We start from the raw sequence: 57,671 nt of genomic DNA, 5'->3' as shown, positions 1-57,671 counted from the left end.
TTATAACCAAGCCAGCCCGCAAGACATAAAGCGATGATCGGTAAAATCCATAGTGGCGATATTTTATGGTCTTGTTTTAGTTTGACTTGGCTTTCTGGTATCTCATTGTTCATAAGAGGATTCATTCTTATTGTTAGTTTTAGACGGTGTATCCCAAATTAGGCGCGGATCTAAGCTTTCAGCTGCACACATGGTTAACACTACTACCGCAGCAAATGCCATTGCAGCCGGACCGGGTGAAAAGTCTAGAATTTGGTCACGGTCAACAAGTGCAATAGTGGTCGCAATGACAAAAAGATCTAAGATTGACCATTTCCCTATCCATTTTACAAAGAGATAGAGTTTCATTCTTTTATATTGGTCGAGTGATGATCTTAATTGTATATAGATCAAAATATAAGCTAAACCCACAATTTTAGCTACAGGGACTAAAATACTGGCCACGAAAATTACAATGGCGATAGGTATATGGCCCTTGGTTAAACTTACAACGCCCGAGAAGATGGTATCTTGATAACGAATACCATTGCTGAAAATGATCGATATTTCTAACAAATTGGCAGGAATTAGAAAGACAGTTGCCGCAATTAAAAATGCCCATGTTTTTTGGATAGAGTTCGGTTTTCTATGGATGAGAGGACTATGGCAGCGTTGGCAGTAGTCATTGTTATCTTGCGATAGATGACAGTGCTGACAATGAGATTCTACTGTTATAATCTTTAACTTATTGCTGGGGCTCCAAGCTTCCCAATAGCGGCGGACACTCATACGTACGATTAATGTGATCGCAATAATTTGCGATAAGGTGATACAAATTAAGCCAATTTGCGGGGTAACGATGGAGTACTCAAGAAGTTTAAAAGCAGCTACAGCAATACTTAATAAGAAAACATCAATCATCCACCAATGTTTTACTTTTTGATAAGTGACAAGAGAACTTTTAAAAACAGTAAAATTCTTATGCTTTAATCCCCAATGCGCCCCAATCACAGAAGCAAATAACAACAGGGGAATAACCGATGAACATAGAAAAATTAAAATCCCAAGAGCGTAAAAACCATCATTAAATAGTGCAAATGCTCCTGAAACAAGTGTAGATGAAAAATTTATATTAATGAGTCGTATGGTAATAAAGGGAATGAATAAAGCAGGAATGAAAAATAGTAAGCCACTAAAAGCCAGCATTAAGTTGGTATTGAGCAAGAAGTCTTTGCCACGGTAAAGCAAGGTATCGCACCTAGGGCAGTGAGCATTAATTCCTAAACGCAAATCTTGGGTTGTGACCTTCATATCACAACAAGGGCAAATAATAGAATCCCGCGATTGCTGAATAATGTTTGGCGCATAACCTGAAGAAAGATTGGATAGATTATCCTCACCTTCTACGTTGGAATTCATGTCGTGAACATTATCAGCGCTCATATTGCTCTCTATTATTACTCTATTTATATACTAGGTTGTTATAGCTGTCTTTTTCGGCGTTACCGTATAACGTTTGGTATAATCCGTCTTTAATGACGAGTTCTCGGTGAGTACCACTTTGAATTACCTTGCCGTCTTCTAGAACATAGATAAGATCCGCTTGTTGTACCGCAGACAAACGATGGGCAACGATAAGAGTTGTACGCCCGTCAAGAAAGGTATTCATTGCTTTGTGTAGTCTGGATTCTGTTGCAGTATCTAAAGCGGATGTTGCTTCATCTAATATCACAAATTGCGGATTCGTTAATAACATACGAGCAATTGATAGTCGTTGCCTTTGCCCACCCGATAATCGAACGCCTTGTCGGCCCACTTGAGTATCTAAACCTTCAGAAAGTTGAGTGATTACATCATCGAGTTGGGCAATTTCTAGTACATGCCATAAAGCACTGTCAGAAAAGTCACTACCAAGTGTCAGGTTGTTCCTGAGGGTGTCATTAAATAGGATAGGTTGCTGTAATACAACTGCTATTTGGTCTCTAATCACTTCATAACCGATATTATCAGCATTTTCGCCGTTAAATTGGATTGTGCCCTTTTGGGGTTGATATGCACCGATAAGTAGCTGAATTAAAGTTGATTTTCCACCGCCGCTGGCACCAACAAGTGCTACTTTCTTGCCTGCTGGTATCGCTAGACTTAAATGGTTTAAGACTTGTGATTCATCATTATAAGCAAAGCAAACATTATTGATTTTGATATCAACAGGTTTATCCGTTTCAAATGGGTTAATCGTCGACGTGGGACGATGTTCTTCTTCTAATTGTAGTAATAAATTGATGCGTTGTAATGCCGCTTTAGCGCTGTACCACGAAAATTGAACGCCTAGTAGTTCTTGGACTGGCCCTAACATAAACCATAAATAACCAAACACAGCAAAAATCTGGCCAATAGTTAGGTCGCTAAATAACACCATTAACATGGCAACAGCGCGAAATAGCTCAAATCCTAAAAGGAAGAGCAAGAAGGACAAGCGTCCCACCGCTTCAGATTGCCAGGCAAACTTATCGGCATCTTGGCGTATTTTATCAGCTTGTTGCTTTAATTGTTCTAGATAGAGCTTTTCTTTATTCGATGCTCGTAACTGATAAATACCATCAAGCACTTCAATTAAACGATTCTGAAAACGCTCAAAGGATTGGTTTTCCCTTTGTTTCAGGTACTTAACTTTACTACCTAGTTTGCGCGAAAAGTAGATGACGATAGGGTTTACCAATAAAATAAATAACCCTAATCGCCAGTCTAAACATAACAATACAATGGCGGTGCCAAAAACAGTTAAAAAACTGATGATGAATTTACTGAGAGTGGTTCCAATAAAAGTATCTATGGTTTCAACATCGGTAATTAAGTGAGAATTAATGCCGCCACTGCCACGGGTTTCGTATTGTTGAATGCTAATTAATCCGAGCTTATCGAGCATTTTCGAACGAATGTGATAAGTGATGGTTTTTGATACCAAAGTAAACTGTCTGCTTTGTAGTATATTAAGTAGTTGGCTTGCGGTACGCATTAGCACGATCAGAAAAAAAACAAAGCCAATATATCCGGTTGGATTTTGCAGTGAATGGGGTAAGAGCATATTCATCAACTCAATGCCGCCAGATGGTTTGTTGAGTAAAATCTCGTCGACCATTAAGGGCATTAATAAGGGAATAGGCACACTAATAATAGTCGCCAAAATTGCTACCACATTGGCAAAGATTAATTTACCCTTGTGTTTCTTAACTTGAGTGAACAACCAACTCTGGTTAATCAAGTGCCTATCGTTATTATTCATATTTGATAATGATTTCTATTTGCGATGTAAGGCATTGTACGTAAATTGAAAAAAAGATGGAAGACAAAGCATGAGCCTAAAGATGTACCAGCGTATTACTGCTCAAGTAAAAGCATTAATTGAATCTGAACCCGATCTTATTGCTAATTTAGCTAATATTAGCTCGTTATTGAACATGGAATTAGAGGAAGTTAATTGGGTAGGCTTTTATTTGTTAAAAAACGACCAGTTGGTATTAGGACCTTTTCAAGGCTTACCAGCTTGTGTACGTATTCCATTAGGAAAAGGTGTGTGTGGTACTGCAGCTGCAGAGAATAGTGTACAGCGTATTTATGATGTCCATCAGTTTGAAGGCCATATTGCTTGCGATACCCAAAGTAATTCGGAACTTGTTATCCCGTTTTCGGTCAATAATAAAGTGGTTGGCGTTTTAGATATAGATAGCCCAAATATTGGTCGATTTTCGGAAGAAGATGAGCAAGGATTGGTCACAATGATGAAAGAAGTTGAGCAAGTATTGCAAACTCACTCTACAGAATAAAATCACATTAATTAAATAAATAGTATGAAACGTGCATTTTTGAGTGAAAAAAAACTTTTTATCGCTATATGGGCATAATAACCCATGTTAATTTGCACGTGTTGGTGGTTTTTCGTTTCCATCTCACTATAATAGCGTGAATTATTTATACGAACACCCGTGCGGATGAGACCGCACCAACCAGGAACCCTCATGGAAAACACTGAAAAGTTAAAGAACAGCAAAGAAGTCATTGCCTATATTGCTGAACGTTTCCCACAATGCTTTACTTTAGAAGGCGAAGCAAAACCTTTAAAAATTGGTATCTTTCAAGATCTTGCTGAGCGTCTAAACGAAGATCCTAAAGTAAGTAAAACTCAATTACGTGCTGCTTTACGTCAATACACGTCATCTTGGCGTTACCTTCATGGCGTAAAATTAGGCGCAACGCGTGTTGACCTTGATGGTAATGCATGCGGTGAGTTAGAAGCCGAACATGTTGAGCACGCTCAAACGACGCTTGCAGAAAGTAAAGCTCGTGTTCAAGCTCGTCGTAAAGAACAAGCTGATAAAAACCGCGAAGAAAGAGTGGCTAAAGCGAAAGCAAAAGCTGCGACACCTAGATCACCACGTAAGCCAAAAGCTGAATCTAAGAAACCTGCTCAAAAAGCGCCAGTCGTTGAAACTCGTGAATTGAAATCGGATGAAATTGTCATCGGTAAAGATATCAATGTAAACATGGGTCAAGGCAACATGGCTGCAACGATTGTTGAGATTAATAAAGACGATGTTCGTGTCCGTCTTGCTAACGGCTTACAAATGGTCGTAAAAGCGGAGCACTTGCGCGTATAAAAGGATATTCCTACGCATGAATTGCCGATTAAAATTTTCACTACTTGCTGCTAGCTTAACGCTAGCAGCAAACTCTGCATTTGCTGTACAGCCGACGATCAGCGAGTCACAGATTCCAACTCTTGTTCCTGAATCTCAGCATGCAATCGCAAGTCAACGAGTCACTAAACGTTTTACGCGTTCTCATTACAAACATTTCAATTTAGATGATGCTTTTTCTAAAGGTATTTTTGATCGCTACTTAGAATCCCTTGATTATAACCGTAATATTTTTACTCAAGCTGATATTGATAGTTTCAAACCATTTGAAACGGATATTGATGATCAATTAAAGTCGGGTGATACCAAAGCTGCGTTTGATATGTTTAATCTATCAATGAAGCGTCGTTACGAGCGTTTTTCTTATGCATTAACGTTGCTCGATAATGAAATCAAGTTTGATACTGATGAGAAAATGGAACTTGATCGTTCTAAAGCTGCATGGCCGAAGGATACAGCTGAAGTTGATGAGCTGTGGCGTCAAAGAGTGAAGTATGATGCATTAAACCTTAAATTGACTGGTAAAGAATGGCCAGAAATTAAGGAATTATTAACTAAACGTTATAACAATGCCATCAAACGAATTACTCAGGCTCATAGTGAAGATGTTTTTCAAATCTACATGAATGCGTTTGCTCGTCAAATCGATCCACATACTAGTTATCTGTCGCCACGTTCAGCAGATGAATTTCAATCTGAGATGAGCTTGTCGTTAGAAGGAATAGGTGCGGTTCTACAATCGGAAGATGATTATACTATTATCCGTTCGCTAGTAACGGGTGGCCCAGCTGCAGGTTCGAAAGAACTTTCTGAAGGGGATAAAATCATTGCGGTTGGTCAAGATGGTAAGAAGATGGTTGATATCATTGGAATGCGTCTTGATGATGTCGTGCAACTGATTAAAGGTCCGAAAGGTACTAAAGTTAACCTGCAAATCTTGCCGGAAGGGAAGAATGCAAAAAGTCACGTTGTCACAATTGTGCGTGATAAAATTCGTTTAGAAGACCGTGCCGTTAAATCAAAAGTTATTGAAAAGAATGGCAAAACGATCGGTGTATTAGAAGTACCTAGTTTCTACGTTGGATTAGCAAAAGATACTAATAAGCTACTCGCTGAGTTTAACCAGAAGAAAGTGGATGGTGTCGTTGTTGATTTACGTAACAATGGCGGCGGCGCATTAACAGAAGCGATTGATTTATCCGGTTTATTTATCACTCAAGGACCAGTGGTTCAGGTGCGTGATAGTTATGACCGAGTCAATGTTGATAGTGATACTGATGCCGTTGAGCATTACGATGGTCCATTAACGGTACTAATTAACCGCTACAGTGCGTCGGCATCTGAAATTTTTGCCGCGGCAATGCAAGATTACGATCGTGCAATTATTCTTGGCGAAAATTCTTATGGTAAAGGAACGGTACAACAGCATCGTTCATTGACGCATATTTATGATACGTTCGATCAAGAATTAGGCTACGTTCAATATACGATTCAAAAATTCTACCGTATCAGTGGTGGCAGTACACAAAGAAAAGGGGTATCACCTGATATTCCATTCCCAAGTGCGATTGCTCCTGAAGATACTGGGGAAAGTGTAGAAGATAATGCTTTGCCTTGGGATCAAATTCCTGCGGCTAACTATATTCCAGTTGAATCGAAAGACGCATTACAAGCTAAAGTTGCGAAATTAACCACTTTACATAAGCAGCGTATTGCTAACGACCTTGAGTTTTCATTTATTCAGCAAAATATTGAGAAATATCAAGCAGAAAAAGATGATACGACGATTTCCTTAAACGAGAAATTCCGTGAAGCTGAAGTCGATAAAGCGGATAAAGAGCGATTAGAGCGCGTGAACAAGCGTCAAAAATTAGCAGATAAACCAGAGTTTAAGACTCTGGATGATATCCCTAAAGACTATGAAGCTCCAGATGCTTACTTAAATGAAGCTGTAGCTATTACTGCAGATTTATCAAGTAGTTAGTTGTATTTGTTTTGTTTTATTTATATCAAGCGAGGCCATTTAGGTCTCGCTTTTTTTATGCAATTCAATTTGTCGCTCTCAAAACATACAACTATCCTTAATTCATAGGCTCAAGTCTTTTCCTTTTCGATATGCCTGAGTGAAGAGCCTTTGTCTTGTTTACAATGTTTTGGGAGAGGCGGATGAAAAGTTTAATTGTGTTATTAAGTAGTCTTGCCTTAGGGGCTTCAGCATTCGAGTCACCTAAAAAATATGATATGTTTTTGTTCGATAATCCTTTTTTGATTGGACAATGGCATGTGATTAATCCTTCCCCAGAATTAATCCCCGAAGATTTCCTATCGATTACTCTGCAATTAGAATCTAACTATCAATTTGAAATTCAAATTAAGCGTAAAGATCATACGGTTCACTCATGGTCTGGCGAATACTCCATTAGTAGTACAGAAATTATTTTGGGTATTCAGTCTGAGGTTCCTCAATCGTATCAATATAGTGTTAATGCTAACCAACTATTACTAAATGGTGTGGCGTTTAACAAAACAGTACCTAAAAATTTATCTGGTTATTGGCGTAGTGTTGAAGTAAAAGGTCGGGATGTTACTTCTAGTTCCGTATCTGATATTGATTTGGTTCTATATCCCAACTTTTATTTTTCCATTCAATCTTTTAATGAGAAAGGTAATAACAAGTATCGCGACGGCGTTTACTATATAGAAGACAATTATATTTACTTTATCTATAGCGATGGAGAGCAGTCATCTCAATTTGCATTAAATTCTGATCACTTAGTATTGAGTAGCCATGATGTTGATATGTACATTGCTTTTCAGCGTAGCAATTTAAAGCTTCATTGAAAAATAGCAAAGACAGCTTAATAAATAATCATAATAGCTTTTGTTACAGTGATTAATAGCATTTCTGCTGTGGGTTAATGGGAAATATCAATATTTTGTGCAAGAATGCTGTTATACCAATCAAATAATTGATGAGATCGGTATTACTCATTCGAACATGAAAAGGATTGAATATGACTCACCAGCCACAAGCTAAGTACCGTAAAGATTATACTTCTCCAGGTTTTACGATTAGCGAACTCGATTTAACTTTTGATTTGTTTGATCAAGAGACAACGGTTACTGCTGTCTCTAAAGTGATTAAGCAAAAAGATAACTCAACACTTACCTTGGACGGTGAGCATATGGAGTTGGCTGGTATTCAAGTTGATGGAGTGGAGTGGTCAGCTTATGAGCTTACTGATACCAACCTTCATATTCATGATTTACCGAAAGAATTTGAATTAACCATCATCACTAAAGTTAACCCATCTAAAAATACGGCATTAGAAGGTTTATATAAATCTGGCGGCGCATTTTGCACTCAGTGTGAAGCCGAAGGTTTCCGTCGAATTACTTACTTCCTTGACCGCCCAGATGTGTTGGCAAAATACACCACCACTGTGATTGCGGATAAAGAAACCAATCCTTACTTGCTAAGTAATGGTAACCGAGTGGATAGTGGTGATCTTGATAATGGTCGTCATTGGGTGAAGTGGTCGGATCCACACCCGAAACCATCGTATTTATTTGCTTTAGTAGCTGGCCAGTTTGATGTATTAAGAGATCAATATACGACAACGTCTGGCCGTAAAGTAGAGTTAGAAATCTTTGTTGATCAAGGCAATCTAGATAGAGCGCCGCACGCAATGACTTCACTTATTAATGCTATGAAGTGGGATGAAGAACGATTTGGATTAGAGTATGACCTTGATATTTATATGATTGTGGCGGTTGATTTCTTCAACATGGGTGCAATGGAAAACAAAGGTTTGAACGTTTTTAACTCTAAGTACGTATTAGCGAATGACCAAACTGCAACCGATACTGATTACTTAGGCATTGAAGCGGTGATTGGTCATGAATATTTCCATAACTGGACGGGTAACCGAATTACTTGTCGTGATTGGTTCCAATTGAGCCTGAAAGAAGGCTTAACGGTTTTCCGTGACCAAGAGTTTTCTTCCGATCTAGGCTCGCGCGCTGTAAATCGTATTAATAATGTTCGCATTATTCGTGGCCCACAATTTGCTGAAGATGCCAGCCCAATGTCACACCCAATTCGTCCTGAAAAAGTAATAGAAATGAATAACTTCTATACTTTAACTGTGTATGAAAAAGGTAGTGAAGTGATCCGAATGATCCACACATTACTGGGCGAAGAGAATTTCCAAAAGGGCATGAAACTTTACGTTGAGCGTCATGATGGAACTGCGGCGACTTGTGATGATTTTGTTGCGGCAATGGAAGATGCATCTGGTGTCGATTTACAGCAATTCCGCTTGTGGTACAGCCAATCAGGGACGCCACAAGTAAAAGCGACCACAAGCTATGATCAGCAAAATAAAACCTTCACTTTACAACTGACTCAAGTGACGGCAGCAACACAAGATCAGCCTGAAAAACAAGCCCTACATATTCCAATGAATGTTGAGTTATATGCTCAAGATGGCAGCATCATTCCTATGGTTATCAATGGTAAACCCGTCGGCAATGTGTTGAATTTTACCCAAAATGAACAAAGTTTTGTGTTTGAAAATGTCTCAGAAAAACCGGTGATCTCGTTATTACGTGAGTTCTCCGCACCAATTAAATTAGAGTACGATTACTCGGATGAAGATCTGATGTTCCTAATGGTCAAAGCACAGAATGAATTTGCTTGTTGGGATGCTGGGCAGAACTTGATTGCGAAATATTTGCGTCAAAATATCGCTGCATTCCAAGTGGGCAAAGAGCTATCACTGCCGCAATCAGTACTCGATGCTTTTAAAGGTATTTTACTAAGTGAAACGTTAGAGCCTGCTTTTATCGCGGAAATGCTTACACTACCAAGTCAGAATGAAGTAGCAGGTTGGTTCAAACCGGTTGATGTAGATGCGATCGCTGAGGCACTAGGCTTTATGAAACATGCCATTGCTGCAGAATTAGTTGAAGAACTAACGGCTATGTATCACAGCTTAAAGCAAGAGCAGTATTCGGTAGAGCATGATTGTATTGGTAAACGTTCATTACGTAATACTTGTTTAACTTATTTGGCCGTAACGGATGACGGTGAAAAACTGGTCACAGCACAATATCAATCTGCAAATAATATGACAGATACGATGGCGGCGATGAGTTCAGCCAACCAAGCACAATTGGCTTGCCGTGAATCATTAATGAAAGATTTTAGTGATAAATGGAGCCATGATGGTTTGGTAATGGATAAATGGTTTATGTTGCAAGGAACTAATCCTGCAAATAATGCTTTAGAGATGATTAAGCAAACCATGTCTCATGCTGCATTTAGCCTGAAAAATCCAAATAGAACGCGCAGCTTGGTTGGGGCTTTCTTTGGACAAAACCCAGTGAATTTCCACGCCATTGATGGTTCGGGTTACCAATTTGCCAGTGAAATTCTTATTCAACTAAATGAAAGTAATCCGCAAGTTGCTTCTCGTATGATCGATCCTTTATTGAAGTATCGCCAATATGATGAAACTCGTCAGGCGCTTATTCGTACAGAGCTAGAAAAGTTATCGAAACTTGAGAAACTTGCTAAAGATCTGTACGAAAAAATTAATAAAGCACTAGAGGCGTAACTTTACTCCTAACGATTTTCGTCACATTAAGCAATCAATCTATAAGCAGTCTTCGGGCTGCTTTTTTTCGTTTTTGCTTTTGGGAAACGGTCTTTGAGAAAAAGGGGGATTTATCACTTTTATGTATAAAAAATACCGTCAAATTACTTCCTCTATAGAGAAAGTGATTGTAACTAGTCACTTAAACAGATGTTTAATTTTTATATTGATTATTTTGAAGTGCTTCTAATAAGTACCTAAGTCACATATTCGACTTTTATCCTGTATATAGTTAGGAAACCATTTAACTTTCTATCAATACTACTCTTACAATATACCTGTATCTAAATAACATCTGGCAGCTTTTGGAATAAGACAGAAAGATTCTAACAAGCTGTTTTTCAGTAGTGTTTGGTGCAGTTTATAACGTGAATAATATAAAAATAGAATCCCCATTTTGTGGAGTGTAAAGATGCCAACGAGTGAAAAAGTTACCCCTGTATTACTTGAGAAAGTGTATCAACTTATACAGGATAAATTAGAATCGGAAACTCAGCCTTTAGTTAGCAAATTAGCTGAACATCTATACAGTAATATTTCGCAAGATGATCTTTTTCAAAGGAATGAATCTGATCTCTATGGTGCGGTTGTCAGTTTGTGGCAACACATCTTAGAAAAAGACGCCAATATGGTGTCAGTGAAAGTGTTCAACCCAACATTAAGCCGCCAAGGTTGGCAGTCGAGTCATACGGTTATTGAGATAGTCGTTCCTGATTCTGCATTTTTAGTAGACTCAGTCAAAATGGCGATCAATCGTTTAGGTTTAACGAGTCACTTTATGGCCAATGCACCTACTCAAATTAATAGAAACAAAGGTGAAGTTGTCGCGATTAATGATGGACAAGGTGACATGCAATCTTTATTTCATATTGAAATAGATCGTTTGAATGACAAAGCTCGCATGTCGGAATTGAAAGAAGAATTATTGTCGGTTCTGAAAGATACTCGCTTAGTTGTTGAAGATTGGCACAGGATGAGTGACAAGTTATTACTTGCGATAAAAGAAACCGAAGACAACATTAAAAATATTCCATTAGAGAAAGAAAGACTACAAGAAGACTTAGCATTTCTGCGTTGGCTTGGTGAACATAACTTTACCTTTATGGGATACAAAGAATTTGAGCTAAAAGCCACAAAAGGGGACTTAGAGCTCAATCCATCTCAATCTCCTGCACTTGGTTTATTGAAACAAGAAAGCCGCATTCGTAGTTACAAACTATCTGAACTGCTTGAATCCGCAAGAATGGAAGTCACCAAACAAGATCTACTGGTTTTAACAAAAGGTAGTCATGCTTCTACTATTCACCGTCGCGCTCACACCGATTATGTTGGCATCAAAAAGTTTGATGATAAAGGCAAGGTGATTGGGGAGCATCGTTTTGTTGGCTTATACACATCAGCGGTATACAACCAAAGTGTCGGTAGCATTCCGCTTATTCGAGATAAAGTCGCGCGTATTTTACAATCAAGTGGTTATCTAAAAGGATCGTATTCCTGGAAAGCATTGCATAATATTTTAGAAAATTACCCAAGAGATGAACTTCTTCAAGCCAGTGAAGAAGAGTTACTTGAAGTGGGTATGGGTGTCGTGCAAATGCAGGACCGTGATCTATTACGTCTATTTGTTCGTAAAGACCCATTTGGACGTTTCTTTAGTTGCATGGTCTACGTAACCAAAGAGCGTTACAACACGGAGCTGCGGTTTAAAACTCAGCAAATCTTTAAAAATTATTTTAAAAGTGATCAAGATGTTGAGTTTACGACTTATTTTTCGGAAAGCCCGTTAGCAAGAACTCACTACATAGTGCGAGTGGATAATAATAATCAAGATATCAATGTGAAAGCAATTGAGAGGGATCTGATGGAAGCGTCTTCATCTTGGGATGATCGTTTAACCCAATCTATTATGGGTCATTTTGGCGAAAATAAAGGTACCGAATTAGCTAAGCAATATCAGGATGCTTTCCCCCGATCATATAAAGAAGCCACATTAGCCGGCGGTACCGCTGTTGCCGATATTGAACTGTTGGAATCTTTAAATGAAGATAAAAAACTGGGCATGCTGTTTTATCGTCCTCAAGAAGTGAAAGCTGATTCCAAAGCCGTCCGTCTGAAATTGTATCACCGGGATGAACCTATCCACCTTTCTGATGTCATGCCGATGCTTGAAAACCTTGGGCTTAGAGTAATCGGAGAGTCTCCATACGAGATCGAAAAATTCGATGGGACGGTCTTTTGGATCTTAGATTTCTCGATGCTACATCGTGGTGATCAAAGTGTTGATTTACGTGAAGCGCAAGATCGTTTCCAAAAAGCATTTGCTGCTATTTGGTCTGGTGATCTCGAGAGTGATGGTTTTAATAGATTGATTCTATCTGCGGGTTTAACGGGTAGAGAAGTCACCATTTTACGAAGCTATGCGCGTTATATGCGTCAAGTGGGCTTCCCTTTTAGTCAGCAATATATTGAAGATACACTTTCTAATCACCCTAAATTAGCACAAGCCTTAGTTGCTCTATTTGTAAAACGCTTTGATCCGAAAGTGAAAGCAAGAGGCAAGGCAGAAGAGAAACTCATTGCTTCAATACAAGAACAATTAGAGAAAGTTGAAAGCTTAGATGATGACCGAATTATTCGTCGTTACATGGAAATGATCCAAGCGACCATTCGAACTAACTTTTATCAAACAGATGAAAATGGTAACGAGAAGCCGTGGTTAGCGCTGAAATTGATGCCGAGAAATATTCCAGAAATTCCAGCACCAGTGCCTGAGTTCGAAATCTTTGTTTATGCACCGGATGTGGAAGGTGTACATTTACGTGCAGGCAAAGTCGCGCGTGGTGGTTTGCGTTGGTCAGATCGCCAAGAAGATTTCCGCACAGAAATATTAGGCTTGGTGAAAGCACAACAAGTTAAAAATACCGTAATTGTTCCAGTAGGGGCTAAAGGTGGCTTTGTCTGTAAGCGTCAACAAAATTTCACCACTCGAGATGAAATTTTTTCTGAAGGTCAACGTTGCTATAAACGCTTTATTCGCGCGCTGTTGGATGTGTCTGACAATATTATTGAAGGCGAAATTGTACCGCCGACCAATGTGGTTCGACATGATGCCGATGATGCTTATCTTGTTGTCGCAGCCGATAAAGGAACCGCAACCTTCTCCGATATTGCTAACTCAGTTTCGGCTGAATACAACTTTTGGCTAGGTGATGCCTTTGCATCAGGTGGTTCAAATGGTTATGACCATAAAGCGATGGGGATAACTGCCAAAGGGGGTTGGGAGTCGGTGAAACGCCACTTCCGAGAAATGGGAATTAATTGCCAGACTACCGATTTTACCTGTGTTGCTATTGGTGATATGGCCGGTGATGTATTTGGTAATGGTATGTTGTTATCGAAACATATTCGCCTTCAAGCAGCCTTTAACCACATGCATATCTTTATTGATCCAAACCCAGATTCAGCAATCAGCTGGAAAGAAAGGGATCGCTTGTTCAAATTACCAAGATCGAGTTGGGAAGATTACGATCAAAGCTTGATCTCACAAGGCGGTGGCATATTCTCAAGACGCTCTAAATCGATCTCGTTAACCCCAGAGATCCAAAAAATGGTGGGCACGCAAAAGCAATCTGTCACGCCAACAGAATTGATCAAGTTACTTCTGAAAATGAATGTTGATCTATTGTGGAACGGTGGCATCGGTACTTACATTAAATCGTCAGAAGAAAATCATACTGATGTTGGTGATAGAGCCAATGATAGTCTGCGTATAGATGGCCGAGAGTTACGCGCCAAAGTTGTTGGTGAAGGTGGTAACTTAGGTATGACTCAACTTGGTCGTATTGAATATGCACTCACTGGTGGCCGAGTAAACACCGATTTTGTTGATAACGTTGGTGGTGTAGATTGTTCTGATAATGAAGTGAATATTAAGATCTTCTTGAATACGCTAGTCAGCAATGGCGATCTGACCATCAAGCAACGTAACGAAGTACTGAATAGTATGGAAGACGAAATTGGCAAGATAGTTTTAGAAGACGCGTATTGCCAGTCAGAGTCTATTTCGGTGAGTGAGTATCAAGGCACCGCTCAGGTGAAAGAACAAATTCGCTTTATTCATACATTAGAAAAGCTTGGTAAATTAGATCGCGCTTTAGAATATATTCCTGACGATGAAACTTTATTGGAGAGGGAAAAGCAGGGCAAAGGGCTGACTCGACCTGAGCTTTCAGTATTGATTGCCTACGCTAAAATGGTGCTTAAAGAGCAACTTGCTTGTGAAGAGATTGCCAATGACCCATTTAATGCGCAATTGTTAACTCATTACTTCCCAACTAAGTTACGTCGTAACTATGGTTCATACATGGATCAACATCCATTAAGACAAGAAATTATCGCCACTTCACTTGCCAATCAAATGGTCAATGAAATGGGCTGTAATTTTGTCTCGCGCTTACATGATGAGACAGGGGCAAGTGTGATTGATATTACTAATGCCTACGTTGCTGCGAGAGAGATATTTGATGCTGGCTCTATGTTTGACAAGGTGAGAAGCCTAGATAACACCGCCACAGCGGAAGTACAGTATGAATTATTGATGTCTTTACGTCGTATTTTACGCCGATCATCACGTTGGCTATTACGAAATCGTATGCTGAAATTAAGCGTTAATGAGATCATTCAACACTATCAAGCTGATGTGGTTGCTGTTCAGACCGGAATTGATGATTACTTAGTCAAAGAGGAAGTGAAAGAGCACAATCAGCAAGCTCAGTCTTGGATTAAACAAGGCGTTGATTCTGAATTGGCCAATAAGATATCTCGCTTAACTAGCTTATATTCTGCTTTAGATATTTCTACGGTAGCAGCTGAATGTGAGGTGACGATTGAGCAAACCGCGAAAATGTATTTCACTTTAGGAGACCGATTATCACTGCATTGGTTCTTGAATCAAATCAATAATCAACCGGTTGATAACCACTGGCAAGCTCTTGCTCGTGCGACATTCCGTGAAGATCTCGATTGGCAGCAACGCAATTTAACATTACAAGTTCTTTCTTGTCGTTGTGATGATAAGCAAGCTAGAAAAGTAGAAAGTGAGTTAAGTGATTGGTTGGAATCTAATCGACCATCACTAGAGCGTTGGGAAAATATTTTGAATGAGTTCAAAGTCGGTTCTGCACATGAATTCGCTAAGTTTTCCGTCGCACTTCGTGAGCTTATGCTTTTAAACTTAAATTGTGCCGCTAACAAGTGAATACATAGGTGACCGCGTCACTAATGTTTTGTATTTTAGCTTTGATCTCATCTATAACAGCATGAGATCAAAGCACTGCAAACGATTGCAGTAGTATAAGACTGATAACAAAGGTATACTTCGCCCCGGAATTTCGGGGCTTTTTTGATCTTATTTGGAGGAAGTATGCTTTACCGTATCGCCAGAGCTGGCTTGTTTAAAATCAATGCAGAAACGGCACATGAATTAGCGATTAAGAATTTAAGAAGACTGAATGGTACGCCTTTAGACTTCTTCTTCCGCCAAAATCTACCTACTCGTTCTGTTGAGGTGATGGGGTTGACATTTAAGAACCCAGTCGGCCTTGCAGCTGGCATGGATAAGAATGGTGAATGCATTGATGCTTTTGGCGCAATGGGGTTTGGTTTTTTAGAAATTGGTACTGTGACACCACGTCCACAACCTGGTAATGATAAACCGCGCTGTTTCCGAATTATCGAAGCAGAAGGGATCATCAACCGTATGGGTTTCAATAATGAAGGGGTTGATGCGCTTATTGAAAATGTTAAGCAATCAAACTTCGATGGCATCCTAGGTATCAATATCGGTAAGAATAAAGATACGCCAATTGAAAAGGGTACGGAAGACTACCTAATCTGTATGGAAAAAGTTTACCCATACGCAGGTTATATTGCGGCAAACATTTCTTCTCCAAATACTCCTGGGCTACGGACACTACAATACGGTGAAGCTTTGGATGAATTATTGTCGGCATTAAAAGAAAAGCAAACTGAATTGGCTAAGCAATACGATAAGTATGTTCCGTTAGCGTTAAAAATTGCCCCAGATTTAACCGATGATGAATTAAAGCAAATCTGTGACTCACTGAAGAAGTATAAGATTGATGGTGTTATCGCAACCAACACAACATTGGATCGTACTTTAGTCGACGGTATGAAAAATGCCAATGAAACAGGGGGCTTAAGTGGTCGTCCTGTGCAATCGAAAAGTACTGAAGTGATCCGTCAACTTTATAAAGAGCTAGGTGAAGAGATCCCGATCATTGGTGTTGGTGGTATCGATTCTTATGTTGCGGCAAAAGAGAAAATGATGGCTGGTGCAAAACTCGTGCAAGTGTATTCGGGGTTCATTTATCACGGACCTAACTTGATTAAAGATATCGTTAAAAATATTTAACGTCAGTTAAGCCTAGTTATGTTCAGTTGAGGTTATTAAAAAAAGCAAGAAAAACTTTTCACATTAAAATCCAATTTCAGCCTGAAAAGAGGAATATGTTTTCCTCTTTTTTTTTGCCTATCTGTTTGTACAATCAAAGAACATCTAACGGATAGACGAGAAGTGGAGTGTCTATTTCACTTTATTTTTGAAGAGGCTGAAACAATGCTTAAACCGAGTGATACATGGAAATGGTATTACAATGAGACCAACAAGTCCCTTATGCTGGATCTTGGGCGGGACATGGTTTTCAGCGTAAATCTTCCTCAAAAACTTCTAGTAAACAGTGCATTTCAAGAAAATGAATTTTCTGTTGATGATGCATCTAGTTACCACAAATTTAAACAACAAGTTGATGTACTTCCTTTATCAGAACCAAGAAAAGCAGAATTGGCATTAAATAGCGTCGCAGCTCGTCGCTTTCATAAACCCGTTCAACCTAAGAGTTGGTTCTTCTCTCCACAAGGCGGCGATTTTGCGCCAGAAGAGGGGGAGATTGTACATTTACGTAATTGCTTCTCTGAGGGTCATTTTATGGTGGTCGAAGTTGGAGAAAGCGCGAGTATTTGTGTTTCTGTCTCTTTACGTGATTTCAATCTTACAGAGTCCAAAGCGCTTAAATTTGGTGAGCCAATTAAAGTGATGCACGATCGCTTTGCGAAAGCTAACTTACATACTCAGTTTGAAACTTATGCAATGGTAGGGTAATTACCTTATCTAAACCAGTTCGTTCCTTGTTGTTCATTCGGTCGGCCTTAGCGCCGGCTTTTTTTTGTCTAAAATTTCCTACCAATAGTTACCATTTTCAGTTAACAACTAGTTAAAAACCACATAAAACCACCTTAGTTGGCTATTGATTCACCAACTCATCGCTATCAATACGCAATTAAAACTGTGAATAGGGCAAAATAAAAGCAATAAAAAGACAGTTTTTAAACAAAAGTGAAAGTTTTTTTAAGCCTTATTTCATCGAATATCTTCCCTTTAAAGTAAACAAATTCCCCATTTAAGTTGATTTGGTAACAAATTTACACTGTAAAGGCCCGTTTGGTATATACCAGATTGGGTGCTTAGCTGGGTGAATAAGTATTCACTTTCATTTTGATGTCGATGTTTTGTATATGCGCGTATTGCATATTTAAATGAAACGAAGTTATTTAGTGCAGATGTATTAGTTGTTTAGGATTTAAGTGTTGGAATTAGATGTGCAGAGGGATATTTGAAGAGCTCAATGATGAATGTGGAAAAATATGATGACTTTTCTGTGATATTCGGAGCTTAAAGCATGTAGGTGGTCGCATAAGGTAGGGGTTTCGTTATATAATCTGACTCCATTTATTACCGTACTGAAAGTTATAATGAATCAATATTTAGCGATAACATCTAATGGCCTTGAAAACTTGCTCGCTGATGAGCTGACACAACTAGGTGTTACCGATGCAAAACCAGTGCAAGCAGGGGTTCGATTTACTGCTACCAATGCACAACTTTACCGCTGTTGCCTATGGAGCCGCTTGGCTTCTCGTTTCGTATTAATTCTTTCTGAGTTTTACTGTAACGATGATATGGACCTTTATTTATCAGCCTCTGCAGTAAATTGGTCTTCTTATTTCTCGGTGAAAAAGCGTCTAATTGTTGATTTCAATGGTACCAACCGCGAAATTCGCAACAGTCAGTATGGTGCGATGAAAGTCAAAGATGCCATCGTTGATAGCTTTACTAAAAAAGATTTAGGTCGCCCGGAGATCAGCAAGGATCAGCCAGATCTTCGCATCCATGTTCGTTTGCATCGTGATAGGGCGATACTTGGTATTGATATGGTAGGCCGTGGTTTGCATCAACGTGGCTACCGTATTCAAGCCGGTGCAGCGCCATTAAGAGAAACCTTAGCGTGTGCGATTGTTAGCCGTAGTGGTTGGGATAAATCTCAGCCTTTACTCGATCCTATGTGTGGCTCAGGGACTTTACTTATCGAAGCGGCTTTAATGGCTGCGAATGTGGCTCCTGGTATTCAGCGTGACACTTGGGCTTTTGAATCTTTATATGATTTTGAAGCTGAAACTTGGGCTGAAATTAAAGCCGAAGCTAGCGTTCAGAGTCGTAAGGGGATTAAAGCGCTTGGTGACAATCGTTTCTTTGGTATTGATAATGATCGTCGCGTTCTACAAACGGCCAAAGACAATGCGAAGCGTGCTGGTTTAGACGGTGTTATTCAATTTAACCTAGGTGATGCCGCTAAACTTGAAAAACCACAGGGCTTTACTGAAGGCGTTGTAATTTGTAACCCGCCTTATGGTGAGCGTTTAGGTACTGAGCCTGGCCTTATTGCTTTGTATACGTCGTTTGGTGTGCAATTAAAGAATGAGTTTGCGGGTAGTCAGGCTTCTATCTTCTCTTCAAGTGAAGAGTTATTAAGTTGCCTGCGTATGCGAGCGGATAAGCAGTATAAATTGAGTAATGGTGCGTTACCGTGTCACCAAAAGAACTACTCAATTACCGCACGAGTGAATCCAAATGGTGAAACGCTGCGTCATTCAGAAAAAGAAGAGGCGCAAGTTGCCCCTGATTTTGCTAACCGTTTAAAGAAAAATTTAGCCAAAATTGGTAAATGGGCGAAGCGTGAGCAACTAGATTGCTACCGTGCCTATGATGCTGATCTACCTAATTACAATGTAGCGATTGATCTGTATTTAGATCACGTCGTTATTCAAGAGTATGCGCCACCAAAGACCATTCCAGAAGAAGTGGCTAAGCGTCGTTTGACCGATGTTATTCGTGCGACGATTCAGGTATTAGGTGTTGATGCTAATAAAGTCGTCATCAAAACCCGCGAAAAGCAAAAAGGTAAGCGCCAATACCAAAAATTATCGCAAGATTCTGAATACTTAAAAGTGAACGAATATGGCGTGCAGCTGTTGGTTAATTTGCAGGACTACCTTGATACCGGTCTATTCCTCGATCATAAATTAACCCGCCGTCGTTTAGGTCAAATGGCAGCAGGCAAAGACTTCTTGAACTTGTTTGCCTACACGGGTAGTGCAACGGTACATGCGGCGGCTGGTGGTGCGAAAAGTACCACGACAGTTGATATGTCGAATACTTACTTGCAATGGGCTCAACGCAACATGGAGCTCAATGGTTTTACGGGTGAAGCACATCAATTTGAACAAGCGGATTGTTTGCAATGGCTGCAGCATGAAGACAGAACGTTTGATCTGATTTTTATCGATCCACCGACGTTTTCTAACTCAAAACGTATGGAACAAACTTTCGATATTCAACGTGATCACTTAATGTTGATGGAAAATCTAAAGCGTCTGATGCGTGAAGATGCTGTAGTGGTCTTTTCGAACAATAAACGCCTATTTAAGATGGAACTCGATGGTTTAGAGCAACTAGGTCTTAAGGCTGAGAACATTTCAGCGAAGACATTGCCGATGGATTTTGCTCGCAATAAGCATATCCATAACTGTTGGATCATTACTCATCGTAACTAAGTAGGTCACGTGAATATAAAAGTGAATAACACAGGGATAGAAATTGAAAATGCTGACGCTATACTCAACTTCAGGTTGTCATTTATGCGAATTAGCCTATCAACAGCTTGATACTTTATGGGGAGAAGATTCTCAACAATCTTTAGCCCATACAGTGCAAGTGATTGATATTGCTTTTGATGATGCATTATTCGATCATTACGGTGTCACTATTCCGGTGCTTGCTTTGCATTCGCAAGATATACAAAACGATCAAAATAACTTACAACACCAAAGTAATTTAAAACACATACAAAGTGAGTTATTTTGGCCATTCAATTTAGACGAATTACAAGCGTGGTTAAAACACAATGGCATTAATTACCATTCATAATGGCCAGCTGGCTTTTGGCGATCATCCATTATTAGATAAAGCCGATTTTGCACTTCAGCAGAACGAAAGAGTATGTTTGGTTGGCCGTAATGGTGCAGGTAAATCTACCATGATGAAAGTGCTTGCGGGCGAAATCATCATGGATGACGGCAAAATTCAAATCGAACAAGATGTGGTGGTGTCTCGTTTAGAGCAAGATCCACCAAGAAATGCCGAAGGTACGGTATACGATTATGTTGCAGAAGGGTTATCGGAAGTCGGTGAGTTATTAAAAGACTACCAGCATCAGTTAGACATCATGGCGGAAGATCCGTCAGAGAAAAACATTAATCGTTTATCTAGAATCCAAGAGCAGCTTGACCACAATGATGGTTGGCGTCTTGAAGACCGTATTAAAAACATTCTGATGTCTTTATCTTTGGATGAGCATACATTGCTGACAAGTTTATCTGGCGGCTGGCAACGTAAGGCTGCTCTAGCTCGTGCACTAGTATGTGATCCTGATGTTCTACTACTCGATGAGCCAACGAACCACTTGGATGTCACCACGATTGAATGGCTAGAAGCCTTCTTAAAAGACTTCCGTGGTTCGATTGTTTTTATCTCGCATGACCGTGCTTTTATTCAATCAATGGCGACGCGTATTCTCGATTTAGACCGAGGAAAGCTGAGCTCTTATCCGGGTAACTATGAACAGTATTTGATTGATAAAGAAGAAGCGTTGCGTGTTGAAGAAATGCAAAACGCGGAGTTCGATAAAAAACTCGCTCAAGAAGAAGTTTGGATCCGTCAAGGTATTAAAGCGCGTCGTACTCGTAATGAAGGCCGTGTTCGAGCACTTAAAAAGCTTCGTGAAGAACGTTCTGAGCGCCGTGAAGTACAGGGTAAAGCGAACATTCAAATTGATGAGTCGAACCGATCTGGAAAAATCATCTTTGAAGCAGAGAATCTGTGCTATCAAATTGATGGTAAAACCATTGTCGATGATTTCAGCTTCAATATCATGCGTGGTGATCGTATCGCTTTAATTGGTCCAAATGGCTGTGGTAAAAGTACCTTATTGAAATTGTTGCTTGATAAGTTAAAACCAGATTCAGGTCGTTTGCATTGTGGAACGAAATTGGAAGTTGCGTATTTCGATCAGTATCGTGAAGTGCTGGATCCTGAAAAAACGGTTATGGATAACTTAGCTGACGGTAAGCAAGAAGTGACCGTTGGTGGAAGAACTCGCCATGCACTAGGTTACTTGCAGGATTTCCTATTTGAACCGAAAAGGGCGCGTACACCGGTTAAAGCTTTATCCGGTGGTGAGAAAAACCGCTTACTTTTAGCGCGCTTGTTCTTAAAATCGAATAATTTATTGATTCTCGATGAACCAACCAACGATTTAGATATCGAAACATTGGAACTTTTGGAAGAAATTCTTGCCAACTATCAAGGTACTTTGCTTTTAGTGAGTCACGATCGTCAATTCGTTGATAATACCGTGACAACCAGTTGGATTTTTGAAGGTAACGGTAAAATTGAAGAGTTTGTTGGTGGCTACCATGATGCACAAGAGCAACGTGCTCAAGTCTTGCTATCTCGAGGTGTTACACAACAGTCTTCTTCTGTGAGTGAAAAACCAGCGAAAGCAGACAAAGTGGTTGAGGAAACTCCCAAAACTCAACCAAACGCTAACAAACCGAAGAAGTTATCTTATAAACTGCAACGAGAGTTAGAATCCTTACCTCAAGTGCTAGAGTCACTTGAAATGGAAATTGAACAATTACAAACTCAGGTTAATCAACCTGACTTTTTCACACAGAGTAGCGATAAAACTCAATCGATTTTGAATCGACTGAACGCTGCTGAACAAGAATTAGAAACTGCATTCGAGCGTTGGGAAGTGCTTGAATCAATGCAGGGCTAACGGATTAGAAGTTGACTTAATGCCAAATAAAATTTTTAAACTATCAATGGTGGCTGCTGCGTTAATGGCAGCCAACTCCGCTAATGCGGCACTGTATAAAATTGTCCCTGTTGATGCTGTTGTCGATGCTAATCAAGTATTCTCAAGTGCGATCAGTGATTCATCTGTTGCCTCTGCTACGGATCCTCTAGGTTGCTTTGCAGATAGTGCAAGTTGTACAGATGGAGATTACCTGCTTGGTGGTGACACTCGACAAGGTGAAGATGGTATTTCTTACCGTGATGAAGTGCCGTTTAAGTATGATAATACTTTCACTTATTTAGATTATGATGATTTACGTAATTATTGTTATAACCAATTAGGTTACTCAACTTGTGATAGTTGGGCAGTTAAGCAATGGTTTGGTGCAAATTCAGAAAATTCCGAAAACGACTGTGACTACAGCTTAACAGGGGGCTTATGCCAAGAACGTCGAGCTTATGAGCAAGGATATAACGGCAGAAATGCTGTTGGGTTTGTTGATGGTGCTGAAATTCCTGCACCAATTGAGACAAGTTATGTTCCTCCGGGCGGCGCGTTGCAAGATGATAGTGCTAATATCGTTGTAAATAAAGTTTTAGCTGATGGGACACCAATCGGAATTGCAAGTAGTGGCTATTATGATGTCGATGGTCATTCTGTACTGACTTATCGTCAACGTGGTTTCTTTGGCACCACTTTCATGTTACCTAAACAGGATGGTGATTCGATTGTAAAACAAATGGGCCGTACCTTTGCGTATGATTCATTTGAATATCCAGTAGGTAGTGGGACTCGATATATTGTTGGTTCTGCCTCTGTAGCACCATTTGATAATAGTGATGACAATAAAAATTATTGGGGTGACTTGAGTAAGTGCACGGATACAGAAACTTATTCAGACCCTGTTTTATTAAAAGATTGCCAGAACTTCGCATTTGCGACACAAGCCTATATTTGGAATAGTGCCGATGGTGTGTCTGGTAAAGCGGTTTCTGGCTGGGATAATACGACAGAGGCAAATAAAGATGACGCAGCCGCTCAAGGTAGTGCAAGAGCTGCCACAATCAGTGAGGTTACTGCTTTTAATGGATTACCGGTTCTTGCTGGTTTTAATACTCATGAAGATGATGATAATTATTTAATGCAAGCAGCTATCTTCTATCCTAAAGACACACTTGATCCTACTGCTGAAAATCAATGGGATCCTGTTTTTGTTCAAGGGGCTGAAGTTGAAGATGATGGTGATTATATTTACAGTAATAGTTTGGTTAAAGACATTAACCAAAACTTGATTGCTGTTGGTGAGGCTAAGCGAAGTGGTCGTTATCCAAAGAATGGCGCTGCCAATAACCGCTTATTCTATACCGATGCATCTAAAGGTGATGCTAATACCAAACCGACTGCTGTATACCTTAGCGGTGATATTTTCTTTAATGGTGCGGGTGGTGAAGCCAATGCCATCAACAACTATAACGAAGTTGTTGGTGCTATCGATGTTGAAGAAAACCGTGAAATAGATGGTAAACAACGCCGTCGCCGTGGGTTTATAGCACCTCTAAATGTTACAGGTACAGATGCTAACCGTCTGGCTATTTTCCAAGGTAAATCTTGGTGGTTAGATAATCTTACTAATGGTGCAACTGCGGGTGATGAATCTATTTCAAATGCCAATAATGCGTACCGTATTATTAATGCCACTGGTATCAACGATGATGGCGTTATTTCTGCAACTGCTAATTACTGTGCGGGTGGTTATGATAATACCGATCACAACTCATATTGTGGTGATGGTAATGTCACAGAAGAATTGGTGGCGGTTAAACTCATTCCAATTGCAGGTGCAACCGCAGATGATATTGTAGAGCGTGAAGGTGGCGAGCCTGACGTTGAACGTGAAGGTGGCAGCTTAGGTTATTTTGCCTTAGCTTTACTTGGTTTATTAGGTTTCAGAAGAAAAAAACTTAAATCATAAAGTTAACAAGCCTAACATTAAACCGAGGTTCACAAAGTTGAATCTCGGTTTTTTTTCGTCTTGAGAAATTCGGATCTTTGGTCGATGCTTAACAAGTGGCGTTGTAATAAAACTGCCACAGATAGTCATTTGGGTCATTATCAAAGTAAGAGGACTGTACTATGAAGAGACAGAAACGCGATCGCCTAGAAAGAGCGCAATCTCAAGGTTATAAAGCCGGTCTTAATGGGAGATCGATGGATGACTGTCCATATCAGCAAATGGATGCTAAATCGAATTGGTTGGGCGGTTGGCGTGATGCGAGAGATGATCGTCAATCTGGACTTATTAAATAACTTAAGACTAGATAGTGTATCTAAAGCTTAAGTTAATAAGTTTAATCGTTACAGAATAAGGCTCCGAAATTGGAGCCTTTATTATTACATTTTAACGCACTATAACTAAATATATTAAACAAAAATAAATCAGCAAAATCGCTGATTTATTTATTGAAAGGGGATTAACCTTATTCTAAAAAGCAGACGTATCTTGGAAAAGACCTACTTTTAAATCTTTCGCCATGTAGATTTCTTTACCGTCAACAAGTACACGACCATCTGCTAACCCCATTACCAGGCGGCGATTCACTACGCGTTTCATGTTGATTTCGTAAGTTACTTTCTTAGCAGTCGGTAGGATTTGGCCTGTGAACTTTACTTCACCAACACCCAATGCACGGCCTTTACCTTCACCGCCAACCCAACCAAGGAAGAAACCAACTAGTTGCCACATTGCATCTAAACCAAGACAACCAGGCATCACAGGGTCGCCAGGGAAATGACAGTCAAAGAACCATAGGTCAGGAGTAATATCTAATTCTGCAATAATGACACCTTTACTAAATTCACCTTCGCCTTCTGCGTCAGTAATTTTAACGATGCGGTCCATCATTAACATGTTTGGTGCTGGCAGTTGTGGACGGCCTGGGCCAAAAAGTTCACCTTGGCTTGATGCTAGAAGGTCTTCACGAGTATATGAGTTACGTTTGTTTTGCATTATATAATCACTCCAGAAATAGTCTGTGTATCTTAGAGAACAGGTGTAAGCTAAACAAGTCCGATCAGTAAATGCCAAGTAAACTTTTGATCTTATTTACTATGCCGCAAGGTGCTGACTCATGTTTATCAAAGTGCTCGATTCTCTCAGAGATTTTTTTCAATATTGTTTCTTCTTCATCGCCACGGAAGGCTTTACCAAAGATGATGGGTAATGCCTCATCAACAGATTCAACTGACCATAGGTGGAATTCTTCATTTTTGATGGCTTCAACAACATCATGATGCAAGGATAAGTGTTTTAAGTTAGTTTTAGGTAAAACAACACCTTGATTACCTGTTAAACCACGATAGTTACATATCTGGAAGAATCCTTCGATTTTCTCATTTAAACCACCGACCGCTTGCACTCGACCAAATTGGTCCACCGCACCAGTAACAGCAATTTGTTGATTGATAGGGTATTCAGATAAAGCACTAACAAGCGAGCAAAGTTCCGCTAAAGAAGCGCTATCGCCATCAACTTCTGAGTACGACTGTTCAAATACAATAGAAGCGGCAAATGGTAAAGGATCATCTAAATTTAGAGCACTGCCTAAAAAGGCCTGCATAATCATCATCCCTTTCGCATGTAAATTGCCACCTAGTTCGGCTTTGCGCTCAACATCAGCAATATCACCATCACCAAAGTGAATAACACATGAAATACGAGCTGGTTCACCATAAACAATAGGATGTCCCGGTACTTCAATAACCGTTAAGCCATTCACTTGGCCGACACGTTCACCTTGGGTCTCAATGATGACTTGACCTTCCAATATATCGGCTAAGGCTCTTTGAGGAAGATATTCGAGACGATAGGTACGCGAGGCTAAAGCTTTTTCCATATCGGATTGAGAGATTGCTTGTCCATTGGAAACTAAAGCGGCCTCCGTTAACAATGCTCTATGCCAAATGGGACACAGAGGCATTCTGTCTTGGTCTTCGGTTTCGCGAGCCCCTTGAGTTAATAAGAACGTCCAGGCATGTGAGTCTAGAAGCTTAGGAAGTTGGTATTCAGCAATAATGCCGTTAATGTATTGAATGTATGATTCAACCGAATCGATAGTAACTTTGAAATCTAACTCTACTTCAGCGAATAAGCATAAGTGAGTTCTCATATCCGCATCGAATAAGTCTAAGTCACTTAGTTGCATTTGATCGCCAAGAATAACTAAATTTACATCGTACTTCTTGAGTGGTACATTTTCGATCACTTGTTTTGAGTCGGATGATATGCCAGAACAAGCATTACCTAAAACGGCGGCTTTTAGTTTCGGCCAAGCGCGCGGGTTCGCTAATATTAAGTTTGACGAAATAATGAGATAGCCGCCATTAGCTTTATCAAGCAATCCTTCAGAGCTATGAGTTATTTGACCATTTTCAACTTGATATTGTCCAAATAACTCTTCAAGTTCGATGCTTTCACTGGTGATAACCGGAGTACGGTTTATTTCACCCGTATTCATTAGCATCGAGTAAGCATTATGGATTGTTTGACGATAAATGAAATTATCCGGTGCATTTACTAATAGGAAACGAGGAAAGCTCGCCATTTGTGCAAAATGCAGAATAGAAGATTTGAGTCTAGGCTGAAGATCTAAAAAAGATCGATGATTACTAGGGTCGTTTTGTGTGAGTATGTCTTCATATTGTGAAAAGTTGGGTGTAGCGGATTGCCAAGACTCTTTGATCATTATAAAAAATTCAATATGTGGTTAGAAGGAAAGAAGTATATAGAAAAATAGCTTAACCTTATACCTGTTTATGCTTCGGAAATTGAGCGTTTAGTCAATGGATTTGAGAGGCTGCTATCATAAAGTCAAAATAGGTTGGACTATTATTCTAGATGGAATGAAAACAGTTGAGAATGCTATGGTTTTTAGTTACGCTGTAACATGGGATTGTCTATAGGGAAGATTAATGAAATATCAACAGCTTGAAAACCTTGAATGTGGTTGGAAATGGCAATATTTAATTCGGAAATGGAAAGATGGGGAATCGATTACTCGTTACCAAGATTCGAGTGAATCTCACGCTGCTATAATGGGACTTCAAAAGTTAGAGCATCAACCGACACAAGTACTGAGTTGGATTGATGATCATATGAATCCTGAGCTTGATAACAAACTTAAGCAAGCCATTCGAGCTAAACGCAAACGACATTTTAACGCTGAACATACCCATACGAAGAAGAAATCGATCGATTTAGATTATGCGGTTTGGGAAAAACTGTCGGATAGGGCGCAAGAATTAGGTTGCACACTATCAGAAGCGATTGAGTACCTGGTGAGTGAAGCATCTCGAAGTGAGAAAGCTAGTAAGAAAGTGCATAGTATAAAAGCCGATCTCAGTAAATTACTCGACTTTTAACTTATAAACCATCATCTGTTGAGTTAAATTTTTGTGATAGTAAGTGATCGAGATTAAATTTCTTATTCTCAATCCTAGATATTATTAATTTAATTGCTAAGTTGTATACAGTAATGTTTACATTTTATCTTCCTATTTGTTGAGGTTTGTATGAAAAAGATCGCTACTTTATCACTATGTTTATTTGCTACATCTTCACATTTTGCTTTTGCAGGGAATCCAGAAGCTGGTAAAGCCAAAGTTGCAATGTGCGCTTCATGCCACGGTGCAGATGGTGTCGCGGTAATTAAAACTTATCCAAATCTTAAAGGGCAAAATGCCGCTTATCTTGAGAAAGCGATTAAAGCTTTTAAAAGCGGTGAACGTAAAGATCCAGTAATGTCCCCAATGGCGACAACCATTAATGATGCCGATATCGCCGATATTGCTGCATATTACGAAAGCCTTAAATGAATCTAAATATAAAATCATTATCTGACTATATTGATAAAATTGCTGCATCTAACGATAAAGATGCGGCTGATTTTAAAATTGTTCATACTGAAACAACCATGTGCATAGATGACGGTATTACTACGGAACGTACCATAACAAGTTTTAAATTTTCTGACGGTGTGGTGATCAGTAAAGAAGTTGAATTTGATCACTTACCAGAAGAAGAACCTCAAAATGTTTGTCCTGAGTACTGGCTAAGTTATCAAGTCATCACCAATCCAAATAGCATTCAAATTAAACCATTTAAGAAAACATTTTCGAATTTATGCCAACAAAGTTTTTGGTTAAAGATGACTAACGTAAATTAGGATAAATGTAGCTGTTGTGGTTCTTTAACAAACTAAATATTAATGCGCATTATATATCTTATGTTAAATAGGATGCTCGGTTTCTTAATAATTTCTAATTTTGATTCGTATCTGATGGGGATTAAAATTTGAATCAACAAAAAAGCCAGTACCTACTCGGTAACTGGCTTTCAATATTTTTGACTTAGTTAAGCGTTAGCTTTTACCGCTTACAATCCATTGTGATATTGCTGATTAGTCGAGCTTGGCACCATTTCATAGAGCGCCTGACTAGCGGCTGTTTCACCATTCAGTACAGCTTCAAATTGTTTAATAAGCTCTACTTTGTTTGGTAGTTGCTTATCGCCAGCGCCAATCTCGGTAAGGTCAATCATGAAACCATCAAACAGGTCGCTTAAATCATCGATTATATCGGTGTTTAGGAACTGATCTTGGTTATAAATGCTTGGATAGCCGCCCTTTTGCTTATCAATCGCGAAAGAGTCGCCTTTTAAGTTCTTAATGCTCGTCTTTTTATCACACGACAACATGCAACCATTATCGATGCGCGGTTTTTCACAACCAACACTTTGTTGGAAGAAGCACTGACGGCTCGCCATCAACAAGATCGGATGATAGATGCTATACATCATTTTGAAGTTCTTTGGTCTTGCAATGTGGCGGATTTGTTGACGGCTTATTTCGTTAGAAATAAACGCACCACTACAACCAAAGTTTTGCTGGAATGATAAAAGCGCGTAAGAGTTGGTTGTATTTAACAACGGCCCTGCAATCCATTTAATGCCTAAGCGTTCAGCATGATAAGCAATACCGGTATTGTTGGTTACGATTAGCTCAGGCTTCACTTCTTGCAAAATATTCAGCGCAACATCGAAGTCTTTACCAATTAATACTGGTGGGAACCATGGAATTAAGCGTGGATTCTCTTGGAAAAATGTCACGAATTTTGTGCAGCCGCGCTTGTAGGCATCCGGTAGTTTAAAGTAGATGTCAGCATCAGTTTCATCCACCAGCGCAGCATCGTCTTCATCACAAATAAGAATCGACAGTTCCGGTTTTTGATCGACTGGTTTTGTATGATGTTCAAGTTTAGGAAGTGTGACTTCTGCTACTGGCTTGATGCCGTCATTCAAGTAAGCAAGTAATTCATTTTTAAGCGCGGTAATTTCACGATATGGAATGCTTAATCCATCTGCTACTTGATCGACATCGAACTCAACGAGTTCATAGTTAGCATTATTAATGTTTTTGAAGCGCTTCTCAACTGTCTCTTTATCGACACTCAGCTTCTCACTTTCAACCATTAAACGGTTTGAAGTGAATACGGCTGTCTTTGTTGTCACAGGGCTATTAGGAAGTGTACTCGCATTTTGCTCTGTCGTGACGGTGAGCGTTAAAGGTTGATCTTTTTGGCTAGCGAAATGCAATTTAAGTTTTATTTTCTCAATACTGACTTGCGCGATTTTTTCATCGACCGTAGCGTTGATCTGTTGCTTTTCTTCATGCAATTGCTTTTTAGCATCAAAGATCTGCACCACTGAAATGATTTCATCTTTGTCGGCTTTAAATTTATCGATAATGTGATTTTTTGAGTTATCACGAGGGTTATCAATAAACATAGATTGGTTTAAATCACCGCGTAGGAAAGCATTGGTAAAATCACGATTAAATACTTTATATAAACGCTCGCCATCTTGAGTCAGTTCACCCGTTTCTATGTAGCCATCGATTTGTTTACGGAAGCTGTCGATAACGGTATGAACATAGCTAGCGCCTTTAATGCGCCCTTCTACTTTAAATGAATGAACGCCCGCGTCGATTAACGCCGGTAGATCGAAGAAAGCGGAATTGTCTTTGATATTCAGTGGGAAATTGTGACCCGATTCTGTCGTTTCATACTCTTCACGACAGGCTTGGCTACAACGACCGCGGTTACCTGAGTTACCAGCAGTAGCTGATGTTGAATAACATAACCCAGAAAACGCTACACACAATGAACCATGTACAAATACTTCCACGAGTACGTCATGCTCATTAGAAACCTTAGTGAGCGCGGTGATTTCACGTAGGTTCATTTCTCGTGATAAATTGACACGGCTGGCACCGAGCTTTTTAAGAAACGGAATTTGGCCTACATTGTGAGTCGTTAGCTGTGTAGAGGCATGAATATCAAGTGTTGGGAAGTATTCACGCAATACATACAATAAACCTATATCTTGTACGATAACACCATCTAGAGTGGTATTGACAAGGCGGTTAAGCAATTTAACTACGGTTTTAAATTCACTTTCTAATATGACAATATTCAACGTGAGAAATATTTTACAATCATATTGGTGAGCGAGTCGGATCGCGCCAACGAGTTGATCAAAGGAAATATTAGACGCACGGTTACGGGCATTAAAGGTATCTAGGCCACAATAAACGGCGTCAGCACCTGCAATAATGGCAGCTTTAATGGCATCAATATCGCCACCTGGGGCTAATAATTCAATCTTTGGATTCATCACTCGGAGTCTCGTATAACTTCAAAGCCAGCATGATACCTTGATCTGTAGTTGATGAGTATCATTGAGGGCAATTAATCTATTATATCTGGTTTAACCGCGGTATTTTTATCAGAGAAAGGGTTAATCTGAACCATAATCGCAGAGGAAATCATAATGAATACAAACTTAAGTGGATCGTTACCTGTCCTCTACTCTCTGAGAAACTGCCCATTTGCGATGCGAGCGAGAATGGCAATATATCGTTCACAAGTACCTGTGCTACTGCGTGATATAGTATTAAGTGATAAACCACCTGAAATGTTAGAAGCTTCACCAAAAGGCACAGTCCCTGTTGTTGTCACAAATTGTGGTACCGTCATAGAGGAAAGCGCAGAAGTGATGCTATGGGCGCTGAGTGAAAATGATCCAGAGGATTTATTGTTGAGCACAGAGCCTGAGATGCTAAATTCGATGCGCGGCCTTATTCACCAGTTTGATACCGAGTTTAAACCCTGCTTGGAAGCCTACCGTGCGGCTAAGCGTTATCACGAACCAAACCTAGTTGAATGCCGGCAAGCCTGTGAGAAATACCTTTGTGAATTAGAAGAGCGCTTAACTCGACATTCTTATTTCATGGCTGACCAAGAAAGCCTTGCCGATTTAGCGTTACTGCCCTTTATTCGTCAATTTGCCAGAGTGGAAAGACAGTGGTACTTACAGTCGCCCTACCCAAAATTACGTCAATGGCTAAACCAGTATTTACAAAGTAGGATGTTCAGTAAGGTAATGACAAAGCATGAGTTATGGCTAGTCAATCGTAGAGATATTCTGATGGAAACTATACCCAAGTGACTTCAAGATGCAGAATTCAGAGCTATCATCCAAACCTTTAGACAAGGAAGATTGGCGAAGGAATGAAGCACCTTTCAAACCAATCTGACGCGGCCCATCTCTTATAAAAAGAAGAGGTTTGAATGAAGCTCCGGAAGGGCAAGTTAAAACAAGCTTTATGCTGCGTTAAATTGAACAGATATAGAATAACTATGATCATATTCAATTTGCCTTGCCTAAAGCTTGTTTTATTCTTGCTGAAACTCGCACCTTGAAGTTACTTGGGTATAAAATGGAGAGCTAAATAGATCACCCTCGAATTTATATGCTTTTGGAGATGAGGTTTACTCGTGCTTACCTCTTTCAAATAGCGGAATATCTTCCCCGATAATATATTTTTGACGTAGTTTGGATGAGATCATATCCATGGTCATTACGATTACTACCAAATTTAAGGTAATGAAAGTCACTACGTCCCAATTCCATAAACGCATATTCTCGGCATAAACCAAACCAATGCCGCCCGCTCCCACAAATCCCAGCACCGTTGCTGAACGTGTATTGGATTCTATTTGATATAAGCTTAGAGCTAAGAAGGTAGGAAAGGATTGGGTGAAGATTCCGAAGCGATGCTTTTGTAGACTCGTCGCCCCTAGTGCAGTGAGACCACGGGAAGGTTTATCATCAGCCGCTTCGTGCCCTTCGGCAAATAATTTACCAAGTAATCCTAAGTCTTGAATAAATATTGCCATCACGCCTGCGAGTGGCCCCATGCCAATCGCGCGAACAAAAATCATCCCCCAAATAGCCATATCAATGCCTCGTAGCACATCAAATAATTTACGTATGGCATAAGCGATAATCGCAAATGGGCCTGTCATAATATTGCGAGAGGCAAAAAATGATAGCGGAAGCGCGACTAACGAGGCGGTAATGGTACCTCCAAATACTATCGCTAATGTGATCAATATTTGGCTGTAATAATAAGAAAATGGCCATTCGGCAACCTCTTTCCAAATGAACATGTTCGAAAAGTAATGCAATAATTGCTTACTGCCATTAATGAACATCTCCTGACTAACGCCAAATTCGACAAAAAAGAAAGCGTAAAATAGAACGATTCCAAGAGTGATGATTGATAATTTAGACAGATAGCTTTTTTGTTGAGAGAAGATTTCGCCATGTTCCTCTTTCAATGTGTCTAAATCGGCATTCGACATACGATAAGTTAACGTCATCATGATTCCTTTAAAACTTTATTGCGTAGGTGCCCAGATAATGAATCCAAAGCGGATACCACGATAATAATGAGTATCAATGTCATACTGACTTGATCGTAACGGTCTAACTTAATATTGGTCATCAGTTCTTGACCGATACCGCCTGCCCCAACTAACCCTAGAATGGTTGAAGATCGAAAGTTGATTTCTAACCTTAAAAAGCTGTAAGACATAAAAATAGGTTTTACTTGTGGCCATAGACCAAAGCGAACGTTTTCCCAACGGTTACTGCCACAAGCTCTTAATCCTCTTACTGGCTCCATAGATGCCGTTTCAATCGATTCATAAAACAGTTTGGTTAAACTACCAACGGTATGCAGAGCTAGAGCGATAAAGCCAGGTAATGCCCCTACGCCATAGGCCATGACAAACATTACCGCCCAAGCCAGTTCAGGCATGGTGCGTAAAAATGCTACAAAGCCTCTTACTGCCCAGCGTACTCCCGCGGGTGCATAAGTATTGTTAGCGGCGAAAAAAGCTAAAATTGTTGCAATAAGCGCTGAAACAACCGTTGCCGCCATTGCGACACAAAAGGTTTCCCACAACAGAGGTAACTGAATTGGTAATCGATAACCCCAGTAGATTAAAGAGCCTTCTATGGCATGGCCATTGGTATCACGCCCAGCAAAAAGTACATCCCATTTCAACACTGGAATGGTATCGGCTAAATAGTCAAAAAAGTTTGGAGCACTAGTGAGAATCTTGCTTAAACTGAACTCAGCAACATAGCCTGAGCTTAAATAGAGAAGTACCAGTAACCCTGACCACATCAAAGCATCGCGTTTTTGCTTTGATCTAATTTGATGGTAATACTGTTCAAATTTTTTATCCAAAATACAACTTCCGTTTCAATCAATTGACCTAGAAAAAAGAACGCCAGTGGTCAATGAGTCTGATCACTGGCGCGTTGATTAGCGAGTCGTTTTCTTTTGTGCTTGAACGAGATCAATAACTGATTGATATTCGCTGACAGAAGTATCTTCTAAGTGTAGTTTCCCGCCTGTCGCTTTCATGAAGCATTCGTGTTGTTCTTTATCCAACTGCTTAACCGCCATAACAAGCTTCTCTTTTAATTCCTTATCCATATTACCGCGAACGATCGTCGGGCCATTTGGAATCAGTGGTGATTTCCAAATAATACGTAGCTGTGACATTAGGTCATCAAAACCATTTTCTTTCACTTTACGTAAAGCACCAGCTGAATAGCCATCATCACGGTTTCCAACCATAGAAGACCAAGTGACTGATGCATCAAACTGACCATTTAATACGCCTAAAATATCTTGCTCATGACCACCAGAAAAACCGACTTTATTAAAGAAACCGTTAAACTGGTTATCCATGTTTCCACCTAACGTTTGCTCAAACTGGTTGTTTGGAATTAAGAAGCCCGATGTTGAATCAGGATCAGCAAACGAGAACACCTTACCTTTCAAATCTTCTAATTTTTGATAAGGGCTATTGGCTTTCACTAATACAACTGAGTGATAACCTTTAGAATTATCTGTGTCATCAGTGGTAATCCCTACTAGCTCAACTTTACTTTTATCTTTTAAATAAACGGATGCATATGCTTTTGGAGACATATTTAATACAAGATCAACTTGATCACCCAATAAACCCTGAATAACAGCACTATAATCGGATGCGTTACGAATATTGACGGTTGCACCGGTTTTTTCTTCAATAAACGATTTGGCACATTGATTATTGCCTATTTGTGCTGTTGAGTTCTCACCCCCTAGTACACCTAGGTTAATCTCTGTGTTTGCCTGTGCAGTCATACTACATAGACCCGCAGCGATCATGGTAAGAGTCAGTAATTTCTTCATTGTGTGTTCCTTTCCAATTGAATATAAGTTAATGATTACTTAAGTGTTTATTTAGTTAGCTAATTTGTTCGACTTCATCGCCATACAGCGTATGTAAGATTTCATCGGTTAATCCATCAGGCGACCCGTCATAAACGACTTTGCCTTTCTCTAGCCCAATGACACGCGTGCAGTATTGCTTCACCAATTCGATCGAGTGAAGGTTGACCATAACCGCGATCCCTTCATCACTGACTTTCTGTAAAGCATCCATAATTCGAGTCGTATTCTTAGGATCTAAAGATGCGACTGGTTCATCCGCTAACAGAATTTTGGGTTGTTGCATTAATGCTCGGCAAATGGCGACACGTTGTTGTTGGCCACCAGAAAGGTTTTCAGCTCGTTGAAGGGCGTGAGGTAAGATTTTTAACCACTTGAGTAGTTCAATGGCTTTAGCTCTATCTTTATCATCAAAGATTTTAAACATGGATTTCCACGTTGGTGTGTAACTTAATCGGCCAAGTAGTACATTGGTGATAACGTCTAACCTAGGCACCAAGCAGAAGTTCTGGAAAATCATGCTGCATTGACTGCGCCACTGCCTAAGTTGTTTTCGAGGCATAGTGACGACATTTTCCCCTTGGCCACTGATATCTAAAATCTCACCAGAGCTAGCTTCAATAGTGCCATTTAATGTATGAAGCATGGTTGATTTTCCTGCTCCAGAGCGACCAATGACCGCTACAAACTCCCCTTCGTATAAATCAAAACTAATGTTATCTAAAACATTTTTTCCGCCCTTGTAGGCTTTGGTGAGTTGATTAACGGTTAATAATTTCTTTTTGGTTTTAAGCGGGCTTGCTATTTGATCTCCGAGACGGATGTCTTGGTCAAACATAGTTTCCGGGGAAATAAAGTAATTTAATGTATGGTTATCATTTGATTGGTACATAATCTCATTCTTCTTAATTCTCAAATCTGATATAAATTAAGAAGAAACACTGTGACACTTTAAATACAAATCAGTGACGGAATTGAAATATTAAGATTCCGAAATGAAAAAATGATGTCGACAAGTGATGGCTAGACAAGGAAAGCCGGAGCTTAGATGAATAGATATGTATTTTTGAAAATATTATCGTTTAAATTAATTTTTTGTGATCTTTAGTGCTGAAACAAAAAAACCTAACGCGCGTTAGGTTTTTTTGAGACGCTTAATTTTTACGCTAGTGATGTTATTGAGAGGAATTACTTCTCTTGATTCATTTGAGTTTGTTGTTCAATGCATTTATCAACGAGTTGTTTAGGTTGCAGGCTTACTATATTGTATTCTCCCTGTGGGTTGCGGAATACTTTAGTAACATAAGCGTTACCATCATCTATGGTAAATACGACTTTGTAGTTCATACCAGCTACAACTTGTTGTTCAACAGAAAGTATCTCTTTGAGCGTATGACTGCCTTTCATACTTGAGATAGCCAATAACGCAGATTGCTTCGCTTCTGGTGTTATCTCAGCTTTTTGCCAGCCGCCAACGAAGCGTTGAGTCGTTTGACATTGAATTTTCAATTCTGGGTTTATTTCTTGTGTTTGCTCTGATGAACTACATGCCGATAAAACGATAGCAGCTGCAGATACAGTAAGTAATTTCTTATACATAGTAAGACCTTAAATTTTCTAGTTACTTGAGTGTATATAAATTTAAATATACAGATATTATGTACGATATTCGTCGATTTCTATATAGGCTTCGTCAGTAATTTTAGCAATTTGTTTGTCATCTTCGATTTCCTAACCACTCCTTGCAAACTAAGCGGTAGAGAATAATGTGATAACGACATTAGTGATCGAAAATGATCACTAAATCCCTGATGTTTCAAGTCGATAAGCAGATTGAAATATTTGGTAAGAACCATTTGAACAGCTAAGGAAAGTAAGGCTCTATTGAACGAGCCTTCAAACATATTGTTACGATTCATAAAATGGGATTCTTGATGACAAAAAAATGAGCAATTAACCGCCTGCAAGTTTAACCTTATGTCCTTTTTTCTCTAGATGAACTTTAATTTTCTCTCGATTATCGCCTTGAATTTCAATGGTGCTGTCTTTCACACTACCACCGCAGCCGCATACTTTTTTTAGTTCGGCAGCCATTAATTTTAATTCGGTGTCATTCATATCCAGGCCAGTCACTACACAAACGCCCTTGCCTTTACGGCCTTTGGTTTCTCTTTGAATGCGAACAATACCGTCGCCTTTTGGTCGTTGTTTCACTTCTTCTTTAGGTTTAATACGACCGACTTCGGTTGAATATACGAGTGACATAATACCTCTTTTATTACGGTTTATTTGTTTTTCTAATATACCCTTCGTACTTGAAGCTGCAGCTTTACGCCAACGCTCATTTACTCCAATCGACTAGGCAAGCTATGTTCATGGGGCTTCACTCACTTGTGCCTTACTGTAACTCCCATTACTTTGGGTATAATAGTATAAGAAGTCACTACAAGATGCTATTTTCAGTATGCACAAGCACTCATTTAATAAGGTGAATAATGAGAAAGAAGATTCCATTGATGTCTGATCCTGCCCAATTAAAAGAAAGTATCCTATTGTTTTCTAAAACGATTAGTTATCAAGATTTTGTTGAATTAACTCATGGTCTTTATTCGCATAACTCGTTGCTTTCTATGGTCAATGATTGGAATCGTTTTGTTGCGTTTTGCTCCACTCGTCATGTCAGTCCGTTGCCCGCTTCTGTTACCGCCATTCGCTTGTTTTTAGAGCATGAAAGTAGGCAAAGAAAATATGCCTCTATACGCCGTTATAGTTTAACTATTGGCCTAGTACATCGCTTACATTCACTTCCAGAACCAACTAACCATAGACAAATTCACTTTACCCTATCAGCATTACGCAACATGAAAAAAGGTGACGCCGCTCAGGCAACGCCTTTTACTGAAAAGCATCTTAATGAGTTATTTAAATGCTTAGCTGAAAGCGATTCAATAAAAGATCTGCGTGATTTGTTGATATATAGCCTAATGTTTGAATGTTTTTTAAAGCGTGGGCAATTGCGAGACTTAACACTACATCAACTGGATTTATCCAATGATGAGTGCGTTCAGCTGATGATTGGGGATAATACTTATCAACTGACTCCAAGAACCAGCCAATTACTTCAAAAGTGGTTAACTTTGTTGGGCGATGAATATCAAGGTGCTTTATTTTGTCGAATCGATAAACATGGCAACTTAGGGAGCGAATCGTTAAATGATTCGTCGATCTATCGGGTGTTCCGCCGAGCGAGTGATCTCCTTAATCTACCTCAGTATTTAGCGTTTTCTGGTCAATCAAGTCGAGTGGGAGCCAGTCAGGATTTATATAAGAAAGGTTATAATTTACGACAAATTCAGCAATTGGGGCGTTGGACGAGTGCCGTTATGCCGGCTCAGTATATTGGTAAGCATGCCCTATCAGAATCCGAACAATTATTGTTTAAAAAAATAAAAAGCTGGGATTAACCAGCTTTTATTTATTGTCGAGTTTTACGCGATTAGGCTTATCTTAAGCTATTTTTAATCGAGCTTTCTAGGAAATCGCTGAACTTATGGCCGTTATGTTCCATTAATTTAGGGAACATCGATATTGGCGTCATACCCGGGAAGGTATTCACTTCATTTAAGTAGATATCGCCTTCTTTGGTTAAAAAGAAATCAATACGTGACAGGTTCTTCAAATTCATATGCGTAAACACTTTACGTGAATAGTCTTGAATTGCCTGTTGCTCAGCGTCGCTAAGCCCTTGAGCTTCTAATACAGTCGATGAGTGGCTATCTGCACTGTATTTTTCATCGTAAGTATAAAACACACCGTCGGGCGCAATGACTTCACCTGGCTTGGTGATCACCAGTTCGCCATCAAGTTGATAGGCAGCAACTTCCAATTCTCTTGGTTTTACCGACTTCTCGATAAGCACTTGATCTGAGTAAGTAAAGGCCTCGCGAACTGCTTGTGCTAACTTGGCTTTTTCAGTCACGCTGTAGCAACCTACTGATGAGCCTTGTCTTGCCGCTTTAACGAAAACCTTTCCCCATAAATCAAAGGCTTGTTCAGCAGTTTCAATCGACTGGTCATTGTTTTCGGTTAAAAAACGGTATGGAGTATTCGGGATACCTAAAGCGTCATACCATAATTTTGAAGTGATCTTGTTAAAGCTATTAGAGCTCGCTTCTGGACCACAGCCTAAATATGGAATGTTGGCCATTTCAAGCAAGGATTGAATATCGCCAGTTTCGCCGGGGAAACCATGAATACAAGGCACAACAAAATCAATCGCATGCGAAGGGAAGCCTTCGCCTTTTAGGCAGGAATGAGCAATGTCTAGCTCTACTTTCTCTCCAGAAGAAACAAACCAAGCATCTGTTTTTATTTCAACTTTAATGACGTTGAAATCTGGAGTAAGACTAAGTTGTTGCTCAAGGTATTGGGCTGAAACCAGTGACACTTCATGCTCAGAAGAACCACCACCACATAAAAGTAAAATATTTTTCATCTTAATTTCGACGCTGTTTATGTTAACGCTATACACCAATCATAATGCTTTATCGTTCGAAGAGCAGTACAAAATCGCGTTAAAGTCCTAAATCATCATAAAAAAGGAGCGCATCAGCACCCCCTTTGTTTGTTTTTTATTCTTGTTCCAGAGTTTGAATCTCTTATGGTAGTTTTTTCAACGTTGGATACTGTGAATTAGTAATCGATTTTACGCTTTTCACAAATGGTCCCATATTTTGGTAGCTTGCAGGTAGACGCATAATGGCATCTTTCGCTTCTTCTGCCGTTTTAAAGTTACCAAATAATAAGCTGTGCCATTGTTTACCATTAACCGTTTTTACGTTTTCCCACTTAGGCTGATTTTCTGGCAAGCCTTTTGCGGTATTGGTTAAGAATTTCTCACTTTGCAGTGCCGCTACTTGAACAAGGTAATGACTCGTTGCTGGTTGAGCAACATCATCTTGTTCTGGGTAAAATACTTTAACATTAGACTCCGAAGATTCTGCTTTGGTTTCGTTTGCTGGAGGGCTCAACTTAACAACTTTCTTGCTGGATTCAGTCGGCGTTTCAAGCGTTGCTGGCTCAATCACGCTTGTCTCTGTAGTTTGAGTTGAGTTTGTCGTTAAATCTTGCTCTAAGGGCGCTTCAGATTCAGTGAGTGGTTGAGGCACTTTATCGGTTTGATAAGTTTCTTGATACGTTTCTGTAGACACTTCGTCATCGTAATTGGCCGATGAACAAGCTGCTAAAAATAGAACAGATAGAGAGATAATAGCTATTTTTTTCATAATAAGACCAAAGTGTTATAAAAACTCTCAACATCATGCCTCTGCCATGCTTGAATATCAAGGCGATTAAAGAATGGAAAGTGATATGTTTGTAAATTTTTTCGGTTGTAAAGACGAAAAATAGTTAATTATAGCGATAGATCACATTGATAGGTTTGGGAAAGCGATTCGATAGTAATATTGATTATGATATACCCTAGTGACTTCAAAGAGTTTAGGTGGGAATATGCTAACGTTAGATAAACTGTTAAAGCCAAAGTCTGTTGCGGTTATTGGTGCTTCGCAGCGCCCTTTTCGCGCCGGCTCTATCGTTATGCAAAATTTGCTCAATGGTGGCTTTCAAGGCGCGATCATGCCAGTGACCCCAAAGTATCAATCCGTGAGTGGTGTCCTTGCCTACTCTAGTATTGATCAACTACCACTAATTCCCGATCTCGTCATCATTTGTACCAAAGCGAAATACAATAAAGTCATTTTTACTGAGTTAGCGGCGAAAGGTGCTGGTGCGGTGATCGTGGTTTCATCGGATATGTATCAACCTGAGCAAGATTCTGAGCAAAGTATAGATGAAGAGTGTTTAGCTATCGCACGTCAATCCGGTATGCGAGTGTTAGGCTCTAACAGTTTGGGTTTAATACTTCCCTGGGCTAAGTTAAATGCCTCTCTTTCCCCGGTGACAGCGTCACAAGGTAATATTGCTTTTATTTCTCAATCTGCGGCTGTGTGTACCACCATTCTTGATTGGGCGACCGATAAACAAATTGGTTTCTCCGCTTTTGTATCGCTTGGCAATGCTGTTGATATTGATTTTCCTGAGTTGTTAGATAGCTTATCTGTTGATAACAAAACCTCCGCTATTTTGTTGTATGTTGACTCGATTAAAGATGCCAGAGCTTTTATGTCAGCCGCTCGGAGTGCGTCACGTAATCGTCGGATCCTGGTTTTAAAATCAGGGCGTAGTGTTGAAGGTCAGCAAGCCGCTTCGCTACATACGCGTGGCCAGCAAAGCATCGATATTATTTATGACTCTGCGATTAAACGCTCTGGAATGCTACGAGTAAACAATACGCATGAGCTGTTTGCCGCTTTAGAAACGTTAACTCATTCGGTACCACTACGTGGTGAGCGTTTAGCCATTATGACCAATGGTGGCGGCCCGGGTATTATGGCAGTTGATGAATTGATTCACCGTGGTGGTAAGCTTGCGACATTAACAGAAGAAACGATTGAACAATTAAATCAAATCTTACCGTCAAGCTGGTCTCACAGTAATCCAATAGATCTTGTTGGTGATGCGGACAGTCAGCGCTATGCAAAGGCAATGGATATTCTACTCGGCAGTGATGCGATTGATGCTATATTAGTCATGCACAGCCCTTCTGCTATTTCTCATCCAACACAAACTGCTCAAGCTTTGATTGAAATGATAAAGCAGCATAAAAAGAGTCGACGTTTTAATATCTTGACCAATTGGTCTGGTGAAAGTACGGCAAAAGAAGCCCGTTCTTTGTTTACTCAAGCAGGTATTCCGACCTATCGAACTCCTGAAGGTGCGGTTGGTGCTTATATGCACTTAGTCGAATATCGACGCAATCAAAAACAGTTAATGGAAACCCCTTCTTCTGTCGAATCACGTAACCCTGAGCAATTATTGCAAGCGCAAAGTTGGATTCAGACCCACCTTGAAGAATCGATTAGTCTGTTTGATTCCCACCAAATTGACGGTTTATTAAAAAGTTATAATATTTCGGTACTTCCTACGTGGTTAGCCTCAGATGCCAGTGAAGCGGTACATATCAGTGAAAAAATTGGGTATCCGGTGGCGGTGAAATTACATTCCCCCGATATTGTGCACAAGTCGGAAGTACAAGGTGTGATGTTGAATTTACGCAATGCCAATGAAGTTGCCAGTGCCACCCAAGCCATTATGGATAGAACATCGTTGCTTTATCCTTCTGCCTTAATTCATGGTGTTTCGGTACAATGCATGGCGAGTCGAGCTGGTTCTCAAGAGTTAAGAATTCGCATAGAAAGTGATCCTATTTTTGGTCCTGTGATCATGCTCGGTCAAGGTGGTACTGAGTGGGATGTAACTGAAGATGCTTCGGTTGCCCTACTGCCTTTAAATATGGCGTTAGCGCGTTACTTAGTGATACGAGCTATGCGAATTGGTAAATTGCGTTTAGAACAGTTGCCAAATCCAGTTGATACTATCGCTTTATGTGAATTATTGGTTCGCTTATCGCAAATGGTTATCGATAATCCTGAAATTCGTAGTTTAGATTTGCATCCATTATTAGCTGCTGGAAATGAATTTACCGTTATTGATGCCCGCTTGGAGTTACAAGCTGCCAATGGCAATAAAAGGCAACGTTTAGCCATTAAGCCTTATCCTGTTGAACATGAAGAAGTGACACAGCTAAAAAATGGTCGGCGTTGTTTGGTACGCCCAGTATTACCAGAAGACGAAGAAAAAATGGCTTCATTTATCACCCAAGTTTCTCGTGAGGATTTGTATAAGCGTTTTTTCTCCGATGTTGGTGAATTTAACCACGAGGCGTTGGCCAATTTAACGCAAATTGATTACGACCGCGAAATGGCCTTTGTTGCCACACAAACTAATGAGAAAAACCAAGAAATCTTACTAGGTGTTGCTAGAGTGATCGCAGATCCTCACAACTATGATGCAGAATTCTCGATTTTGATTCGTTCTGACCTAAAAGGCATTGGTCTTGGAAGGTTACTGATGGAAAAACTCATTGCTTATAGTCAAACCAAAGGCACTGTTCGCTTAACCGGAATAACAATGCCATCCAATAAAGGTATGGTTCAGTTAGCCAAAAAGCTGAACTTCAAAACAGAAATCCATTTTGAAGACAACATAGTTGATATGCTTTTAATTCTCTAACAAGCAGTGGGTAGGTTTATATCCACTGCCAGTGGTCTAGTATCCGCAGTTGACGTTAATTAAGGCTGGCGGATTTCCAGTATTTCTTAAGGTATTGAATACACCAAGACTTCGCTTTACCCATTTTATTGCGTCGCCATGCAATCACCATCTCTACTGGTTGAGTTTCACTTCCTTCAATCATTTTTAGTTTACCTTGTTCGATCAAAGGTGCGGCTATATGCTTAGGTAATGTTCCAATTCCAATGCCTGCACATAATGCTTCTACCTTGGCTGGAAAATTACTAACGGTGAGTCTAGGTTGATCATCCGCTAAATTTTTACTTAACACTGGTGAATTACGAGCAGAATCGGCAACTGCAATGGCACGATATTTATTACGAGTATTTTGATCAAAAATTGACGTTCTTTTATGCACGATATGGTTAGGTTCTGCCACCCATAACATGTTGATAGTCCCTAACGGCTCTATTTTAATATCAATCGGTGTGTGTTCCATTTTCGCGCAAACTAGCAAATCGGCACGCCCATAAGCTAAAGCTTCCCAACTGCCTGCGAGTATTTCTTCTTGTATCTTAACCCGAGTTTTTGAATGGCTTTCCAGCTCTTTCACTAATGGAAAGAAAAACTCAACGGGTAATAAATCATAAGCAATGGAGATTTCTAATTCCCAACCATGCGCCAGTATGTTGGCATCTTCAACTAATTCATCGGCAGCCAATAGAATTGAACGTCCTCTTTCCAACAATAACTGGCCTGCATCGGTAAATACCGCTTTGTGCCCTGAACGATCAAAAATGATAAGGTCGAGATCTTGTTCTAGTTTTTGCACCTGATAACTCAAAGATGATGGCGCACGATTTAATTCGTTGGCAGCTGCTGCAAAGCTCCCTCTTCTTGCTATGGCATCTAATACTTGCAGAGCTTCCAATGTAATACTGTTGTTCAAATCATTTTCCTTATTTTTCACTTGCTTAAATGTGATGATGTTCACAATTAATATAACTGTATGACTTATCAGTGAACTTTTATTAATGGCTTTAATTTATTGTTTTTAAATGAATTTAACGCAACCATTTTTCAATAATGTAAAAGAATTGTCAAAATAAGCAATACAAATGATAGTTATTATCATTCTTATTTATTAGAATGCGTTCGAAAACAAACATAGAGAATGGAATAACTATATGTACACCCACAAAATAAAACCAACATTACTTGCGATTACGATTGCTTCCACTTTAACTCCAGCAGCTTATGCGGCACAAGAACTAACTTCGCTTCAAGAAGTGGTCGTTTCGGCAACTCGAACAGAACAAAACATCAAGGATGTGTCTGCTTCCGTTGAAACCGTTTCGTCAACCGATGTCGATAATCAAATGGCGACAGATCCACAGCAAGCATTAAAATATACCCCAGGGGTTGATGCTGAAGGGACTGGTCGATTTGGCATTTCTGGATACAACATTCGAGGAATGGAAGCTTCACGCGTTAAAGTGATGGTCGATGGTGTTGAACAACCGGTTCCGTACAACCCAGGATCAACCGAACAACGCTCCTACCCTAATAATATCGAAATTGACACTTTAAGCGCGATAGAGGTGAATAAAGGCCCTTCTTCTACCCTTTATGGTTCTGATGCGTTAGGTGGTGCAGTACTGTTTAAAACCAAAGATCCTTCAGATGTTTTGGTAACCGACAGCGATGAAAATCGTTTTGGTCTTAAGTCCTCATATACTTCAGCTGATGAAACGTTTAAAAATACCCTTACATGGGCGATGCGATATGGTGATTTAGAAACACTACTCATGCTAACTTATGCTGATGGTCAAGAAACAGAAACGCACTCTGATGGTGCTGATGTTACCGGATTTGATCGTGGCCAAGCAGATCCTGCCGATAAAGATATTAGCAACCTACTTGCTAAAGCTTATTATCAAGTGAATGAAGCTCACCGGATTGGTGTCTCATTAGAATACTACCTGAGAAATTACGATGAAGATGAATTGTCATACGATGATTACTCTATTTCATTCCCAGGTATGGGGCCTGTAATAACGTATACCAATAGCTACAATGAAGACCAATCAGAGCGATTACGAGTTGGATTTAATCATGAATGGTTAATGGATGCCGCGATTGCAGATAGCTTAAATTGGTCGCTTAACTACCAACAAAGCGATTCCTTAAGTAAGAACTATGACACTACCACTGGAATGATGGCTAGTGGTGAGCGAATGCGTGAACGTGATGCTACCGATAAAAGCGTTCAGTTTGATTCTCAATTCGATAAACTCGTTGAATTTAATAGTCATTATCACCAATTTACTTATGGCGCCTCTTTTATTCACGATAAATTTGAATTGGATAATACTGACTATAAATATGATTTAGGGACTGTTGGACCAGGTAGCACGGGAATGCCGGATGCTACCTTGACCAAATGGGGTATCTACTTCCAAGACCAAGCTTTCTTTTTACAAGAACGCTTAATCCTAACTGCCGGTATTCGTTATGATTCGTTTAAAACCGAACCTGAAAGCGATGATGGATTTGCGACTAATTACCCAGACAGTGATAGTGATGCTGTGACGGGTAAATTAGGTTCGGTATATCACTTTAGTGATGGGTTCAGTGGGTTTGCTCAAATAAGCCAAGGCTTTAAAGCCCCTACTGTTTATGACCTTTACTATTTTTATAATCAAGGAGCGATTATTGAGCCTAATCCAGATCTAAAACCAGAAAAGAGCATTTCTTATGAAGTGGGTTTCCGTGGTCGTAGTGAAAGTACTCGTTTTGAAATTGTCGGTTTTTATAATGATTACTCTGACTTTATCAGCGATATCAATCTTGGTACTGATGCGAGCAGTGGCAAAGATAAATATAGTAAAGAAAACATTAATAAAGCGGAAATTTACGGTGCTGAATTCTCATCTACAACTATGTTAGATACTGCGTTCGGTGCACCAAAAGGTTTTTACTCCAAGCTTTCTGTTGCTTATGCCGAAGGTCGGGATAAAGACACTGGCGAGCATCTTGATTCTGTAGCTCCGCTAACTGGTAATGTTGGTTTAGGTTATGACAGCCTTAATTTTGTGTTCGGTGGCTTACTTAACGTCACGATGGCCGCGAGTAAAGATGATTGGTCTAGCGATGAATACAAAGATGCACCGGGCTATACTTTGGTGGACTTAACCGCGTATTACCGCCCTATTAATGACTTAACGCTTCGTGCGGGCTTATTTAATGCGTTTGATAAGAAATATTGGCATTACTCTGATCTAGAACGTGGTAACACTCCAGGATCAAAAAATGTTGATTTTTATACTCAGCCAGGCCGTAATTGGGGCGTAAGTTTAGATTACCAATTTTAAGTTCCTAGCTAACCTTAGCTGACGTTAATAAAAATCTCACTAAAATGAAGACTCCTATGTTTCATAGGGGTCTTTTGGTTTCGGGTTTCTTTAATACCAATCAAATTAGTTAGATGATCAGAAATTGCGAAGGAAAAAGTCTTGAGAACAAGGCATAAATTTCGATAAGTAGTTACTCTACAATCAAAATTTATAACGTAGTTATCGAGGCTTTTAACAAGAAAGAATGATTAGATAATTAATGCAATTGGTATAAATAGGCTTTAAACGAAAAAAGCCAGCAATCGCTGACTTTTATTGAGTTAACCAAATCAATTTACACTAAAAAGTGGTATTAAAGATTATGTAAATGATTATGGTTGTTTAGACATCTCATGCTTTACCATTACTGCACTTGCAACAATAAAAGCAATGATCAGACCTAGTGATAATGACATGTTTTTCCCCTGATTTAAGTAGACCTAAAGTAAAAATTGGGGGAATTATAACCATGTTTGTTATGAAAATGTAGTGAATAGTTTGTTTTTGCGATCAAGGCATTATTTTGTACTTAAAAAGAGCAACTTAACATTGCTCTTTTTAATCGTTTATTTCTTATGCTTCAGGATAACCTTGTGGGTTATTAGATTGCCAACGCCACGTATCTTCTGTCATTTGCTCTAATGAACGTGTGGCCTTCCATTGTAAGTCTGCTTCTGCTTTCGCCGGATCGGCCCAGCACTCAGCGATATCACCAGGACGGCGATCAACAATTTTATAAGGTACTTTCTTGCCAGATGCTTTTTCGAAGGCGTTAACCATTTCTAGTACGCTATTGCCATTACCAGTCCCTAGGTTATAAATATGAAGACCTTGCTTACTACCTACATGTGTAAGCGCAGCTAAGTGGCCATCAGATAAGTCCATCACATGGATATAATCACGTACACCAGTACCGTCAGGTGTTGGGTAATCACCCCCAAACACAGATAAGAATTCACGACGACCTACCGCAACTTGAGAAACAAAAGGCATCAAGTTATTTGGAATGCCTTGAGGATCTTCCCCTAATTCACCTGATGGATGAGAGCCGACTGGATTGAAGTAGCGTAATAGCGTAATGCTCCAATCTGGGTTGGCTTTTTGGAAGTCTGTTAAGCACTCTTCTACAATTAATTTACTGCGGCCATAAGGGTTGGTCGCGCTGGTTGAAAAGTCTTCTAAAATTGGCACAGAAGCCGGATCGCCATATACCGTGGCTGAAGAGCTAAAAATTAACGATTTAACACCAGCTTCACGCATTGCATCAACAAGAACTAAAGTACCGTGGACATTGGTATCGTAATACTCTAGTGGTTTTTCAACTGACTCACCGACGGCTTTTAAACCAGCAAAATGAATGACAGATTCAATATCGTATTGTTTTAAAACTTGGCTTATTGCTTGCTTGTCGCGGATGTCACCTTCAACAAAAATGGGACGAACACCGGATACTTTTTCAATGCGATCAAGTACGGTGGATTTACTATTATATAAGTTATCAAAAATGATTGGCGTCATACCTGCTTCAATCATTTGAATACAAGTGTGACTGCCTATATAACCCATACCACCGGTGACTAAAACAAACATAAAAGCCTCTATATCAACAAATTATTACTTGGGTCTAACCTTACAACATTGTGTCTTGTAGATATACCCTTAGAGTGTCAATATTAAAATCTCAAATATACATAATAGACTATGATTGGTGCGCGAAAATGACACTTGAATCGGCAAAATTAAAACTCAATTGCGATATGGGCGAAAGCTTTGGTCATTGGACGATGGGAAAAGATGAAGCCATTATTCCTTATGTTCATATGGCTAATATAGCTTGTGGTTTTCATGCTTCCGATCCAGATATCATAGCAAAAACGATACAACTTGCCGTTAAACATAATGTCAGTATTGGCGCCCACCCTTCTTATCAGGATTTATTAGGTTTTGGTCGACGTTCTATTGCGCATACACCAGAACAAATTTCTCATCTCATTAGCTATCAAGTGGGGGCGATTCAAAGCCTTGCCGCGCTTTATGATACGCAAGTTGACTATGTGAAACCTCATGGCGCTTTATATAACGATATGATGGCGGATCTTGAGGTTTTTGAAGCGATTGTGCAAGCTGTTATGCCAACAGGACTGCCCTTGATGGTGTTAGCCCAAAAAGATAATACCGCCTACCTAGATATTGCTGATGAGTATAATGTTCCGCTGCTTTTTGAAGCTTTCGCCGACCGTGCTTATAAAAGTGACGGTTCGTTAGTTCCCCGAAATAACCCCAATGCCGTACATCAAAATGCGGAAGATATTTTTTACCAAGCGATGCAGTTGGCAAATTTTGGAACAGTTACAACTATTAAAGGGCATACGCTCGAATTACAAGCAGATACCCTTTGTGTGCACGGTGATAATGAGGAATCTATCGCGGTGCTTAAGCGAATCTATACCGCACTCACTCAACCTATCGTTTAAGAATGGTTAAATTAATGAGTTGATTGAGCTCGAAAAAGTGTATCGAGCTGATCAACCACCTCTACCCAATCAGCATCTTCTTTCTTGGCTTCCTTAATAAAGGTTGACTGCGAAGCAGTCCAAAATGATGCGCGATGTAACGGTTGTGAATGGTCCAATTGATCGGCATGTTGAGCAATAAAGGTTTCAATATCTTTATTTGAACTTGCCAAACCAAGTTGCTCAAATAGCGTTTCTAGCGAGTGACGATGCATTTCCATATTACCACCTCTCTTTTTTATAACCTGATTGTTAAAAGCATAGAACATCTGTCAAAAACAATCCTAGGTATCCACTGTTGAGGTTAATTAAAATTTGCTTTGAAGTTTATTAGCTAGCCCCATTCCAACAACCATAGCTGCAACAAAGCTCATCAAGCTTAAGTTAAGCGTTGATAATGACGCTAAGGCGGGACCTGGGCAGATTCCGGCAATTCCCCAACCTAATCCAAATAAACTTGCACCAAGGAGCAGTTTACGATCCACAACTTTACTTTTGGTTATACAAAACTCGGTTTGATCCAGCGGCTTTTGTCTTGGCTTAATAACAAAATGGTACATTGGAGCAAACACCAGTAATGCTCCTCCCATCACAAAAGCCAGATCGACTTTCCATGCGCCTGCTACATCAAGAAAGGCGATAACTTTCACAGGGTTGACCATATCGGAAATCACCATGCCAGCACCAAAAAACAATCCAGAAATAAATGAAATAGAAGAATAACGTTTCATAGTCGCTCACTTATAAGATATGTAATCGAATGTAGACCGTGATTGCCGCCACTAGCATAAAAGTCAGCGTAGCAATCATAGAGCGGATAGAAAAGCGCCCCATTCCACAAATGCCATGACCGCTAGTGCAACCATTACCTAACTTGGTTCCAAGGCCAACCAATAAACCAGCCAGTAACATTGTCACGATAGAACTAGAGTATTGCGTGGGGATACCGGCAAGATCAGGTTGGATAAGCCAGTTTGTCAATAAACCGCCAGCAATCAAGCCAATGATAAATTGAATTCGCCAACCTTTATCTACCGATGATGGCGTCATTACGCCACTAACAATTCCACTGATACCAGCTACTTTCCCTTTAAATAACATAAGAATAGTTGCAGAAATTCCAAGCAACATCCCGCCGAATAATGCACTCCAAGGAATGGTCATAATTACCTCTTGATGATTAATATTTGACACTAATTATATTAGCCTATAATTTATTAGCAATAGCTAAATAATATTTGAGGTTGATATGAAAATTTTAATTATAGGTGGTGTTGCCGGTGGCGCTTCAGCTGCAGCAAGAGCAAGGCGTCTAAGTGAAGATGCAGAAATTATTATGTTTGAACGTGGGGAATTTGTTTCATTTGCAAATTGTGGTTTACCGTATCACATCGGTGGCGACATCACGGAAAGAGCTAACTTACTGCTTCAGACCCCCGAGAGCTTTCTGGCGAGATTCAATGTTGATGTTCGTACAATGAGCGAAGTTGTTAGCATTGATAAAGCAAACAAATCCGTTACTGTTAAGAATGTACTAGACGGCACTGAATATACTGAAAGCTACGATTTCTTAGTATTAAGCCCAGGTGCAGGCCCAATTGTTCCTCCTATTCCTGGTATCAATAATCCTATTACGCATTCTCTGCGTAATATTCCAGATATGGATAAAATTCTTAATACTATACGCATGAACCGCCCAGAACATGCCACGGTGGTTGGTGGTGGTTTTATCGGATTAGAAATGATGGAAGCGTTCCATCAACTTGGCATTAAAACGACTCTTGTGGAACTAGCTGACCAAGTTATGACACCTGTAGACAGTGAAATGGCAGGTTTTGCTCACGCAGAAATCAAAGAGAAAGGTGTTGATCTACGTTTAGGTGTGGCCTTAGAAGCGGTGGAATATGTTAAGGAATCCCACGTCGCTAACATCGAAAGTGGTGAAACAGATCAGCATCCTCATATTCAAGGCCACCTCAACCTTAGCCTTAGCAGCGGAGAAACGATACAAACAGAAATTCTGGTTATGGCTATCGGTGTCCGTCCTGAAATTAAATTGGCAAAAGAAGCTGGCCTAAAAATTGGTGAACTTGGTGGTATCTGGACTACCTCAGCGATGCAAAGTAGTGATCCATCTATTTACGCTGTTGGCGATGCTGTAGAAGAAGCCGACTTTATTACTGGCAAACCAACGATTGTACCGCTCGCAGGTCCTGCAAATCGTCAAGGTCGCATGGCCGCCGATAACATATTTGGTCGAGGCGAAACCTATCAAGGAACTCAAGGTACAGCAATCTGTAAGATTTTCGATCTAGCGATAGCTTCTACAGGTAAAAATGAAAAATCACTTAAGCGTGAAGGCATTCCATTCAAGAAAGTTTATGTTCACACTGCAAGCCATGCAAGTTACTACCCTGGTGCAGAACTTGTCTCATTTAAGATGCTATACTGCCCAGAAACCAAGAAAATTCTTGGTGCACAAGCTGTAGGTAAAGATGGAGTAGATAAGCGTATTGATATTATGGCTGTTGCTCAACGAGCTGGTATGACTATCGAGCAATTGCAACATTTGGAACTGACGTATGCACCTCCATTTGGCAGTGCAAAAGACGTCATTAATCAAGCCGCTTTCGTTGCTAACAACATTGAAAATGGTGACTCAAGAGGAATTCACTTTGATGAGCTTAATACTTTAACAAATGAACAGCTCATATTGGATGTTCGTACTCCGATGGAAATCGAAAACTTCGGAACGTTAGAAGGTGCTATCAATATTCCTGTCGATGAACTCCGTCCTCGCATGAGCGAATTACCAAAAGACAAAGAGATCATTATCTACTGTCAAGTTGGGTTACGCGGTCATGTTGCTTATCGTCAATTAGTGAATAATGGTTACAAAGCCAGAAACTTAATTGGTGGTTATAGAACTTATATTCATGCCAAGTGTTAATTTAAATATATAAAAACGGCCACTTTCGTTTGTAAAGTGGCCGTTCTTTTATTCGTTATTTTTATTGCTTATTATAAGACTTACAATGCTCGATGGCTTCTTCCAACAATTGTAGCGCTGTTTTATCGCAGGGCTCTAGCTCTGCTGTTTGTGCTTCAATTGGTGTAACTCTATCGCCCCATTTAATCATGCCAGCCCCCCATGTTAGGCCTGCACCAAATGCGGCAACAAGGATATTCATATTCGGTTTAACAAAACCTTGTTCAACGGCTTCGCATAGAGCAATAGGAACCGTTGCAGCAGAAGTGTTACCGTATTTTTGAATATTTACGAAGGCTTTATCTTGAGAAATACCGGCAAAATCACACAAAGTTTGGATGATGCGAATATTGGCCTGATGAGGTACCACACAATCAACGTCTTCTTTGGTTAAACCAGAACGTTCAAGTACATTTTGCGTTGCTGCACTCATGCCTTTTACTGCACGTTTAAAGATATCTTTACCAATAAAGTTAAAATCCCAGTGACCACTATCTCGATCAAAACGGTTCATAGCGGTACCAAATTTAGGAATCGCAAGAATATCACGCCCTTCCGCATCACAACCGAGTGAAGCCTGTTGAAGTCCAACAGGGTTATCCTGTTCACGTCGAGAGAGTACAACAGCTCCTGCACCATCACCAAATAATACTGCGGTATCACGTTGAGTCCAGTTTAGATAAAACGACAAATGTTCTGCACCAATAACAATAGCATTACGATAATTACCCGCTTGGATTAGTCTAGTTGCGGTTTCTAAACCATAAAGGAAACCAGTACAAGCAGCGTTTAAATCAAAAGCGGCAGCGGCTTGGATACCAAGGTTACTTTGCACTTTCGACGCAGTATTTGGAATCAAGGTGTCTGGTGAGCATGTTGCGACAATAATACAATCAACCTCATCAGCGGTAATTCCGGCAGCATGCATGGCATTTTGGGCGGCTACTGTTGCAAGATCAGATGTCTCTACATGGCTAATACGGCGACTTTCAATTCCCGTGCGAGAGCGGATCCATTCATCAGAGGTTTCTAAAAATGTACTTAAATCGTCATTAGTCAAAACCGCAGGTGGTAGACACTTCCCCCACCCTGTAATTTCTGCGTAAACGTTAGCCATAAAAATACCTTATTAATGTTATTGTTTTATTTTAAACTTATATACCCAAGTGACTTCAATTTGCCTTGCCGAAAGCTTGTTTTATTCTTGCTGAAATTCACATCTTGGCGTTATTTGGATATAAACATTATACGATAGTTGCTTGAAAACTTATACGTTAAGTATTTCCAGAGTCACCGTTTTATAAAAAGTAGAGAATATTCTTAAAGAGGTCCTCATGACATCATTTATAACCGCTTGCCCATATTGCCAAAGTAAGAACAAAGTCCCCGAATCAAGAGTGTCTGATAAAGCGAACTGTGGGCGCTGTCAATCACCTCTTTTTGATGGTAAGCCAATAACAGCTACAACTGAAAACTTAAATGCATTATTAACGAGTGAACTGCCGGTTATTATTGATTTTTGGGCACCTTGGTGTAATCCATGTGTTGGCTTTGCTCCTATCTTTGAAGACACAGCTGCAGACATGACTGGTCAAGCAAGATTTTTGAAAGTTGATACTGAATCACAGCAAAATATTGCCACTAAATATCAAATTCGTAGCATTCCAACCATTATGGTCTTTAAGTCAGGTAAAATGGTCGATTCTATTAATGGCGCCTTGCCAAAAGGCCAGTTTATACAATGGTTAAACCAAGCAATCACCAAATAGTTAACCTCTAATAATATACAATAAAGATTGCCTAATATGCTTATTATTAGGCAGTTTCCTATTGAAAATATAGTAACTCTCCTTCAATCAATTTCTTTTATCGTTAAATCAAAAAAATCTCATTTTACATGTTGTGATGTAAGCCTCATATTCGCCTCGATATTATCTTCTTATTTACATTACACTTGCGGAGTATGCGGTGAACAACGTAGCTTTGATTTCATCAAAACCATCATTTTTTATTCCTGTTGCTGCATTATCTTTATATGCGATTGCATCAGGTTATTTAATGAGTTTGATCCCATTGATGTTAGGTCAATATGGTTTAAGCACGGACACTGCAAGCTGGTTAGCCAGTGCCTTTTATGCTGGATTATTATTAGGTGCGATGTTCATTGAGCCTATTGTGGCGAAAATAGGACATAAGAATGCCTTTATCTTTTTCCTAGTGCTATTTTCACTCACTATTGTAGTAATGCCGATTGTTCCAACATTTGAGTCATGGCTATTTTCTCGTTTCATTGCGGGTATTGCAGTGGCTGGCATATTTGTGGTTGTTGAATCTTGGCTACTAATTGGTGATGAAAAAAGCCGAGCCAAGCGACTAGGTTTATACATGGCTTCACTTTATGGTGGTGCGACACTAGGTCAACTAGGTATTAGTATTTTTGCAATGGAAAGCGAGTGGCCATTTGTGGTGATTCTGTCTTTACTTGTTACAGCTACCCTATTGCTTTGTTTTGGTCGTTGTCAGCAACCGCAAACGGAAACCCATTCAGTACTGAGCTTAAAGCAAATATTTAAGATGAATAAAGCGGCCTTAATCGGTTGTATGGTATCAGGTCTGTTAATTGGCTCTATTTATGGCCTTATGCCTTTAGAGTTACACGATCGTCATGTTTCAACCGCTAAAATTGGTAGCTTGATGGCGTTACTTGTCATGGGCGCAATGTTGGTACAGCCCATTGTATCTTGGGGCAGCCAATTTATGAGCAAGAAATTATTGATGGGATTATTTTGCCTACTTGGTGTGTTTGCAATTGGTTTAACGGCATTAAGTTCTAGCCTAATTGTACTTGCCATTAGCCTGGTGTTACTTGGTATGGCAACCTTCTCTATCTACCCTTTGGCAATCAGCCTAGGTTGTGATGGATTAGAAGAAAATTACATTGTTTCTGCCACGCAGATTATGTTGCTTGCCTATAGTATTGGCTCGGTTGTTGGCCCTATTGCCGCGCAATATTGGATGAATAACCCTGAAGGTTTGACAGGCTTCTTATTCGTGATCTTGTTGGCAACATCACTTTATATGTTTGCTATGAGCATCAAGCGTAAATCACGTATGGTCGCGGGTAAATAATCGAAAAAATCAGTAAAAATTGAGCTAAGAAAAAGCGCCTCACTTCACTTTATTGATGTGAGGCGCTTTTTTATATCACAGATAATATTTCTACAGCCTGCCTAACTAGTTATTTTATGTTGAGGTCTTTAAGTTATGTTCAAATACTTATGTGTTTGGATTGATAAACGCCAATTACGCTTAATGCAAGTTTCCACACAAAGTTCAGTCGCTCTAGGTTTCTGACTGATTGGTTGCAGGGCTATGTTGGCTTTAGATTCGCATTCTGCCCGAGTGAGTAGCGCATCAAGTTGATCGATATCTTTTTGTGTTCCTACGGGATGCTTAATTTCATTGGCGCGTTGTAGTGCAGAATTGAGGACTTCCAGTTTACTTTTCATGGCAATCTTTGGTGACACTGTCACCCAGGTGCCGCCAGAACATAACACTTCCGATGTTCCACTGGTCTCAATTTGACACTGGCAGCCTAACGCTTCAAAAGCAGACGTTAATGGTTGTAAATCATAGATACAAGGCTCACCACCGGTGATCACAATATGCTTTGCTGTGTAGCCTTGCTGTTGATATACCGACACAATGTCATCAACGCTGGCTGGGCTCCAGCTTGGGCTATCGCCTTGTTTAATGATGATATTACCGAGTGTGGTTTTATCGCTTTCTTCAGCGGTCCAGGTTTGTTTGGTATCACACCATGAACACCCTACCGGGCAAACTTGAAGACGAATAAAAACAGAAGGCACACCGGTAAAGTAGCCTTCTCCTTGGATAGTTTCAAAGATTTCGTTGATCTTGTACACAAAGTTCGCCTTTACTCTTGACCACGGTATATACAACCTGCTGTACAGGTTTCTTTGATTTCAATTTTGCTTAGTTGTGGTAACAGAGGTTTTACTTTTTCCCAGATCCACTTCGCTAATACTTCGCTAGTTGGGTTCTCTAACCCAGGAATATCATTGAGATAATAGTGGTCAAGTTGATCATAAATTGGTGCGAAGATTTTCTTCACATCACCAAAGTCGATAATCCAGCCAGTGGTCGGATCCACTTCACCTTGAATGTATAAGCGAACAAAGAAAGAATGACCGTGCAAACGTCCACATTTATGCCCTTCTGGTACGTTAGGTAAATGGTGCGCTGCTTCAAAAATGAAGTCTTTGTATATCTCGCAAGTCATAATAATTCCGAGTCTGAGTTAAATGGGATTTGAATATATAGAACTCGATCACGAATGAAAAGCGAATATTACACTATCTAATGGTAAATAAACTTAAGCCCTTATCTAAACTAAACCAAAAATATAAGCTAGCTTTAAAATCGACGTTTGATATGATGCGCAACCACTAGATTGCAGAGACGGGTTATGAACCGTAAGAAAAAAATCAATTCGATTTTAAAAAAACGATTAAAGCAGCAAAATTCCAAGCTGCATAAAACCAATAAGCCGAAATATATTTCTAAAGCAGAGCGGGCTCGTATGGAAGAAGAGGCTCAAACTCAAGACACTATACCCAAGTGATTTCAAGGTGCAGAATTCAGAGCTATCATCCAAGCCTTTAGGCAAGGAAGATTGGTGAAGGAATAAGTACCTTTCAAAGCAATCTGACACAGAATAAAGGTTTGGATGAAGCTCCCGAAGGGCAAGTTAAAACAAGCTTTATACTGCGTTAAATTGAACAGAGATAGAGTGACTATGATCATATTCAATTTACCTTGCCTAAAGCTTGTTTTATTCTTGCTGAAACTCGCACCTTGAAGTTACTTGGGTATACCGATGATGTGCAAACAACAGAACAAGTAGAATCAGAGCAATAACTCGTCTTCAATGGGTTGGTATCGATCGGCGGCTTCAATAAGAGAATTCGCCGTTAAGCCCGGCACCCCATAAACTTCAACTGTTTTTCCGTAACGACTTTGAATACGCTTAGCTAATAAATCAAAGTCACCATCTCCTGATGCAATCACAATGACATCTGAAATTTCAGCTAATTCCATAGCATCAAGCGCAATTCCAACATCCCAATCCCCTTTTGCAGAGCCATCTTGTCGTTGAATAAATGGTTTGAGTTTTACGTCAAACCCAATCCCTCTCAAGATATTATGAAATTGCTTTTGTTTATCGTCGCTACGCGCTATCGCATAAGCATTTGCATTG

48 protein-coding genes (2 of these 48 only partly in view) are annotated in these 57,671 nt (G+C 39.8%); 25 read left to right on the top strand and 23 right to left on the bottom strand.

Annotated features, from left to right (window positions below; translation table 11 throughout):
- The 3 genes in view from ACE3G9_RS06345 to ACE3G9_RS06335 are tightly spaced (at most 43 nt apart) and all read right to left on the bottom strand, a layout consistent with a single transcriptional unit that may run on beyond the window.
- On the bottom strand, positions 1 to 113 hold the 5' portion of the coding sequence (locus tag ACE3G9_RS06345) for an MlaD family protein (protein ID WP_449218708.1). It extends 2,524 nt beyond the left edge of the window; only the first 113 of its 2,637 coding nucleotides appear in the window; the start codon lies at positions 111 to 113; its stop codon lies off the left edge, out of view.
- Positions 103 to 1,398 carry a PqiA/YebS family transporter subunit gene (locus ACE3G9_RS06340; protein ID WP_449218729.1) on the bottom strand — a complete coding sequence of 432 codons (1,296 nt, stop codon included), beginning with the start codon at positions 1,396 to 1,398 and terminating at the stop codon, positions 103 to 105. The genes ACE3G9_RS06345 and ACE3G9_RS06340 overlap by 11 nt, the downstream gene beginning before the upstream one ends.
- 43 nt (positions 1,399 to 1,441) lie before the next feature.
- Complete coding sequence (locus ACE3G9_RS06335; protein ID WP_449218707.1) at positions 1,442 to 3,262, bottom strand: ABC transporter ATP-binding protein; 1,821 nt, start codon at positions 3,260 to 3,262, stop codon at positions 1,442 to 1,444.
- A 70-nt stretch (positions 3,263 to 3,332) separates the two neighbouring features.
- Here ACE3G9_RS06335 and ACE3G9_RS06330 point away from each other — a divergent pair, with 70 nt between their 5' ends.
- The 13 genes from ACE3G9_RS06330 (at position 3,333) to rmf (ending at position 24,915) form a co-directional block, all read left to right on the top strand.
- Positions 3,333 to 3,803, top strand: coding sequence for a GAF domain-containing protein (locus tag ACE3G9_RS06330; protein ID WP_417878979.1), 471 nt, complete (start codon positions 3,333 to 3,335; stop codon positions 3,801 to 3,803).
- 192 nt (positions 3,804 to 3,995) lie between these two features.
- Positions 3,996 to 4,634 (top strand): RNA chaperone ProQ, encoded by a 639-nt coding sequence (proQ, locus tag ACE3G9_RS06325; RefSeq protein ID WP_417878978.1) that lies wholly within the window; start codon positions 3,996 to 3,998, stop codon positions 4,632 to 4,634.
- Positions 4,635 to 4,650: 16 nt separating this feature from the next.
- Positions 4,651 to 6,657 (top strand): carboxy terminal-processing peptidase, encoded by a 2,007-nt coding sequence (gene prc, locus ACE3G9_RS06320; RefSeq protein ID WP_449218706.1) that lies wholly within the window; start codon positions 4,651 to 4,653, stop codon positions 6,655 to 6,657.
- Between the two features lie 182 nt (positions 6,658 to 6,839).
- Positions 6,840 to 7,514: a hypothetical protein gene (locus ACE3G9_RS06315; protein ID WP_449218705.1), complete on the top strand. Its 675-nt coding sequence runs from the start codon at positions 6,840 to 6,842 to the stop codon at positions 7,512 to 7,514.
- A 173-nt stretch (positions 7,515 to 7,687) separates the two neighbouring features.
- A complete protein-coding gene (pepN, locus tag ACE3G9_RS06310) occupies positions 7,688 to 10,294 on the top strand; it encodes an aminopeptidase N (protein WP_449218704.1) in 2,607 nt (868 codons plus the stop codon).
- 451 nt (positions 10,295 to 10,745) lie between these two features.
- Positions 10,746 to 15,590 (top strand): NAD-glutamate dehydrogenase, encoded by a 4,845-nt coding sequence (locus ACE3G9_RS06305; RefSeq protein WP_449218703.1) that lies wholly within the window; start codon positions 10,746 to 10,748, stop codon positions 15,588 to 15,590.
- 165 nt (positions 15,591 to 15,755) lie between these two features.
- Positions 15,756 to 16,766, top strand: coding sequence for a quinone-dependent dihydroorotate dehydrogenase (gene pyrD, locus ACE3G9_RS06300; protein WP_417878973.1), 1,011 nt, complete (start codon positions 15,756 to 15,758; stop codon positions 16,764 to 16,766).
- A gap of 204 nt (positions 16,767 to 16,970) precedes the next feature.
- Positions 16,971 to 17,513, top strand: a complete 543-nt coding sequence (locus ACE3G9_RS06295; RefSeq protein ID WP_417878972.1) for a cell division protein ZapC — start codon at positions 16,971 to 16,973, stop codon at positions 17,511 to 17,513.
- A 650-nt stretch (positions 17,514 to 18,163) separates the two neighbouring features.
- The gene (gene rlmKL, locus ACE3G9_RS06290) at positions 18,164 to 20,302 is read left to right on the top strand and encodes a bifunctional 23S rRNA (guanine(2069)-N(7))-methyltransferase RlmK/23S rRNA (guanine(2445)-N(2))-methyltransferase RlmL (RefSeq protein WP_449218702.1); all 2,139 of its coding nucleotides are present in this window, start codon (positions 18,164 to 18,166) and stop codon (positions 20,300 to 20,302) included.
- A 49-nt stretch (positions 20,303 to 20,351) separates the two neighbouring features.
- Positions 20,352 to 20,675, top strand: a complete 324-nt coding sequence (locus ACE3G9_RS06285; RefSeq protein WP_449218701.1) for a glutaredoxin family protein — start codon at positions 20,352 to 20,354, stop codon at positions 20,673 to 20,675.
- Positions 20,653 to 22,587 carry an ABC transporter ATP-binding protein gene (locus ACE3G9_RS06280; RefSeq protein WP_449218700.1) on the top strand — a complete coding sequence of 645 codons (1,935 nt, stop codon included), beginning with the start codon at positions 20,653 to 20,655 and terminating at the stop codon, positions 22,585 to 22,587. Before ACE3G9_RS06285 ends, ACE3G9_RS06280 begins: the two co-directional genes overlap by 23 nt.
- Positions 22,588 to 22,606: 19 nt before the next feature.
- On the top strand, positions 22,607 to 24,580 hold the full coding sequence (locus tag ACE3G9_RS06275; protein ID WP_449218699.1) for a DUF3466 family protein: 1,974 nt from the start codon (positions 22,607 to 22,609) through the stop codon (positions 24,578 to 24,580).
- Between the two features lie 161 nt (positions 24,581 to 24,741).
- A complete protein-coding gene (gene rmf, locus ACE3G9_RS06270; RefSeq protein WP_027695907.1) occupies positions 24,742 to 24,915 on the top strand; it encodes a ribosome modulation factor in 174 nt (57 codons plus the stop codon).
- A gap of 175 nt (positions 24,916 to 25,090) precedes the next feature.
- On the opposite strand, the gene fabA is transcribed toward rmf, so the two are convergent.
- Both fabA and ACE3G9_RS06260 read right to left on the bottom strand, forming a co-directional pair.
- Positions 25,091 to 25,615 carry a bifunctional 3-hydroxydecanoyl-ACP dehydratase/trans-2-decenoyl-ACP isomerase gene (gene fabA, locus ACE3G9_RS06265; RefSeq protein ID WP_449218698.1) on the bottom strand — a complete coding sequence of 175 codons (525 nt, stop codon included), beginning with the start codon at positions 25,613 to 25,615 and terminating at the stop codon, positions 25,091 to 25,093.
- A 64-nt stretch (positions 25,616 to 25,679) separates the two neighbouring features.
- On the bottom strand, positions 25,680 to 27,350 hold the full coding sequence (locus ACE3G9_RS06260) for an AAA family ATPase (RefSeq protein WP_449218697.1): 1,671 nt from the start codon (positions 27,348 to 27,350) through the stop codon (positions 25,680 to 25,682).
- 226 nt (positions 27,351 to 27,576) lie between these two features.
- Between ACE3G9_RS06260 and matP the strand changes: the two genes are divergently transcribed.
- From matP to ACE3G9_RS06245, 3 genes are all read left to right on the top strand, one after another.
- The gene (gene matP, locus ACE3G9_RS06255; protein ID WP_192999420.1) at positions 27,577 to 28,026 is read left to right on the top strand and encodes a macrodomain Ter protein MatP; all 450 of its coding nucleotides are present in this window, start codon (positions 27,577 to 27,579) and stop codon (positions 28,024 to 28,026) included.
- 150 nt (positions 28,027 to 28,176) lie between these two features.
- Positions 28,177 to 28,479 carry a c-type cytochrome gene (locus ACE3G9_RS06250; RefSeq protein WP_417878965.1) on the top strand — a complete coding sequence of 101 codons (303 nt, stop codon included), beginning with the start codon at positions 28,177 to 28,179 and terminating at the stop codon, positions 28,477 to 28,479.
- Complete coding sequence (locus tag ACE3G9_RS06245) at positions 28,476 to 28,829, top strand: hypothetical protein (RefSeq protein WP_417878964.1); 354 nt, start codon at positions 28,476 to 28,478, stop codon at positions 28,827 to 28,829. The genes ACE3G9_RS06250 and ACE3G9_RS06245 overlap by 4 nt, the downstream gene beginning before the upstream one ends.
- 209 nt (positions 28,830 to 29,038) lie before the next feature.
- Here the strand turns inward: ACE3G9_RS06245 and ACE3G9_RS06240 are convergent, their stop codons facing one another.
- On the bottom strand, positions 29,039 to 31,336 hold the full coding sequence (locus ACE3G9_RS06240) for a peptidase U32 family protein (RefSeq protein ID WP_449218696.1): 2,298 nt from the start codon (positions 31,334 to 31,336) through the stop codon (positions 29,039 to 29,041).
- Positions 31,337 to 31,492: 156 nt separating this feature from the next.
- Here ACE3G9_RS06240 and ACE3G9_RS06235 point away from each other — a divergent pair, with 156 nt between their 5' ends.
- Positions 31,493 to 32,170, top strand: coding sequence for a glutathione S-transferase (locus ACE3G9_RS06235; RefSeq protein ID WP_449218695.1), 678 nt, complete (start codon positions 31,493 to 31,495; stop codon positions 32,168 to 32,170).
- Between the two features lie 323 nt (positions 32,171 to 32,493).
- On the opposite strand, the gene phnE (ACE3G9_RS06230) is transcribed toward ACE3G9_RS06235, so the two are convergent.
- From phnE (ACE3G9_RS06230) to yciH, 6 genes are all read right to left on the bottom strand, one after another.
- Positions 32,494 to 33,387, bottom strand: coding sequence for a phosphonate ABC transporter, permease protein PhnE (phnE, locus tag ACE3G9_RS06230; RefSeq protein ID WP_449218694.1), 894 nt, complete (start codon positions 33,385 to 33,387; stop codon positions 32,494 to 32,496).
- On the bottom strand, positions 33,387 to 34,262 hold the full coding sequence (gene phnE, locus ACE3G9_RS06225; protein ID WP_449218693.1) for a phosphonate ABC transporter, permease protein PhnE: 876 nt from the start codon (positions 34,260 to 34,262) through the stop codon (positions 33,387 to 33,389). The genes phnE (ACE3G9_RS06230) and phnE (ACE3G9_RS06225) overlap by 1 nt, the downstream gene beginning before the upstream one ends.
- A 78-nt stretch (positions 34,263 to 34,340) precedes the next feature.
- The gene (phnD, locus tag ACE3G9_RS06220; RefSeq protein WP_417878959.1) at positions 34,341 to 35,261 is read right to left on the bottom strand and encodes a phosphonate ABC transporter substrate-binding protein; all 921 of its coding nucleotides are present in this window, start codon (positions 35,259 to 35,261) and stop codon (positions 34,341 to 34,343) included.
- 55 nt (positions 35,262 to 35,316) lie between these two features.
- Positions 35,317 to 36,192 (bottom strand): phosphonate ABC transporter ATP-binding protein, encoded by an 876-nt coding sequence (phnC, locus tag ACE3G9_RS06215; protein ID WP_417878958.1) that lies wholly within the window; start codon positions 36,190 to 36,192, stop codon positions 35,317 to 35,319.
- 296 nt (positions 36,193 to 36,488) lie between these two features.
- On the bottom strand, positions 36,489 to 36,899 hold the full coding sequence (locus ACE3G9_RS06210; protein ID WP_417878957.1) for a cystatin domain-containing protein: 411 nt from the start codon (positions 36,897 to 36,899) through the stop codon (positions 36,489 to 36,491).
- Positions 36,900 to 37,253: 354 nt separating this feature from the next.
- On the bottom strand, positions 37,254 to 37,565 hold the full coding sequence (yciH, locus tag ACE3G9_RS06205; protein ID WP_417878956.1) for a stress response translation initiation inhibitor YciH: 312 nt from the start codon (positions 37,563 to 37,565) through the stop codon (positions 37,254 to 37,256).
- 230 nt (positions 37,566 to 37,795) lie between these two features.
- On the opposite strand from yciH, the gene ACE3G9_RS06200 reads away from it, so the two are divergent.
- Positions 37,796 to 38,764, top strand: a complete 969-nt coding sequence (locus tag ACE3G9_RS06200) for a tyrosine-type recombinase/integrase (protein ID WP_449218692.1) — start codon at positions 37,796 to 37,798, stop codon at positions 38,762 to 38,764.
- Between the two features lie 38 nt (positions 38,765 to 38,802).
- Here the strand turns inward: ACE3G9_RS06200 and ACE3G9_RS06195 are convergent, their stop codons facing one another.
- The gene (locus ACE3G9_RS06195) at positions 38,803 to 39,801 is read right to left on the bottom strand and encodes a D-alanine--D-alanine ligase (RefSeq protein ID WP_449218728.1); all 999 of its coding nucleotides are present in this window, start codon (positions 39,799 to 39,801) and stop codon (positions 38,803 to 38,805) included.
- Between the two features lie 157 nt (positions 39,802 to 39,958).
- Entirely contained in the window at positions 39,959 to 40,585 is a 627-nt protein-coding gene (locus tag ACE3G9_RS06190; protein ID WP_449218691.1) for an SPOR domain-containing protein, read from the bottom strand.
- A 226-nt stretch (positions 40,586 to 40,811) separates the two neighbouring features.
- On the opposite strand from ACE3G9_RS06190, the gene ACE3G9_RS06185 reads away from it, so the two are divergent.
- Positions 40,812 to 43,493 carry a bifunctional acetate--CoA ligase family protein/GNAT family N-acetyltransferase gene (locus tag ACE3G9_RS06185; protein WP_449218690.1) on the top strand — a complete coding sequence of 894 codons (2,682 nt, stop codon included), beginning with the start codon at positions 40,812 to 40,814 and terminating at the stop codon, positions 43,491 to 43,493.
- 55 nt (positions 43,494 to 43,548) lie between these two features.
- Here the strand turns inward: ACE3G9_RS06185 and ACE3G9_RS06180 are convergent, their stop codons facing one another.
- Positions 43,549 to 44,442: a LysR family transcriptional regulator gene (locus tag ACE3G9_RS06180; RefSeq protein ID WP_417878952.1), complete on the bottom strand. Its 894-nt coding sequence runs from the start codon at positions 44,440 to 44,442 to the stop codon at positions 43,549 to 43,551.
- 238 nt (positions 44,443 to 44,680) lie between these two features.
- On the opposite strand from ACE3G9_RS06180, the gene ACE3G9_RS06175 reads away from it, so the two are divergent.
- On the top strand, positions 44,681 to 46,867 hold the full coding sequence (locus ACE3G9_RS06175) for a TonB-dependent hemoglobin/transferrin/lactoferrin family receptor (RefSeq protein WP_449218689.1): 2,187 nt from the start codon (positions 44,681 to 44,683) through the stop codon (positions 46,865 to 46,867).
- A gap of 594 nt (positions 46,868 to 47,461) precedes the next feature.
- Here the strand turns inward: ACE3G9_RS06175 and galE are convergent.
- Positions 47,462 to 48,478, bottom strand: a complete 1,017-nt coding sequence (gene galE, locus ACE3G9_RS06170; protein ID WP_449218688.1) for a UDP-glucose 4-epimerase GalE — start codon at positions 48,476 to 48,478, stop codon at positions 47,462 to 47,464.
- Positions 48,479 to 48,606: 128 nt separating this feature from the next.
- On the opposite strand from galE, the gene ACE3G9_RS06165 reads away from it, so the two are divergent.
- On the top strand, positions 48,607 to 49,362 hold the full coding sequence (locus ACE3G9_RS06165; protein ID WP_449218687.1) for a 5-oxoprolinase subunit PxpA: 756 nt from the start codon (positions 48,607 to 48,609) through the stop codon (positions 49,360 to 49,362).
- Positions 49,363 to 49,373: 11 nt separating this feature from the next.
- Here ACE3G9_RS06165 and ACE3G9_RS06160 read toward each other — a convergent pair whose 3' ends face one another.
- The 3 genes from ACE3G9_RS06160 to ACE3G9_RS06150 form a co-directional block, all read right to left on the bottom strand.
- Positions 49,374 to 49,622, bottom strand: coding sequence for a DUF2789 family protein (locus ACE3G9_RS06160; RefSeq protein WP_449218686.1), 249 nt, complete (start codon positions 49,620 to 49,622; stop codon positions 49,374 to 49,376).
- An 87-nt stretch (positions 49,623 to 49,709) separates the two neighbouring features.
- Positions 49,710 to 50,132, bottom strand: coding sequence for a DUF6691 family protein (locus ACE3G9_RS06155; RefSeq protein WP_417878947.1), 423 nt, complete (start codon positions 50,130 to 50,132; stop codon positions 49,710 to 49,712).
- 10 nt (positions 50,133 to 50,142) lie between these two features.
- The gene (locus tag ACE3G9_RS06150; RefSeq protein WP_417878946.1) at positions 50,143 to 50,565 is read right to left on the bottom strand and encodes a YeeE/YedE family protein; all 423 of its coding nucleotides are present in this window, start codon (positions 50,563 to 50,565) and stop codon (positions 50,143 to 50,145) included.
- Between the two features lie 85 nt (positions 50,566 to 50,650).
- Between ACE3G9_RS06150 and ACE3G9_RS06145 the strand changes: the two genes are divergently transcribed.
- The gene (locus ACE3G9_RS06145) at positions 50,651 to 52,351 is read left to right on the top strand and encodes an FAD-dependent oxidoreductase (protein WP_417878945.1); all 1,701 of its coding nucleotides are present in this window, start codon (positions 50,651 to 50,653) and stop codon (positions 52,349 to 52,351) included.
- A gap of 61 nt (positions 52,352 to 52,412) precedes the next feature.
- On the opposite strand, the gene ACE3G9_RS06140 is transcribed toward ACE3G9_RS06145, so the two are convergent.
- Positions 52,413 to 53,507 carry a beta-ketoacyl-ACP synthase 3 gene (locus ACE3G9_RS06140; RefSeq protein WP_449218685.1) on the bottom strand — a complete coding sequence of 365 codons (1,095 nt, stop codon included), beginning with the start codon at positions 53,505 to 53,507 and terminating at the stop codon, positions 52,413 to 52,415.
- 217 nt (positions 53,508 to 53,724) lie between these two features.
- Between ACE3G9_RS06140 and trxC the strand changes: the two genes are divergently transcribed.
- Positions 53,725 to 54,159, top strand: coding sequence for a thioredoxin TrxC (gene trxC, locus ACE3G9_RS06135; RefSeq protein WP_417878943.1), 435 nt, complete (start codon positions 53,725 to 53,727; stop codon positions 54,157 to 54,159).
- Between the two features lie 199 nt (positions 54,160 to 54,358).
- A complete protein-coding gene (locus tag ACE3G9_RS06130; protein ID WP_417878942.1) occupies positions 54,359 to 55,519 on the top strand; it encodes an MFS transporter in 1,161 nt (386 codons plus the stop codon).
- 128 nt (positions 55,520 to 55,647) lie between these two features.
- On the opposite strand, the gene queE is transcribed toward ACE3G9_RS06130, so the two are convergent.
- Together queE and queD are read right to left on the bottom strand one after the other, a co-directional pair.
- On the bottom strand, positions 55,648 to 56,316 hold the full coding sequence (queE, locus tag ACE3G9_RS06125; RefSeq protein ID WP_449218684.1) for a 7-carboxy-7-deazaguanine synthase QueE: 669 nt from the start codon (positions 56,314 to 56,316) through the stop codon (positions 55,648 to 55,650).
- Positions 56,317 to 56,327: 11 nt separating this feature from the next.
- Entirely contained in the window at positions 56,328 to 56,693 is a 366-nt protein-coding gene (queD, locus tag ACE3G9_RS06120; protein ID WP_417878940.1) for a 6-carboxytetrahydropterin synthase QueD, read from the bottom strand.
- Positions 56,694 to 56,879: 186 nt separating this feature from the next.
- Here queD and ACE3G9_RS06115 point away from each other — a divergent pair, with 186 nt between their 5' ends.
- Positions 56,880 to 57,035, top strand: coding sequence for a DUF2986 domain-containing protein (locus ACE3G9_RS06115; protein WP_417878939.1), 156 nt, complete (start codon positions 56,880 to 56,882; stop codon positions 57,033 to 57,035).
- Positions 57,036 to 57,319: 284 nt separating this feature from the next.
- Here ACE3G9_RS06115 and ACE3G9_RS06110 read toward each other — a convergent pair whose 3' ends face one another.
- On the bottom strand, positions 57,320 to 57,671 hold the 3' portion of the coding sequence (locus ACE3G9_RS06110; protein ID WP_027695917.1) for an NYN domain-containing protein. Its footprint extends 122 nt past the window's final position; the window shows 352 of its 474 coding nt (coding positions 123-474); its start codon lies beyond the right edge, outside the window; it ends in the stop codon at positions 57,320 to 57,322.

The organism is Vibrio sp. E150_018 (genome assembly GCF_053544035.1).
Note: the sequence above shows the minus strand (reverse complement) of the source record. Positions and strands in the feature narration are given on the sequence as shown.

Bases quoted from the DNA above. Each gene is read 5' to 3' on its own strand.
- phnE (WP_449218694.1), bottom strand. From the start codon at position 33,387: ATGACGTTAACTTATCGTATGTCGAATGCCGATTTAGACACATTGAAA.
- ACE3G9_RS06155 (WP_417878947.1), bottom strand. From the start codon at position 50,132: ATGAAACGTTATTCTTCTATTTCATTTATTTCTGGATTGTTTTTTGGT.
- ACE3G9_RS06315 (WP_449218705.1), top strand. From the start codon at position 6,840: ATGAAAAGTTTAATTGTGTTATTAAGTAGTCTTGCCTTAGGGGCTTCA.
- ACE3G9_RS06335 (WP_449218707.1), bottom strand. From the start codon at position 3,262: ATGAATAATAACGATAGGCACTTGATTAACCAGAGTTGGTTGTTCACT.
- ACE3G9_RS06295 (WP_417878972.1), top strand. From the start codon at position 16,971: ATGCTTAAACCGAGTGATACATGGAAATGGTATTACAATGAGACCAAC.
- prc (WP_449218706.1), top strand. From the start codon at position 4,651: ATGAATTGCCGATTAAAATTTTCACTACTTGCTGCTAGCTTAACGCTA.
- ACE3G9_RS06250 (WP_417878965.1), top strand. From the start codon at position 28,177: ATGAAAAAGATCGCTACTTTATCACTATGTTTATTTGCTACATCTTCA.
- ACE3G9_RS06160 (WP_449218686.1), bottom strand. From the start codon at position 49,622: ATGGAAATGCATCGTCACTCGCTAGAAACGCTATTTGAGCAACTTGGT.
- ACE3G9_RS06305 (WP_449218703.1), top strand. From the start codon at position 10,746: ATGCCAACGAGTGAAAAAGTTACCCCTGTATTACTTGAGAAAGTGTAT.
- ACE3G9_RS06275 (WP_449218699.1), top strand. From the start codon at position 22,607: ATGCCAAATAAAATTTTTAAACTATCAATGGTGGCTGCTGCGTTAATG.
- matP (WP_192999420.1), top strand. From the start codon at position 27,577: ATGAAATATCAACAGCTTGAAAACCTTGAATGTGGTTGGAAATGGCAA.
- queD (WP_417878940.1), bottom strand. From the start codon at position 56,693: ATGACTTGCGAGATATACAAAGACTTCATTTTTGAAGCAGCGCACCAT.
- pepN (WP_449218704.1), top strand. From the start codon at position 7,688: ATGACTCACCAGCCACAAGCTAAGTACCGTAAAGATTATACTTCTCCA.
- ACE3G9_RS06280 (WP_449218700.1), top strand. From the start codon at position 20,653: ATGGCATTAATTACCATTCATAATGGCCAGCTGGCTTTTGGCGATCAT.
- rlmKL (WP_449218702.1), top strand. From the start codon at position 18,164: ATGAATCAATATTTAGCGATAACATCTAATGGCCTTGAAAACTTGCTC.
- phnD (WP_417878959.1), bottom strand. From the start codon at position 35,261: ATGAAGAAATTACTGACTCTTACCATGATCGCTGCGGGTCTATGTAGT.
- ACE3G9_RS06330 (WP_417878979.1), top strand. From the start codon at position 3,333: ATGAGCCTAAAGATGTACCAGCGTATTACTGCTCAAGTAAAAGCATTA.
- ACE3G9_RS06260 (WP_449218697.1), bottom strand. From the start codon at position 27,350: ATGATCAAAGAGTCTTGGCAATCCGCTACACCCAACTTTTCACAATAT.
- proQ (WP_417878978.1), top strand. From the start codon at position 3,996: ATGGAAAACACTGAAAAGTTAAAGAACAGCAAAGAAGTCATTGCCTAT.
- fabA (WP_449218698.1), bottom strand. From the start codon at position 25,615: ATGCAAAACAAACGTAACTCATATACTCGTGAAGACCTTCTAGCATCA.
- ACE3G9_RS06200 (WP_449218692.1), top strand. From the start codon at position 37,796: ATGAGAAAGAAGATTCCATTGATGTCTGATCCTGCCCAATTAAAAGAA.
- ACE3G9_RS06210 (WP_417878957.1), bottom strand. From the start codon at position 36,899: ATGTATAAGAAATTACTTACTGTATCTGCAGCTGCTATCGTTTTATCG.
- ACE3G9_RS06115 (WP_417878939.1), top strand. From the start codon at position 56,880: ATGAACCGTAAGAAAAAAATCAATTCGATTTTAAAAAAACGATTAAAG.
- rmf (WP_027695907.1), top strand. From the start codon at position 24,742: ATGAAGAGACAGAAACGCGATCGCCTAGAAAGAGCGCAATCTCAAGGT.
- ACE3G9_RS06340 (WP_449218729.1), bottom strand. From the start codon at position 1,398: ATGAATTCCAACGTAGAAGGTGAGGATAATCTATCCAATCTTTCTTCA.
- ACE3G9_RS06165 (WP_449218687.1), top strand. From the start codon at position 48,607: ATGACACTTGAATCGGCAAAATTAAAACTCAATTGCGATATGGGCGAA.
- ACE3G9_RS06145 (WP_417878945.1), top strand. From the start codon at position 50,651: ATGAAAATTTTAATTATAGGTGGTGTTGCCGGTGGCGCTTCAGCTGCA.
- ACE3G9_RS06240 (WP_449218696.1), bottom strand. From the start codon at position 31,336: ATGAATCCAAAGATTGAATTATTAGCCCCAGGTGGCGATATTGATGCC.
- trxC (WP_417878943.1), top strand. From the start codon at position 53,725: ATGACATCATTTATAACCGCTTGCCCATATTGCCAAAGTAAGAACAAA.
- phnC (WP_417878958.1), bottom strand. From the start codon at position 36,192: ATGTACCAATCAAATGATAACCATACATTAAATTACTTTATTTCCCCG.
- ACE3G9_RS06245 (WP_417878964.1), top strand. From the start codon at position 28,476: ATGAATCTAAATATAAAATCATTATCTGACTATATTGATAAAATTGCT.
- pyrD (WP_417878973.1), top strand. From the start codon at position 15,756: ATGCTTTACCGTATCGCCAGAGCTGGCTTGTTTAAAATCAATGCAGAA.
- yciH (WP_417878956.1), bottom strand. From the start codon at position 37,565: ATGTCACTCGTATATTCAACCGAAGTCGGTCGTATTAAACCTAAAGAA.
- galE (WP_449218688.1), bottom strand. From the start codon at position 48,478: ATGTTTGTTTTAGTCACCGGTGGTATGGGTTATATAGGCAGTCACACT.
- ACE3G9_RS06175 (WP_449218689.1), top strand. From the start codon at position 44,681: ATGTACACCCACAAAATAAAACCAACATTACTTGCGATTACGATTGCT.
- ACE3G9_RS06150 (WP_417878946.1), bottom strand. From the start codon at position 50,565: ATGACCATTCCTTGGAGTGCATTATTCGGCGGGATGTTGCTTGGAATT.
- ACE3G9_RS06235 (WP_449218695.1), top strand. From the start codon at position 31,493: ATGAATACAAACTTAAGTGGATCGTTACCTGTCCTCTACTCTCTGAGA.
- ACE3G9_RS06185 (WP_449218690.1), top strand. From the start codon at position 40,812: ATGCTAACGTTAGATAAACTGTTAAAGCCAAAGTCTGTTGCGGTTATT.
- ACE3G9_RS06140 (WP_449218685.1), bottom strand. From the start codon at position 53,507: ATGGCTAACGTTTACGCAGAAATTACAGGGTGGGGGAAGTGTCTACCA.
- ACE3G9_RS06190 (WP_449218691.1), bottom strand. From the start codon at position 40,585: ATGAAAAAAATAGCTATTATCTCTCTATCTGTTCTATTTTTAGCAGCT.
- ACE3G9_RS06285 (WP_449218701.1), top strand. From the start codon at position 20,352: ATGCTGACGCTATACTCAACTTCAGGTTGTCATTTATGCGAATTAGCC.